Below are 57,671 nucleotides of genomic sequence, written 5' to 3'. Positions count from 1 at the left end.
CTTGACGTACTTGAAGTTTACCCAAGTGATACCCTAAACAATGATGAATCCCAGTACCAAAGCCAAGGTGGGGATTCTCCTGACGATGGATGTCAAACGCCTCCGGATTTATAAACACAGTTTCGTCATGGTTAGCGGATGCCACGAAGGGCAAGACAATATCGCCTTTCTTGATTAATTTTTCCCCGATTGGGATATCTTTGGTTGCTTTACGAATGAGGCTGATGGTTGGGCTATTATAGCGCAACGTTTCTTCAATGACGTTGTGGATTAATCGCTTATCTGAGCGTATTTGTTCAATCAGTTTCGGATGAGAGGCTAAGGCTAACAGTGAATGATTGAGTAAACTACTGGCGGTATCGGTGCCGGCAGTTAATAGTAAGCGAATGAGCGCTAATAACTCAGCGCTGGTTAGGGGTTCCAGATCGAAGTTGTCAGATAATAACGCTGAAATCAGATCGTCGCCTGGCGATTGGCGCTTTTCGATAATCACTTGATTGAAAAACGCGTGCATTTGTTGAATGTCTCGCATCATCAAATCAGGTTGCGGATGATTTCGCCAGGATAATAACCATTCAATCCAGCCTTTCATTTCTTCCACTCGATTGCCTTCAATTCCCAATAAATGCAACAAGACAAGGATTGGCATCGGTTTAGAATAGATTTGGGCGAAATCAACAGGCTGTTGGCGAGGAATCGATGCTGTTAAGCGATGGCATATCGCTTCAATGGCAGGCTCAAGTTGGCGGACGATGCCTGGCAGGAACGTGTGACTGAGTCGTTTGCGCAGTCGATTGTGGGTGGGATTATCCATACCAACAAGGCTTCGAGCATATAATAGAAATTGCGGATCTCCTTCATCAAAGGGATGATCCGATAAAACCGATGAGAACAAACCATCTTCTTTTAATACCCACTCAACATCCAGGAATTTAAACACGGCCCAGCAATCGTGAGGCTTAATACGACATAGGGGGGCATGTCGCCGGCATTCCTTAAAATAGGGGTAAGGATTGGTTCGAAATGTTGGATCATTTATATTAAGCAGCATGGGGTTGCTCAGTGCTGGTAAAATGGTTAGCAAACCAACGCCTAAGGGTTAGTTCCCCGAGATGCTCATAAACGTATTCGAGGTATTTTGCCATGTTGGTGGTAAATTCGGCTTCGGTGGGAATCTTATCAATCGCAATATCGGGTTCATGGTGAATATACGTCCCGAAATAGCGATCACAAAATTGAATATAATCCCTCGTATACAAAATGAAATTATGCCACATATCGTCGATTGGACGCATTTCTTGATGCATCACAAATTGAAATTGCAGTTGCTTATTATTGGGTTGAGCCTGCCGGTCAAGGGTATGTTTTGTCGAGATCCACAGAAAAGTTAGCATCTCTTGAAATAAGGCAATTGCTTCACTTTCATCAACCTGAAAGGTTCGTACATACGTTTGAATAACCTTGGGGTGCTGATAGTCTAACAAATCAGAAAGGGCTGGTAACATCGAATGCTCCTGTCAGTCAGCAGGGCAATGCCCTGCTTGGATTATTTGATTAGTGAATTTGTGAGCAACATTTTGCTTTTGTCATCCCTAAAGCAATTTTTTGGGCAATGATATGTTGGATCATGGTCTGTTTTGACATAGTAAACTCCTTTATGTTTTTAAAGATGTTCATAACACCCGTTATGAACCGAATGAGATTTAACCAAAAAGAGATTGCAAGAAGAATAATAAGACGATTATCGCTATCATAGGTGTAATTTATATCCCAAAATGAATGCTATTTTAGGCCAGTGTTGATAAGGATAAAGGGAAGTTAAAAAATATTCAAAAACTGGTTGAAAAGCACAAATAATGTACTATAATATTATCACTATTATAAGCCTCTGTTTGGCTAAAAGGTGGTTCCCGGTGCCCCAACCCCTGCAGTTGTCACTCAGCTGTACCAATAAATAACACAAGACATCGTCAACCAGGACGTGAAACAAACGATACAGGACTCATAACATATGAGTAATGCAAGTATTGATTGAGTTCTGAGTGGAGATTAGTCATGAGTAAGTTAGCAGACATCTCGTTTAATAAAGCAACGGGAGTGTTAATTCTTCAATTTCAAGACGGATCGACGATACAAATAGGAAATAAATACGGAAATATCCTCGAAGGAAGCGACTATAACGATATATTAATAGGCGGTCGGGGAGATGATATTATCAATGGCAATGGTGGTGATGATTGGATTATTGCGGGCGATGGCAATGATGTCATTTCCGATGGCGAAGGATCGGATTTTGTTTTAGCCGATGGCGGCAGTGATACAGTCAATTGGGAATATGCGCTAAACAGTGCGGCTAACTCAAATGGCGCATCAGCCTCCATGGATTATTTCATTGGCGGCGGTGGTTTTTGTTTTGGCGCACGACAAACGGATACCTTAAATCTTGCTTTTACGGAAAAAGAGCTTGATACCATTGGGACCGATGTGCATGGTAATGCATTACGCCAGTTTGTCGCAAATGAAATGTCTTCTTCTTTTTTCAAAAATATCAACTTCACTGATTTCAATGCAAAAATAGGTGTGTATGCGAAAGGATTTGAGCAAGTCAATATTAACGTGGCCGAATCATCTGCCGATGATATCACGCTAAGCAATGATAATATTAACGAAAATACGATGGGAATCGTAGGTACTTTGGCGGCCATTGATGTTGACCAAACAGACACTCATACTTTTTCCCTAGTGGATGATTTTGGCGGGTTATTTTCAATTAGTGGCAATCAGCTTTTCTTAAACAGCGCGCGAAACTTTGAGGTGGATCCAACCAGCCATGCTTTGCAAATCGTTGCAACGGACGACAATGATGCCAATGCGACATTTACCAAGTCATTTACGGTTGCTATCAACGATGTGGATGACTCCACAGAGGTAGAAGCCAATGATGTCAAGTCGACAGAAGGCGCCGATATTCCCATCACCAGTGCTGACTTAAGAGCAAGCGATGAAGATGCAGCGGCAGCGGATCAAGATCTTGTCTATGATGTCAGAGAAATATCCAACGGAAAATTACTGTTAGATGGTCAAGAAGTAACCCAGGTGACTCAAAGACAAATCGATGAGGGACGCGTTGCTATTAGATCTGATGGGTCTGAATTGGCACCGTCTGTAAAACTAGCAGTCCAAGATACAGCCAAACAAAGTGAAGTAGTCTTGCAAGTAAGTGTTGCATATACCAATACCGATGATGCCCCTACTTCTGGTCCAACCATTCTCGGGACGGTTGCTGAAGATGGAGAACTGGAAGCGGATACCTCGGAGGTTGCTGATGCGGATGGTTTATTGGGTGCCGCCTATACGTATTTGTGGACGGACTCTGAAGGAAACGAGCTTGGCAGCAACAAAACGCTTCAATTAGGACAGGAACATGTTGGCAAAACCATTTCAGTCCAGGTGACCTATCAAGATGATCAAGGTTTTATCAATTCCATCCGTTCTGATTCTGTCGGACCGGTTGCGAACGTTGAAGATGAAGCAACGGGTGACCCAACTGTCAATGGGCAAGCCGAAGAAGGCGGTAGTTTAGCGGCAATCCTCGATAATCTTGTTGATGAAGATGGTGCGCCTTCCATCAGTTATCAATGGCAAGTGGATAATGCGGATGTTGATGGTGCAACAAGCGATACCTTCGACATTCCAAGTGATCAAAGCTATGTCGGTAAAATCATTAAGGTGGTCATGACAACCACCGATCCGTTCGATGGGACAACAACATTTACTTCAGCTGAACAAAGCATTGCCAATGTCAACGATTCGCCAACAGGTGGTGTCACTATTGGCTTTGGCACAGGGCCTGCCACAGCACCAGCCGCAGCCACAGGAAGTGCCGCATCAACTGCAACTTCATCTCCAACTCCTGAGGCATCGCCAACTCCAACTCCAACTCCAACTCCTGAGCCATCGCCATCGCCATCGCCAACTCCAACTCCTGAGCCATCGCCATCGCCATCGCCAACTCCAATTGCAGGTGATATAAATGGTAATGGACTATTTGATTCTGGTGATTCGCTGGCTGTAACCAGTACCCTGGATGATGAGGATGGGTTAGGGACTTTATCCTATCAATGGCAACGACAAAGCGAGGGTGAGGATAAAGTCGATATCGAAGGGGCGACAGCAAGCATCTACACACTGACTGATGCTGATGCAGGAAAGAGCATTTCCGTTAAAGTGTCTTATACCGATGGTTTCGGAACGGCAGAAGGGCCGATTAGCTCCAATGCCATCACGGTGCAGCCTTTGGCTGATAATGCAAGCGCAGAAGCTGCCGCCCAAGCAGAGGCTGCTGCCCGAGCAGAGGCTGCTGCCCGAGCAGAAGCTGCTGCCCGAGAAGAAGCTGCTGCCCAAGCAGAGGCTGCCGCCCGAGCAGAGGCTGCTGCCCAAGCAGAGGCTGCCACCCGAGAAGAAGCTGCTGCCCAAGCTGATGAGGCTGCCGTCCGAGTTGAGGCTTCTGCTGAAATAGATGGGACTTCTCTAGCAGCTGCTTCTGCACAAATAGAGGTTAGCGTAGACGGTTCTGATGCTTTGATTGCCTAATAACAGAGTGTATCCGCAGGTCGGGCCTTGGCCCGACCTGCAATTGCTATTTTTCCAACGAAACTGCCAATGACCTGCTATGATTAAACTAGAGTCATCTCAAGGGAGCCAAGGATGAAACTAGCAACTTTTATAATCGCATTACTCGTCACAACCATGACCTATGCTGCAGAACTATTGCAGCAAAGCAATGAGTGTGATTCACAGTTAAAATCGGAGAATTGTGTCAACAATTATTGTGTTGTCTCTAGTGTTATCAGCGAAGAGCCGAATTGTGAGCAAATCTGTATGAAGTGTGCAGAAGAAGCCTGTTCTCAGGTAGAGACACCATCGGATGAATGCATCAATTTATCCCTATAATTTTCTTTTTAGCTATTTTGTAAAATTTATGGGTTTCCAGGAAAGCTAATCTTATCACCCAGTTTAATTTGATAAATAGGTTGCGAACCGGCAGGTAATTCTAAGACAAACCGACAAGGGAGCGTGGGCTTGTATAATTTATTCCCCTCTTTTTTCATGGGGATGATTTCCAGAATCGTTCCTTGCCTATCCAAGCACAATAAATCAATGTCTGTGAGCGTGCCTTGCATGGTAAAGGTTGGGATATGATGTTCGGTATATCGAAATAACATACCCTTTCCTTGCAATTGTTCTTTGCTTACTTGTTTAAGACCTTGATAATACTGACTTGGGTAGATAGGTACCCAGACAGATACAGGATGTTGGTTGATATTAAGTTGTATGATAGGCATTGTATCAAGATTTGGACTGGCATAGGCCGTTTGCAAAAAAACGAGTTTGCCCAAAAGGCATGCCATCAGCAGAGCAAAGATGATAGGTGTCTCCAAACCATAGGGCACGAATGATGTCATGGCTTTTCTTTTTAATTGATGGTTCATTTGCACAGTGTCCCCATAATCATTCAGTGTGTTAGGCCAATCAATTTTAAATTCTACTCAATCTATGATTTAATGTTACAGGACTTACGAAAAACTCCCAATCTCTTCGTTAAAAAAAGTTTTTAATTCGGTCATTTAGTTAATCTAAACTCCCTCATTAAAAACCTTTTTTGCCTCAACCTTGGGGTTTTTCGTAAGTCTTGTGCTAGTAGTGACTGTATAAGGATTATAACCATGACCATATCTCGACTAAAAACAAAATTAGCGATGAAGCTACTTATCGCCGCTTTTTCTTTCAATGCTTATGCAACACAAGCGGGAGAGCAATTTATCCTGAAAGCTTGTTTGCTCGATGAACTAAATACCAACGTGCAAGTATTGGCAAAAGCGGGGGATTATCGTTTGGTTGAAATGACACTCGATGATGCATTGCAAGCACGTATTCATCGCCAACAAGCAAAATGCGGCAAGCTGATGAACGTGAGTCGCTATTATAAGCCGGCGGCAGGAAAAATGGGCAATGCGGCTCGCTTGCTCAATGCGTGGATGAAAGAAAAGTCCAGTTTGCGCCCCCTTCATTTTGCGATTAACCATCCGTCCCAAGTTAAACCCGAAATTGCAAGAGTGGATGCCGATAAAATATGGCAAAATGCAGAGCACCTGACACAATATCGCAACCGGTCAGCTCAAACCAAATTGGGTGTTTTGGCAGCCCAATGGTATAAAGAAACCTTTGATCAAATGGCTAAAATGGCTAATCGAGTCGACGTCGCAAGCTATTATGTTCAGACTGGAAAATATAAGCAGCCATCGGTGGTGACAGTTATTGGGAAAGATTTGCCTGGCGAGGCCGTTGTCATCGGCGCTCATATCGATACCTTCGGAGGTAATATGCCTGGTGCGGATGACGATGCGAGTGGGATTACGGTCACTCAGGAAATTGCTCGTGTATTACTAACATCAGAGCTCTCTTTAAAAAATCCGGTGTATCTGATTGCCTATGCCGCCGAGGAACGTGGGTTAGTTGGCTCGGGTTATGTGGTAGATGATTTTTTAAAGAAAAAAACGCCTGTTAAAGCCGTGATGCAGTTAGATCAAGCCGGGTACCGCGCCAATCCCAAAGATAAGACCATTTGGCTATTAACGGATTACGTGGATAAATCCTTAACCGCATTTGCCGCTGAGTTGCTAACTTATTATGTGAAAGTACCGGTTTCTTATACCCGCTGTGGATATGCCTGCAGTGATCACGCTGTTTGGCATCAGCAAGGTTATCCGGCACTTTATCCTTCAGCGACCACCTTGGATGATGATAATCCCTATGTTCATACTGCTGAGGATAGGCTGGAAATCATCAATCTGGAGCACATGGTGCATTTTGCCAAATTGGGGTTAGCGTTTGCGATTGAATTAAGCTTAGATTAGGTTAGATGACATGTCCACAATAACCCTGTGCGACTGGTGACGGTGATTGATAAGGTACCTTACTATTACTCATCGGAAAAAACTTACCAAGCCCACCAACGATATAATCCTAGGCTTTCATCGCATTGCAAAAACAGAGGCGGTAGGACGTTTCACACAATCGCTATTTTGAGATTGAAAATCACAAAAATTTTTAAAATTGTGAGCTATAGTTTTAGAGAACGTCTCTAAAAAAACTGGTTTGCTCTTTTGGTCGGTTCACCCATATAAACCAATAAAAACAGAAGGATCGATACCATGAAAAGAATACTCTATCTCTGTTTGTTTATTATCAGTTTAGGCCTGGTTGGATGTGGCGAGAAAGAGGATGCTGATAGTACCGAAAAGCCGAAAAAAACACCGCAACCGCGTTCAAAAATGGATGTTTTAAATCAAGGCATGCCGATTCATCAAAAAACAGAAAAAACTTTGCATAAGTTAAACCAACCCGTGCAGATCCCGGTATCGCCTCCACCCAATAGCCGATAGAAATTAGGGTAGCTAGTTATAATCAAAGTCTCTTAAAATACCTAACACTATGATAGTATTCGCAATGAGTAACTTCGTCAGATTTAGGTGAAAAATGCTTCGTATTGCTGATCCCATTATATTGAACATACCCGTCATTGAAAATAATGACGACATCGTCAACATTGAAACCTATCCGGAAATTAAATCAAATGCTTGGCATGAGATCCCGATATTAAATTTTAGGCATCAACACCATACGTATGTCCGGAAAACAGTCGCCGAGATGCTTGTCGATGCGCAAAGTCGTATGCCAGCAGGATGGCATATTAAGCTCATCGAAGGCCATCGATCCGAGGCATTGCAGCAGCGGCTATTTGATTTTCTGCACGCGCAAAGGCAGAAGGATTATCCCCATTTGTCAGAGGCGGAATTATTTGATATCACCACCGAGGTTGTGTCGCCAGTTACGAATCAAGATGGCAGTAAAAATGTCTTCCCCCATGGAACTGGGGCAGCGGTTGATATTAAACTGGTGGATAATGACGGGCATGAGATTGAGCTAGGACCTTTCCCGGAAGAAGATAATACCATCGATCCCCACTCCTTCCATACCCATGCGAATAATGTGCCCACTGAGCAAAAGGAAAAACGGGCATTTTTATGTCAATTGATGTCTGAGGTGGGATTTGTAAATTACCCATTTGAATGGTGGCATTACTCCTTCGGCGATCGCTATTGGGCTTATCATCGCAATCATGACTTTGCATTGTATGATTTAATCGAGCCGCGAAAGGGAGGCGATTCTTTATTTTAAGATAAATCGATTGATTTGAATTTCCAATTATGCATAATGATTATAAAATCATCATTGGATGTGCCATATGTTTTCAACAAAAGACTTAATTTCACTATTAGCTACTTATGAAATTCAACTACCAGACAATCTACTGGACATGCCTGAAGAGTTTAAAGGATTTAAAGGATTGGCTGAATACATCCATCGCAAAAAACATCTAGACATTGCAAAGTCCATTGAAGACTCCCTTCCTTTACTGAATGAAGCCTTATGCCTTCAGGAAGTTGAAAAGCTATCTAAGATAATACTTCCTATACTGCCCACGGCAACATTAGTCGACAGTCTTGCTTATAGTGAACAAGATTTGCTCCGATTACTCACCTGCCCAACGCAATTAGCAACGATATTGGATAGACCACTCACATTGGATGACACCTTTCAAGATCCTATCACCTTGCCTAATGGGGAGACTTACGAAAGAACAGCATTTGTTGAAGCATGGAAGAAAATGTATCAAAGCAAGCCAATTCCTGAAGGGTTGCTTCGCCCCAATATTATCATTAAGAACCTAGCGGAAAGGATGCGAACCTTGCAAGATGTCAACCAGGTCGACTTCGATGAGTTGTTTGAGGATCCACTTACCAATGAAGTGTTCAAAAATGATATGGTGCTTGATACGAATGGTAATACGTATAAAAATACCTTTCTTGAGCAATGGTTAAACAAAAGCAAGTCTTGCCCGAGCAACCCCGATTTACCCTGCATCGCTCAACAATTGAGGCCTAATCGGATTCTAGGACATATTCAAGCGTTCTATGATAATCATCTAAAACCAAAGCCTGATCCCATCACCGCATTGCGAAAAGTCGGTACCCATTTATCCGTGAGTAAGTTACAAGAGAAATTAAACCACTTTTTTGATGCATTGGATTATCTTTCTACCCCGCAAGATAGCAGCCTATTTAAAGAAAGAAGTCGCTTGGTTATTAGTAACTTATCCAATATATTTACATTGTTTACCAGCCCTAACTATCAATTAGCATTGCAATCCGAGGGATTAACAACAGAGTTAGCACTTCAACACTTACTGTTTGTGTATCAACACCTTAAAGATATCGTGGAATATAATAAAGTACTGCTTGATACGCCGAACTCAAATACAAGTAACAGTTTCTTAAATGAACTGGCGATTTTTCGGACAAAAATCCAGCTAAAAGAGCGATGTTTGAAGCCAAGTGATCCCTTAATTTTTGCAAAAGTTAATCCTATTTCACTGTCTCAAATGACGCTAGCCGCCATTGTTTATAATAATACACAAGAATGTTCACCCGACTTTATGATTGTCCTTAAAGTTCAAAAAGAGCATGAAAAACAGGGTGCCCTTGTTGCAAAGGAGATAGCGCTTGCGGTGGGTGCCTCTGTTACTCAAGGATTAGTTAACGGGAGCCCTCAATTTCAATTGCGAACAAACCGATTAGGGTCTGTCCTATTGGCCTTTCAACATCTCAACTTAATTGAGTCGGATGAGATTAATGAGCTAAAAAGTAGCTTTTCAGAGGTTATTGGCAATTTGGACACGTTGAAAGAGGGAACCTATATCGTAAGAATGCTAAAAAATTTAGACAGTGGATTAGATAAACTAAATAACCCCAGTCGTCCTTGGTGGCCCTTTTCGATCTTTAGTTCTTCCTCGCAGGCCGAGAGCCAACCGAAGGATTTGAATGTCATGACAGTGCCCCAATGGTAACCTAAACCTGCCTTTCCACAGCAGTAAAACAGCCAGCTTGCATTAAATAATTGTGAGCTGTTTCAGTTGCCTAAAAACTCGCATTTTGAAAGATCACTGGTATAAAATGCGATTGTTTATTCTACAAATTTTTAAATAATATGCTAGAGTTTAGGAAGACTGTGAACAGGGAGATTTAAATGACAAAAGTGTTGGTGCTGTATTATTCAAGCTATGGTCACGTTGAAACAATGGCCTATGCCGTTGCAGAAGGTGTGAGCGAGGTCGATGGTGTGGATGTCGTTGTCAAACGGGTTGCTGAAACCATGCCTGAAGATATTGCAAAAAAAGCAGGCGTTAAACTTAATCAAAAAGCCCCGATAGCAGAACCTGCGGAACTGGCGGACTATGATGCCATTATTTTTGGTACACCAACCCGATTTGGCAATATGGCAGCACAAATGCGAAATTTTCTTGATCAGACAGGCAGTCTGTGGGTGCAAGGAAAATTAATTGGCAAAGTGGCGAGCGTATTTGTTTCAACAGGGACAGGCGGTGGCAATGAAACAACCATCACATCATTTTGGCATACGCTTGCCCATCATGGCATGCTGATATCAGGTATGCCCTATAGTGAGCAAAGTTTGACGGATCTTAGTCAAATGCGCGGCAGCTCTCCCTATGGTGCTGGGACAATTGCTGGCGCCGATGGGAGCCGCACTCCGTTAGAGATTGAGAAAAAAATTGCCCGTTCGCAAGGCCGCCATGTGGCTCAAATTACTAAAAAGTTATTTCCATAAGGCAAAACTAGCTAGGTTGCATTCTTATGTTAATTGATGCATTCTAATTGTAAGAACGGAAGGCATCATGCTCTTCTTCACAGTCTAGCCGCTGGTTTGCATCATTCGATGGAAAAAAAGTGTAATCCTCACGAAACCGTTTTTTTTCTTTGTATTCTGCAGGACGTTCTTTTGTTGGCGGAGTGGTATTTCTGTTTTTCTTATTCATAGTTGATTCCTTTATTATCTGTTAGGGGCGTTCTTTCATAAAAATATAGTATAAAATGACAACTTGGGTATTTTTTTCTTAAATCTATCCAAAAATTTATTATGATTCATTCGTGAATGTTTACGTTACCGTTTGCGTTCCCGAATAAATCCATCTGCAAAAGCTTGTGTCAGTTTATGATTGATTTCTCATTGATAGTATCAAGCTATTTCGGTAACGCAGACGTTCACGTGGGTATTTTTTTTTGAGTTGAACCGGCCACTTCAGTCAAAGACAATTTACCCATTAATTTAGAAAGTGTAGAATAGCAAACACCTTTCAGGGAGGAGTCGAAAATGATAAAACCATGGTATGGTTTTACGTTTATTTCGTTAATATTGTATGGTTTTTGGGGATTTTGGGGTGCAAAAACGTCTGCCGAAGTTGGCGCAAGGTCTGCTAATTTTTATGCGGCCGTGGGTACGTTTGTGGTTGGGTTGCTCTGCATTACCTTAATGAATTTTAAACCCGTATTTACTGTTAAAGGGATGACTTATGGGGTTTTAACGGGAGCGGCGACAGGCATTGGCACACTATTTTTTCTTGCCGCCTTGCGTTTGGGTCCCGCGATTCCTATCATCATTATTACCGCGTTATACCCCTTAGTGAGCACCGTACTTTTGATCATTTTTTTTGATCAAACAATTACCCTCAAACAATTTATTGGTATTATTTTTTCATTAGTAGCATTAGTGTTATTGTCCTAAAGGAGCTATCCATGAGCCAAACAAACCTCCAATTATTTATCAACGGGGAATACGTTGATGCCCAATCGCAACATCAGCTAACCTCCTACAACCCGGCAACGAATACAAAACTCTATGATTTTGCTAATGCGAATGAATACGATGTTAATCGGGCGGTGCAAGCAGCGAAAGTTGCATTCGCGGAATGGGCAAACACACCGCCTCAACACCGTGCAAGGATTCTACGTAAAACTGCCGATTTGCTACGTCAAAACAATGAAGAATTATCCTACCTGGAAGCATTGGATACGGGCAAACCGATTCAAGAAACCAAAGCGGTTGACATTGCCACCGGGGCGGATTGTTTGGAGTATTATGCCTCGTTAGCCGTTGACCTCAGTGGTCAGCACATCGCCTACCCCTCATCGTTTGTTTACACTCGCCGAGAACCGCTGGGCGTTTGTGTGGGCATCGGCGCTTGGAATTATCCCTTGCAAATAGCTTGTTGGAAGTCTGCGCCAGCACTTGCCTGTGGCAATACCATGGTATTTAAGCCATCTGAAAATACGCCTTTAACGGCCTTGAAGCTTGCTGAAATTTATCATCAAGCCGGTTTACCCAATGGGGTGTTTAATGTCGTGACTGGGAATGGCGAAGCGGGAACCTTATTATCACGTCATCCGGATGTTGCCAAGGTATCTTTTACAGGCTCTGTGCCAACGGGCAAAAAAGTCATGAAAAATGCGGCGGATAGTTTAAAGCATGTGACCATGGAGTTAGGGGGTAAATCCCCTCTTATTATATTCGAAGATGCGGATATTGAAAAAGCTGTCTCAGTGGCGATGCTTGCGAATTTTTTCAGCCAAGGCGAAGTATGCTGTAATGGCACACGCGTGTTTGTTCATCAATCGATATATGAGGCGTTTTTGAATCGTTTGCGTGAGCGTGTGGCAAAAATTCAAGTCGGCTCGCCACTTGATCCCAATACCCAAATGGGGGCATTAATTTCAAAAGAGCATTTCAATAAGGTCATGGGCTATATTGATTCGGGACTGAATGAGGGTGCCAAACTCTTATGTGGTGGGCAAAAAATCATGACAGGGGGGTTGGCCGAAGGGAATTTTCTCCAGCCCACGGTATTTTTTGATTGCCATGATGATATGCGCATTGTAAAAGAAGAAATTTTTGGTCCAGTGATGGCTGTGTTATCGTTTACTGAGGAAGACGACGTCATCCAACGTGCAAATAACACCGATTATGGGCTAGCAGCGGGTGTATTTACCAAAGATTTGAATCGAGCACACCGCGTGATTGCCCGTTTACAGGCCGGTACTTGTTGGATTAATAATTATAATATTACGCTAATAGAGATGCCCTTTGGCGGTTATAAACAGTCGGGAATGGGACGAGAAAACGGAACAGTGACCTTAGATCACTATACCCAGGTGAAAAGTGTGTATGTTGAGCTAGGTGACATTGATTGTCCATTTGAATAATTCTATCATTGATGCAAACGCGTTGATACAGGATGCGTCAACGCAGTGAGATTTAGACAAGCCATGGAAAAAGGATTTTGATATGAAGACTAAATCATTTGATTATATCATTGTGGGTGCAGGTAGTGCTGGGTGTGTTTTGGCAAATCGGCTGAGCGAGGATCCGAACTGCACGGTGTTACTGCTTGAAGCGGGTCGGCGGGATGATACCTGGAAAATTCATATGCCCACTGCCCTTGCTTATAATTTGCGAGATGATAAATACAATTGGTACTATCATACCGAAAAACAAGCCTGCATGAATGAAAGACGCATGTATTGGCCAAGAGGGAAGGTGCTCGGAGGCAGCTCATCCTTAAATGCCATGGTTTATATTCGCGGGCATCGATTCGATTATGATCGATGGCAACACCAAGGGGCCAATGGATGGTCTTATCAGGATGTTTTGCCCTATTTCAAAAAATCTGAAACCTATCAACTGGGTGAGAGTGTGTACCGCGGTGGTCATGGACCGTTGCAGGTGAGCAAAGCGACGTGTAAAAATCCCCTTTATCGAGCCTTTATTGATGCAGGTGTCGAGGCCGGTTATCCCTATACGGTGGATATGAACGGCAAACAACAAGAAGGATTTGGTAGTCTCGATATGACGATTCATCAAGGCAGGCGATGGAGCAGTGCCCAAGCCTATTTGAAGCCTGTTTTAAACCGTAAAAATTTAACCGTGATGACCAATGCCCATGCGATTAAACTGGTGATGGATAAACAGCGGGTGAAGGGGATTGATTATGCCCATTATCGCAAGTTAAAAACGGTTTATGCAAATAGGGAAGTGATATTATGTGGAGGGGCAATCAATTCGCCGCAATTACTCATGCTATCAGGCATCGGTGATGCCGATGAATTAAAACAAGTTGGCATTGTTTGCAAACATCCATTACCAGGCGTGGGGAAGAACCTGCAAGATCATCTTGAAATTTATATCCAACAGCAATGTCTCCAACCCATAACCCTCTATTCACAACAAATTGCTCCGTGGAAACAACTGTTAGGGATTCGCTGGTTTATGTTGAAATCGGGTTTAGGGGCAACCTCTCATCTTGAAGCAGGTGCTTTTATCAAAAGCGAAGACACGGTTTCCCATCCTGACATTCAATATCATTTCTTACCCTCGATGGTTATCGATCATGGTCGCCAATCGGTAAATGAAGAAGCCTATCAAGTGCACGTGGGCCCGATGCGCCCCACAAGCCATGGTTATATCCGATTAAAATCATCAAACCCCTTTATGCATCCACTGATTCAACCGAATTATCTGCAAACGGAGCAAGATAGAAAGGACATGCGGGCTTGTGTGCGCTTAACTCGAGAAATATTTGCTCAAGACGCTTTCAAACCTTATCGGGGTAAAGAGATTGCGCCTGGCATGAATGTCAAAACGGATAAAGAAATTGATGCGTTCGTTCGCGCAAAAGCAGACAGTGCTTATCATCCTTCCTGCACGTGTAAAATGGGCGTTGACCCGATGTCGGTTGTCGACCCACAAACGCGAGTCCATGGAATTGTTGGGTTGCGAGTTGTGGATGCCTCTATCATGCCCAGCATCATCAGTGGCAACCTCAATGCGGCCACTATCATGATTGCCGAAAAGGCCGCCGATATGATTCGTTCAAAAGCGAGGGAGGGTATATCAGATACTGCTTCTTTTGATGGTTAAGAATCTGAATTAACCCATGCCTTATAGCCACCTATCATGGAAAAAACCTGGGTATAGCCCATTTTTTGTAGATTGTCAGCCACGAGGGCAGAGCGATTGCCGCCTCCACAATATAAGACAATGGATGCGTCTTTTTGATTGACATGATGATGGATTTTAGCCTCGCACCAACCTTTGCTTAAATGGAGGGCATCAGGAATATGCCCGGCTTCAAATTCATCCGCATCCCGCACATCGATGAGATAATCAAAACGATTTTTTTTAAGCCCTTGCTTGACCTCGTCAACATTCAGCTCCTTGATCCGCTTTTTAACATCCTCGCATAGCGCGATAAATTCTTTGGAGTGTTGCATGGTGATTCTCAGTTTGTTTAAGTTATAAGGAGCATAACCAATTTTCAGGATGTTTCCTAGATCATAGGGGTGTGTGCGTAAAAATTACGCATTTTTCCTCCTAATTCAGTGCTACCTTGCTATAATGTTCTTACTATCTGTTAAAAAAGTGATGGAATGGTATGGCAACGAAAGCGGATATCTTAAGAATTCTTAATGAGAACCTTTCAGGGAAAAAGCGTCCGACAATCCCCAATGCGCTGGAGGAAGCAGAAGACTTATGGGAGTCAAGTTCTGAAGATAGCTCAGACGATGAATTATCGGAGGAAGATAGTTCGTTTGAAGATGAGGATCTATTAGAAAATCGTTCCGACCAAGTGCTCTCAAGTGTTTTTGATGATTGGTTTGCTCGTTTGGGGTTTGATCTGTTGGACGAACTTGAGCGTGTAAAAGGTGACCCTGACGTTGATATGGATGAACTTTACCACAAAGTCGTGCTATGGCAGGAAATTGGTGCCACGTTTCCCAAATTAGAAGCATTACTTGTATCATATGGAACACTCAACAAAGTATTAGCTGCAAGGAGGGATGAAATTGCGCAAATTGGGTCGTTTAATTATTATTCTATCCGCGCCATTGACGCTCTAAATGATAATCACCTGAATATAATCAAACAAAAATACAAAGGCTTCACTAATTTACATCCTGATTGCTATTTTAAGATTTTAAATGAATTAACGTCGAATCAAGCGGATAAAGTCGATAAAGCCGATCAGAAAGACTTTGATAAACTTTGTCAAACATTGAAGGAAAAAGGCGATCAATTTTTTGGGAACAGAAGTCACTCTGCTGAAGAAGTAGTCGCCTTTAAAAATGACATTTCAACCGTAATAAGCCAAGCAGAAAAGCGGTTCCAAGGGAATCACTGGATTGGTAATGGTTTGCGTTTGTTGTTAGAAGTTGTCCTTGGCATTCCAACGCTCGGCTTATTGCACCTTGCTAAAAAAGGGATAACTGGAGAAGCTCGGTTTTTTAAACCTGAGACCCCAGAAGCAATCAGGAAAGCGGAAAAAGCGAAAGATTTGAGTGAAACAGCGGGCCCTGTTTCCAAGCCGCCAGAGTAAAATCAAACACAAGGAACCAGCATGGCTTTTTATTTTGTTCAACACGGAAAATCCTATGCGTTCGAAGAGGACCCTCAACAAGGTTTGACTGAGGCGGGCATGTTAGAAACAGAAAAAGTGGCACAAGCTGTGCAGCCAAGAATCTATAAACTCAATCAAATCTACCATAGCGGCAAAAAACGGACAGAGCAAACCGCGTTGATTTTTGCTAAGGTACTAGGGTTAGAGGAACAGGTTGCAATACTCGATGGCATTAAACCGATGGATGATGTGAAAAGTTTTGCGTTAGTACTGCCGGAGGATGCGCTGATAGTGAGCCATTTACCGTTTCTGGAAAAATTGACAAATTATTTAGTGGGCGGGGATGAATCGTTAAAAACAAATGTGGTAAATTATGCCAACTCCCATGTGGTTTGCCTTGAGAAAAATATGCATACCGGATTTCAGCTCGCTTGGATTATCTAACGATGAACTATCTGCGTTGGACAGAACGTCAATGTGTAATTAAATTATTACCCCTAGTCATAAGCACATCATTTGCCATGGATATATTTGTTCCTGCCATACCCGATATGATTGCTTATTTTAATAGCACCAATCGAATCATGCAGGCAAGCTTATATGCTTTTATGGTGACGGTTGCTATAGCACAACTGTTCATTGGTCCTTTGTCTGACCGGTATGGGCGGCGTGGCATTGGTATCGTATCGGCTTGGCTCTATTTTGGTGGGTCATTTTTGTGCATGCTTACCCCATCCGTTCATGTGCTGATTTTTGCTCGCGTCATTCAGGCAATTGGGGCCTGTGGGACTTATTTAACCTGCTTCATCGTCATAAGGGATAATTTTGATACGAAAACGTGCGGGCGCTTATTTAGTTTGTTGACGGGTCTAAACGCATTCATTGCCAGCACCGCACCAGTGATTGGCGGCTTGTTACTCGATGTTACCACCACTTGGCGCAGTGGATTTTGTTTTCTCAGTGGGTTAGGGCTTTTGATTCTCTATGCGGTGAAAAGGAATATACCCCATTATCCTCAACCAACGACTTCGACGACAATCCGTGGTTGCTTTCGCGCCTATCAGTCGATTTTTGAAACGCCCACATTTCGACAATACGCCTTTTCTGCCTCCACGGGGTTATTGGGATTGTATTTATTCTGTGCCTTGTCGCCGGACATATTAATCCGCCAATTTCATCATACAGGCACGCAGTATGGGTTATGGTTTGGATTGAATGCGTTGACCGTTTTTTTTGCCAATTATTTGGCGGCTCATTTGACCCATCGCCTTCCGTTGCAACGTATTGTCAATATTGGACTATGTCTCATTGTTTTGGCTTCTTTTAGCATGATGGCTTTGAATTTTTACCACCCAAATACGATGCGATTTATGCTACCCATGTTGGGTATGACGGTTGGGATAGGGTTAAGTATGGGATGTTCGATTGCTCTGTCGCTACAAGGCTTTGAAAAAAATGCGGGGACAGCCACAGCACTAGTTAGTGCCTGCCAATTTGCTTTGGCTGGTATTCTTGGGTGGATTGTCGCTGAATTTTCGGTAACAACTGTCAGTCTAGCATTACCGGTCTTGCTATTTGCGATCATGAGTTTGATGTGGAATCTAGGCAACCGCTCCGCTATACTGCCGCAAGATCAGATGGCCTAACGCTGATGGGGATAATCATTTTTAGCAATAGACTTGCTTCCTAAGAGGGGCCAGTTCCCACTGTTGTTTCTCAAAATTGGCCAGGATTCGTTTAAAAAAATGTCCTGTATAAAGGAAATCCTCGGATTTACTTAGCAAACGATTTTCGTTACAGTGAAAAAAGAGCTTTATTTAGACATTTTTAACGACAAGGAGCCAGTCTATGTCTATTACCACACAGTCTTTTTTCAACAACGCAAATTCAAGCAAGCGGCCAGTCACGCTGTTTGCATCCAGCGACTATCAACTCAGTCCCGATACAAATGGACGGATTGATATTCCTTTGCGGAAAAAAGGGCATATTGAAAGTATTATTCAGCGATTCAAGCAGCTTAAAGAGCAGGGATATCAGTCTGTGTTTATTAACCCGGGTGATTTGGGCGATTCCGGTTCAAGTGGTTCGCTTCTCGATTTTCAATTTTATACCAATAAGCGAAATGGGTTAGGCTTTGGTGTATCGGATGAGTTATCGGCGTTCAAAAAGTTAGTGGTGGAACCGTTTAAAAAGGCAGAAATGCCCGATTTTGAAACCATCGGAAACCATGATGTGACTCAGACCAATTGGGGGCGTTTTTTTGGGTTTTTGGCAAAGCAAACTGAAAATTTGGTGAATCAAATTCCGGGTGTTTCAGTCGAAATTCCTCGGCCGAATATCCCTCGGCAAGCATTTTCAGACTATATTAAACATCGATACGGAGGCACCTGTTATTATCGAACCGTGGGTGATATCAACGTTGTTTCTTTAGGACTCTACCCGGACAAAAAAGCACTCGCGTGGATGGAGAAAAATGTCCCGACGGATAAGCCAATTGTGGTTTTTTGGCACTACAATGTCAGCGGTCCTTTCTCCGTTGAAGGCTCGTTTGGAGGGCCGTGGTGGACAAAAGCTGAGCGGGAGAAAGCGTTTGCTATTTTAAACAATAAGTTTCAAACATTGGCGGTTATTGTGGGGCATTATCATGCGACAGACACCTATCGCTTTGAAACAATTCCGGTGTATGTGGTCGGAGGTGGTCAATATTTAGAATTAACGATCGATCCGGAAAATGCGTTTAAAATAACATCGCAATATCACTCGGGGGATGATGTGGAGCAGGCCATGGGTTCTGAACAAATAACGCCTGTGCCAGCAATGTAATAGCCATACAACAACCCACATTTGCCCGTTTTTGTGCACCTTCTCCCCAAGTGTGGGGGGAAGGAAAAAGGGATTTTGTTAATTAGAAGTCAACAACCTTCCGAATGGGTGAGTTTTACGGACGAAATAAATCTTGCATCATGTCATCATACCTATCTGAGCGGCGATCAATATAACCATCAATTATTCCTTGATGATAGGTGTCACAATAATCTCGGACAGATTCAAAGGCCTCAGTCACCTTATCATGAACGACGCCATTATTTCTAACACCCAGTGAAAAATGATGTTTGGAGGCTTCGTCAATCGATTTAACAATACTTTGCACTGCCGCTTGAGAAGGTGGATTATCACGATTAGCCAGAATATTTAAGGCTTCTGCCATCATGTAAGTCGAATTGGAATAACAATTAGAGCGCACCATATCGCAAGGCTGTGATTTATTGATGTGTTTATCCGCTGATTCCACCATTTGTTCTATTTCTTGCTTGGTAAAGCGGGCATCTGTCATTGTGGCGTCAAACTTGCTGCCTTCATGTAGGTATTTATCTTCGTCATCGACTTTCGTAGTTGCGCTAAAATATTTCAATGAAATGCCAAAAGGGCTTTGTCGCCCTATAACCGAGTATTTGTTGGTCTTCTCATTTTGAAAACAAACCGCTGAATGGCTGATGGGAAAATGGGGAATGGGAAGCCCGGGTTTAGTTGCAAACCCCATGCGAAACGTAACATCGGTATCAGGTATGGAGTCGATGTGTTCCATTTGCGGCTTGGAAATACTCACTTTTTGATGGACTGATTGGGATGATAGTTTCGTGGGTGTTTTTTCTTCAGTCGTATTCAAGGGCTCTGGCATGGGAGGGAATGCGTTTAGGTTGTCAGAGGCGGTGGATGCATGAAAAAAAGAAAATCGATTAGCTAAGTTTTCGAAAAACGATTTACCCATCATCGTACTCCTTTCGGTAAATTCTTAACCATCATAGCACGGATTTAAGTAAAACAAAATCATTAATCTGTTATCACGCACTAGAAAGCAGGATTTATTTATGGAATCATTTTGGTTATGAAACCATAGAAATAACCCATGAACGTCGCCCTCCGCTTTATGCGGAGGGTCCAGGAACTGAGATGTTGAACCATATTTTAATAGTAACTAGAGTATTTAATTGATGGTTCGATGTCCATGGATCCTCCGCATTCGCGGAGGAAGACGGGAATACGTCTAGAGCAGGATTGAATCGGGGTTTTATTTTGTCAGGTTGAATTAAAAATAACTTATCATTTTGGGGTGCGGAATCTGGGATTACTATTTAATTTTGACCATTACGGCAAACTCATCATTATTCATTAGATGAGGAGAAAGGGATAGGGATAAAAGTTCCAAGTAAAGGCAATGATTTTTTAATAGTTTGTTAAAGGTCAGGTGACGGCTTATTTTCCTCTTCCTGGCGCATATCTTGACTCCTTCTGGCGGTTATACCAGAAAAATCTTCCAATTCACGAGTAATCACAGGGTTGTTCAATACACCATAGCCTCTTGTGTGCACATCTGCTTTAATAATTTCCTGGACTCCTTTCATAAATGAATTTGCTTGTTCTCTCGAAGGAGCCCCTTTTTCACCGGATTCAGCCCATTGATCAACCCGTTTTGCTAATTGTAATAACACATAGGATTTGGTTGTCATGCAATTATCAAAAGCAAAATTCATCACTGGATTTAAGTTTTGCTCGGCTTTTTTTAATGCATCATCGACAAATTCAACGGGGATAGCCATATCTTCGATGACCATGGTATCAAAGGAGGTTCCCTTTGCAATATGGGGCACTTCGTTTGCAACGGTTGTTTTCATAGCTTTATTCCATGCCGACTGCACTGTTTCTCCTGGAACAGGGTTTGTATATTGATTCCAAGCTGCCTGGATTGCTGCATACAAGGTTGGCATTGGACCCAAAGGGCTTTGCCGGCCAACGATAATGGGTTTTTGACCTTTATCAACCGGGGCAACGGTGATACCAACATGAGCAACACTTTCATTGCTCAGTGGTGTCGTGCGGACATCATCCGAGGGTTGCAGTGCTTTTGGTAGTGGTACTATTCCCCGAAACCCCTCTTTTCTGCCACCGCCAACATAAACCTGCGCTCCTTTTCCATAGATACTAGACAACGGTGTACCCTCGTTATAGTCGGAAATATTTAAATCTTTACTCTCCACAGCTGTTGTATGGCTGAATGTTACTTTGCCGGGAATTGTAGCAGAGTCAAGTATCTGTCTTGATTTGTGTTGTTGAAATTGATCCCACATATATAGTCCAGTGCAGCCTACTAGAGCGGCAAATAGACCACGTTTTGCAAAGCTATTTAAGGCCCCCATTCGAAAATGTGCTGTAGGAGGGGGAGCAGTTAAGTGTGTAAATAAGCCTTGCATCGGTGGAAACTTACTTTTGGTCATATCTTTATATAATTTGAATGCAAATCGCCCCTTAGTCATACAAACTCCAGGTTAAATGATCTATATATTAATTTATAGTACAAAATGGTCGTTTTTGATGGATTTTCCTTTGTAGTAGGCAAAAACAAAGAACGAATACGAGCCCGTGAGCGTGCCCGAGCCCGTGCCCGGTTTTAAAGAATTAAAAGATAAACTTTGATCTTGAAGCAGCCCACCGAAAAATAGTGAACTGTGCTCATTAAAAACCGGGCATGGGCGCGGGCTCGGGCACGTATTAGATATGAGTTTTGTCCGGTACAAAGGGGATTTTCGATCGGTAATGGTTGATTAAGGTTGCCTTAATCATGTACTGTAATAATAAATTGGTTTTTTTTATTCCAATTTCACGACAATTGTCAGGATGCTAACGGTATTAAAAGGCGAGCAGGATTGCATGGTTGAGGTGACATGATGGTTGACACGATAACGCTATACAGTGATAAACAAGCACTCGATATCCCTTTCACACGCCAACTATTATCCAAACAACAGCTACAACAGGCAGTGCAAAGGCTAAAGCGTTTTAGTCTTCAAGATGAAGAATCCACCTTTTATTTAGCATTAATGAAACTCATTCAGGAGCTCCCTGACACTGCCATCCATGATGCATTCTATGAAAAAGTTAAGAAAGTACTCGAACAGGCTTTTATGCTTTTCCGTTATTATGATGAAGGTGAGCGAATTAAACATCCCAATTATCCAAACTATCGGACGCAGTCGCTTTTTTCGACAGCAGCAAGTAAGGACTATCTTCAATCATGGACAAAACTCCCTAGCAAATCTGGAATTCATCCAGCTAGTCTATTTGCTGCTCATGTGCTAAAGGATGACGCAGAGGATAGGCCTTTGCGCTATTTATCTTATTGCCGAGATCCGTTTTGCAGCTTAATGTCGTTGACTTTCAGTCAAGAAAACCAATACATTGAACGTCTTTTTGATACGATAGATGCCTTTGCAAAAAAAATGCCCCCAACGGGCCCCTTGACTTATGTTGGCTTTGCATCCGGCCAGTTTGGTCGCGATGCATTAAGATTAGATTTGTTGAAGTATTTTTTGGATAAACATCATAAAAAATTGACGAACATTAACCTCCTATTTATTGATCCCTTCTATGCCAATCTCACGGCAAGTCTCGAAGGAGACGCAGTAGATCTTAAAACCAGTGCGCAAGCACTACTAGTGAAAAAAAGCATCATCGATTTAGCGAACTTTGCCAAAAATCGGTACGATTTGCCAATACAGATAAGCCTTTTCCCATCCATTGATGCGGCAAACAAATATGCTAAGGCGGATATATTTGGGCCGACATTCCTATTTGCTGAAGATTATTTTATCAATGATGTGGAAAAGGGGGTTGTGAACGATGTGGAAGCATGTCGAGATATGATACAAAAAAATAACACCGAGCAGGCGCCTTTCGATTTTTTTCTGACCTATAAGAATAAGGAAAAAAATATACTGCATATTGATTGTTCCTTACCCAAATACGCCACTAGTGCTCAATTACAGACACTTGATCCTTATCGAAGCTAGTGCGCTCAAAAGTAAAAGTTGACGTTCGCCCAAAGACCATTTATGTTAATAATTACTCCATAAGATCTCAATATATTCAATTTGATAGATATTACCTTAATAACGGTTTAAAAAGGAGGGCATGACACACTAAACCATTTGCGCTGAAACACGCTGGAACACTTCATTTGCAGTGGACGTATTAATGAATGAAATGTTTATATGAATTTAGAAGTAGTTTTACGTAAAGGATTATCGTTATGAATACAAACCAAAACACTTCTCAACAAACTGACGAGATTCGTTCAAAGACTCCAACCAAATTATTACCCAAGGAAACTTGGTTAACAACAGACACCATTCAAATCACGTTTGATCCCAATAATTTCAGTCTATTCGTCACTGAGCAGCCGCTTTTGCCCTATCGAATCGCTTTCAGTGGGGGAGGGGCGCGAGTGCCTGCTCACATCGGGGCTTACGAGGAATTACTAAAGCGTGGACTTCGCTTTACCGAGTTTTCTGGAAGTTCTGCCGGAGCGCTTGTCGCTACTTTAGCCTATTTGGGATACCGCTGCGAAGAAATATTTGAAATTGTCTCTTGGTTTGATGAAGACAAATTACTCGATAAACCCTTGGAAATAAGCGTTAATAACATTGCTCAAATTCTTCATAAAGGAGGGATTAGCTCTGCAAAATCACTCCATCAAGCCGCCAATTATGTCATTTTAGACAAAGTTGTGAAAATCCTATCCAATGAAAAATACAAACATCGCTTTGCAGACCATCAAGCCTTTTTAAAAGAACATGTCTATGAAAGCCCCACTTGCATCACCTTTGAAACATTAGCAAAAATAAAAGAGATTTGCCCAGAATGTGATATTGGCGAAAATCTCATTATCATCGGCACCAATTTGAGTAGCAAAAATGCGGAATTTTTTTCTTCTACTACCACCCCCAAAAGGGGCATTGCCGATGCGATTATCATTTCAGCGAATTTGCCCGTCGCTTTTGAACAAATACGCCTCGAGGGTAAAATATACCGAGATGGAGGGCTTGAAATTAACTTTCCGGTTCACTGTTTTTCAAAAAATTCCGGGCATGATGTCTTTTTAAAGCACCTTCAAGGCGTTGATTATCGGGTCATTGGTTTGCAGTTTGACAATGGTCGCGAAGAAAATGCGCTATATAGTCAAAAGCCAGTCCATCAATGGTCTTGGTTTGGCCGTACTTTTTATTCCTTCGTAACCGGACATGCTAAAACGACTGACAATTGGCAGAAAGACCTAGAAGAGCTTCGTAAACATGCCCATCAGAGTATTTTAATTAAGACCCCAGATTTAGCACTTTCAAAACTCACGCTCAATGATCAAGTCCATAACATGGTTGTGGAATCAGGTCGAAATGCAGCGCGTCAGTATTTAGACAATCATGGATACTATATTGATGAACTCAATACCCTTCAACGCAATGAATGGTTGTATGAAACATTCCAAAAACCGGAGGCATTGTTAGAGTATTGCTTCGAGCAAAAGAATTTTGCGATGATTTCAAACATACAGCAAGCGATCGCTAAATCGCAATTCCTTGGAAAGGGCTATAAAGGCTATCTGATTGAACTTTGCGATGAGATGTTATCTTCGAATCTGAATCCGGATGCACATCACTTACCGCTTGAACCCCTTAACGCACTTGTGGAGAATAATCATTGCAATGAGAAAGAAGAGAAAAAGGAAATACCTTACCCCATGACCTTTTTCGCCCAGGCACCTGAGCATAAGCTTGTCGTCATGGAAAAGACAGGGGACCTCAAGGTTCAACTCTTTACCAAACTTTACCCTATTTTTATGCAAAACTGGCAGAAGTTGTGCCCCATTTCAGGGATTGGTGAAATACTCAATTCCATTCGCATACCATTATTAACGGTTGAAAAAGCGCATCAGTGCGTAAACTTGTTGGTTGATAAGCTCAAAGGGGTTAACGCGGGTCACTTTTTGGTGTTTATATTTAAGTCAGCGCTCAAACATTATGAAGAAAGTAACTTCGATTCCTTTTTTAAACATTTAAAGTACTTACAGAAATCCATTCATTTAATCAAACAAAAACAACTTTATTCGGAAGACAGTCATTTTGGGAAATGGGAATTTGATGAAAAGGACTCTAAGGCAATCGTGAAATCACTTAAAGCGAATGATTTTTCATCGTTAAACCGTTTGTTAGAAACGAAGAAAGAGAACTTGAGCAGAAACACATTATAGCACAAGGCTTCAGGGTGAAACGATGAAGTCTTATTTCCTTGAATAAAGACCAATATATTCCCCTTGATCGATGATGTGATTGTTCATAGCCTTTTCAACGTCTTGTTTGGTGGCGCTGTCTGTTAAATCTAACACCGTATCCAGTGCGTAAATTTTAAAGAAATAGCGGTGAGTTCTTCCGGGTGGGGGGCAGGGACCACGATAGCCTGGCGAACCCCAGCTATTTTTACCACTGACAGCCCCTTTAGGTATCGGCGCTCCTTCTGGTAATAGCGTCATATCAGCGGGTATGTTAAATAATACCCAATGCACCCAAATACCTGCAGGCGCATCTGGGTCGTCAACTATCAATACGTAGGATTTTGTCGTTTTATTCGCATCATACCAAGCTAAGGGCGGGGATTTGTCGATGCCGCTGCAAGTATAGTGTTCAGGAATGGGGGAGTTGTTAAAAAACGCAGTGCTTCCTAGCTTCAAACCCATCGCAAAGCTCCTTATGTCTAAGCATATCAAAAGAATAAAAATAGCCCATGGAATTTTCTTCATGAATGATGACCGATGATAATCGTGTTTTTTTAGTATAGATAAATTTTATAGGGCTCGATAGGGCGAGAATCATTGCTACCCTATTTGATTATCTTTGACAAAGATTTGCGTATAATAAATCCAACCCCTTTCATCTTGAACAACGCCAATCCCAGTGAGGTTATACCGGCCTTCAATATTTCGTTTATGCCCTCGACTGGTTAACCATTTTTTAACAACTTCATTGGGCGGAATTTTATACCAGGCAATATTTTCCGCCCCCCCGCCAAAATTTGTAATTTCTCGCTTGATGTGGGCGATGCGTTTGTCAAAATCCTGATGTCCGAAAGTCATTTTTTTGCTAGCCATATCAAAGCTATGCTGCTTTGCTTCTTTGGATAGGACATCGCTCAATACCAGTTTGTTCATTCCTTTCGATTGGCGGTAGCGATTAACTTCTTGTAAGACTATCTGTTGTAACTGCGCTTCCTTCTCGGGTGAGAGAGGGGTAGGGGAGGAAAGTGCCGGGCGTGTCACGCATGCGATAAGAAATAGGACAACTATTGGTCTTAGGAGAGGGCTCATGGGTATACCTTGTTATTATTATTTCGATGAATTTTATCTCAGTCAACGGACATTGGATAGGGTATTGAGCAGCAAAAAGTGAATTAAATATTGACACTGTGGGTTAAATAAATTAAATTTGCCTTTGATTTGAAATTAAGGACGTCTTGAGTGACTTTGTATTTTTCGATTCAGGATTATCCTGATACCAGCGAACTTGTGTCTATTGAATACGGGGATAAGAGACGAGTTATAAAACGGGGTGAGTTAGGGCAACTAGAACGTGCCTTAAACGACCAATTAACCAATCATAATCTTCCTTCACTCAAACTAAAGTCTGGTAATCAATATAGCCTGACTCATCTAAATCAAAATCCCAGATTATTGTCAGATATTTTTGAGACGTTTGGCTTTAAAAAACGTATCGAATTGCCGAGTAACCTTGCTTATTCGCATGAAGGAAAATACTTGGTTTATACTTTTCGCGATTTAGATCAATTTCGCTTTTACTGGAAGAAGAAACCGTCGGCTTGTCCTGCCCTATTTAAACAATTGTCTGAAGATATTCTTGAAGTTCCTTATGCGGATAAACCGGATGATTATGTGTATCGGTATGGGAAAGTTGCCTTCCATGTCAACCATGGCAGTGCACTAGGATTAAGATTATCATTACTCTTGCTAGCAATCGTCAATTATCTCATCGCAACCGGTGACGCGGACCAGGAAATGGTGACGGAGCTTAAGCGTTTATCGGAAGAAGAGATTTCCTGTCTTCAACTGGCGGCCTTTTTAATGCGATCAGGCAGAACCAATGAATGTGGATGGAAAGGTGATCCGACATATTGCCCACGATCCGCAGCAATCTTTAAAACAATTGCTATTTCGTTAGGCTATGATACCTGTCTCGTCGATGCTATTTCTCAATGCTTTGATTTCAAACAGGACATACCTCAGGATTCGGGTTTTTTAAAAAAACCGCTTGCAAGACAGCATATTAAACTTCCATTGTTCCAAAAATTATTCCATATCATTCATACGTTGGATTTATTACGATGTAACTCGAATGAATCGTATCTTAAGGAATTAGTGTTAAGCGAATTACAACCGTTTTTAAACGCTCAGACAAACCATGATCAATCAATAGAACACCTTTTTTCATTAGCAGAGGAATTATTGACATTAACGGGCAGTGGTGTCTTATATAAATTCGTGCAAACTCAAACGATGTCTGGGAAAGAAAATCCATTTTTACAAGTTAGCGTAGTGGATGAATTAGATAACTATTTTATAATTTGTCAGCAAGCAGTTAATAGCTGGTTAGATGATTGTTGTACCAATGGCGAGCGATCGGAGAGATTGGTTGGCGTTGACAGTTGTAATTATCAGAACAATTTATTCTTCAAGTCCTCATCCAAAATGTATAAACACGATGCTTTTCATGAGCTTGACAATAAGGAAAACGCTACTTTAAACAAGAACGGTTAGAAAAAGCTAACACATTTATTTTACTATTCGAGTGGCATTTCAAAATCAGGATCAAATAAAGGACAAGCGTCATCGTTATTGCTAAGTGGTTTTAATACACTAATATCTTTATTCGCCTTAAAAATGCCCAAATCGGATGGTTTTGATAAATTGGCTAAGGCATTAAATTGATAACTTCCAACGTCAGTTGTCAGTGAACTTGCCTTTACTACCTTGGTTGGGCCTTCTAATGCTTCCTTAGCGAGTTTTTCTATGATGCGATTAAATTCATTTTCAAGGTTACTTGCCATCGCTGAATAAGTGACGACTTTTAATTGACAAGCAATCATGGGATCCATCAGTTTGGGGACAAACAGGCGAACTTGTAAGGTATGTTGATTTTTTACTTGCATGGCCGGCGTTTTTAAAGCATACAACGTATCTAACGCACTGGGATTTTCAGCATCAAGCTTCCCATTTTTACCCGATATATAAGCCACTTGATCGACAAGATGGTGAGGAATGAGATATTGATAAATTATCCCTTGCTTCCCAAATTTCGTATTATTGACTAATTCATTAAATTCTTTGACAAGTTTTATTCTTAAATCGTGGTGCCCCACTAACAGCCCACGCCTATCGAGTAACTCAAAAATTAACGTTGAAAAATCATGCTGGGTAACCGAGGCGTTATTTAAATAATAATCCACGCTCGATTCTTGTGAGTCATAATCGGCATTATGCCAAAGGGTTGGATTACAAGATAATAAGTGCCATGCCATGTGTTCACCATTATCCATATTTTCACTACTTTTGCATTTTATCGTGTCAATGTCTTGGTAGGTTACTTTTCCATTATATTCCCGAGCAGTGCGATGCCATGTTATGTCTTGTTCATCACTAGGAGCGAGTGCTTTACAGAATAACTCTAACGCTCTGCTGGCTTTGGTTGTGGCATGGTAAACACTGACGAAGTCTTTCATATGATCGGATTCATGCTTAATACATTTACCAGTTGGTACTGTATTTATCTCTTCAATTCCCCAGCTTAGCTTAGGGGTTACTTTCACGCCTTCTTCGCTATGTCCCCAAATTCGGATGTTTGATTCGGTATCCCTATACACATGTTCACTCGATTGAAACCACATGTTCGTTGGCGACTGGCTAGCGGGATATAAGCTAGGTCTGATGGCATTTAGTACATTACAAGTGCCAACCACATCATTGGACGTGCTCACCATCAAAGCTGTGTTTCCAATTTGCTCACTTGCGTCGTGGTTATTACGATAATCTTGTGCGTCGATGCGTGCGCCTGTTTTACGATTGAGCTCAGCCGCCAAGTGTAAGAAAGAGGTGGCGGATGTCTTGACATCATAGGCGTTTGGGAGAACCCTTGTCAGAATCGTTTCAATGGACGATTGAAGTTTAGCGCTTTTGGTTTCGCATCGAACCAAGTCACTTTCATGCGATAATTCTAATAAATCTCTAAAAAGTTGTGCTTTTTGAGATGTTTGTTGAATCGTCTGATTAAGGAGTGGCTTAGTGACTTTTAAGTCACTATGGTAGTCAAAGCTTTGAGCGATGAGATCAATGAGTGTGTCATTAAAGCCCAATTGGCCTGCAACATGTCGAAATATTTCTGCTGAACGTTGGCCGTAAGTCGTATCTTCGCTCCATCCTAGTTCATTGGTGCGACCACTGCGAAATAAAAAACCAGCCAACTCGATACAAGCTTTTTCTTCTTGGGTTAATTGGTTTGCCGTTTGTTTCGAAACGGTATTACCTTCCCGTTTAATAAAATCCAGGGAGTTTTTAATTAAGATATACTGGCGAATGGCGTGATTGGTGCCATGGTTTGTATGGAATGCGATGTTTCCAAAACGATATTCATAATCCGTTGGCGCATCCGCATAAGGGATTTCGATAATGTCAGCGGAGAGGACGCTAAATAACGCATAAGGTGTGTGTCCATTCCAATAATATTGATAGGGAGAAAGCTCTCGGCAGGAAAAAAACAAGGGCACATCTTTTGCGGATTTTTTTGTTGAAGGCGATAACGAGATGACTTCTTTGCCCAGTTTATAAGCAATCGTAGCCAGTAAGATTTTGACATCCACTTGGTCAAATTGACTGGGAAGGTTCTTTGATTCATTTTCACCCAATTTTGATACATCGAATCCAAGGTAATCACTCAGTGATTGAATACCGATATTGTTGCTGTCAAATTTGATGGAATAGGTTGCGCTAGAATCGGAAACTTGACATAAATACTGGGTTGTCGAAACTTTTTTTATGTTGATTGCGTAGGTCATGGACTTTGATACGTTAATAAAAAAACGAGTTTAGCAAAGTTAGGTTAAGGGAATATTAATAGTAGGGCAAAAAATACCCATATTATTTGTACCGGACAATATTTAAAATAAGCCGTCATTGCGAATGTAGTGAAGCAATCCAGAACTGATTTTTGTTCATAGATCGAACTGGATTGCTTCGCTTTGCTCGCAACGACCGGGCAATTATGAAATTGTCCGGTATAAATATCCATATTTTATACATTGAACAAAACGGAATCGGCTTCGCCTTTGCTCCCCGTATTCCGGCCAAGGGCCTTCATACGGGCTACTTTTTAATGTGGTTTAACGTGGCGGGGAAAACTTTTCCCGCATTACGACCAGGGCCTCCTTATGGGCTACTATTTAACGTAGCCCGCATAGAGCGAAGCGGAATGCGGGAAAGCTTGGCATAACTATGACCTTAACCGTTAAACGGAGGGGCCAACCGACGTAAGGGTTTCATCACTGTCTGACTCAAGATCAGGATGATTTCTTGCTAACAAACAGGAAGCGGTGGCAAGAAGCAAGTTTTTTGGGTTATTTTGATTGCATAATATCCAGTATAGGTTAAACGCTTCTTCCGAACTAATCGTTTCTTTTGATTGCTGAGTTGTATATTCCCCCTTGGCTGAAGGAGAAAATCCAATTTCGTACACATGGGCAGTTTCACCATGAATGGAGAAAAAATGCATATGGTTTTTGTCCTTAACGAGTCCGCCACCTTGCTTAAAAAATTTATCTTTTGCGGCTTCTCGTTCTTTATTTTTACTAGGCATAACTCACCTCACGTTTAGGTTGATATGTAGCCAGTTTATGAAAATATAAATCAAAGTCAAGCGATTTATGATTTAAATGATCTATTAAAATACAAAATTTGTGGTTGCATGCCAAGAAGGATGCGACCTATTTTTAAAATTTGTAAAAACAAGTATAGTGGTAGGTATTTACCAACTAGGTTAACCATGTCAAAAACGGTATTTATCAGCGGCTGCTCAACAGGCATTGGGCTTTATCTCGCAAAAGCCTTAAGCGAAAGTGGCTATCAAGTCATTGCCAGTTGTCGAAAAGATGAGGATGTGAAGCGTTTACAGTCGATAGGGCTCTATGCCATTCAAATGGATGTCAATCGCAGTGCTTCTATAAAAGAGGCGGTGAAGCTGTTGCTTGAGCATACCCATGGGAAGCTCGATGTGCTGATCAATAATGCGGGTTTTGGCCAAGTAGGTGCTCTCGAAGACATTAGCCGTGAGCTGATGATGAATCAATTTCAAACCAATGTATTCGGTCTACATGAGTTAACGACTCAAATCATCCCCATCATGCGTGCTCAAGGCAGTGGTCGGATTATTAATATATCATCAATTCTTGGCTTGGTTTCCTTACCGTTTAGGGGGGCTTATAATGCCTCGAAGTATGCAGTTGAAGCACTGAGCGATACCCTGCGCCTGGAGCTAGAGCCCTCTGGCATTTGGGTGACTTCAATCCAACCTGGCCCCATTGACAGCCAATTTAGGGATACGGCAGTGGATTCTTCCCTCCAGGCCCTTGATCAACAATCCAGTCATTTTTACGCACAATACCAAAACATGATGACGCATTTTAAAGACAACAAGAAGCAATCCAAAATGACACTAGGCCCCGATGCCGTCTTTAAAAAAGTCATCCATGCAATCGAATCATCCAGACCAAGGCCCAGTTATGCTGTCACCAAGGCAGCCCTTCTCCTTATCATCGCTAAACGAATATTGCCTAAGCGATGGTTGCATCGATTATTAGCTAGTGTATCGAAAAAAGAATTATCGAAACGTTAGAGGCCAATCAATCTTACTAGCGGACATTTTCTTAAAAGCGCCGTCGTTGCGAGCTTTGTGAAGCAATCCAGTTCGATCTCTGAACAAAAATAGGTTCTGGATTGCTTCACTACGTTCGCAACGACGGCATATTTTAAAAATGTCTGCGACAAAGCCAATAAAGAACTTATCTTGCCCATCTTCTTTTTCATTTGAGTATACCTTGATAGAATGGTTTTATTTTGACGAGTTATCCATGCAAGCATACAAAGAGTTAGAGCAGTTATTTGACAACATCGCCCATTTAAATCATCTGGATGCCATCATCGGATGGGATGAGGCCGTCATGATGCCGCCCGGAGGCGCAAAAAAACGCGGTGAAGCCATGGCGTATTTGCGTGGATTAAAGCATACCATGCTTACTACGAATAAAGTGGCTGAGCTTTTAAACCAATGCCAGGTTGAATCGCTGAAAGCGCCCTGGCAGTCTGCGAATTATTTATGGATGAAGCGCCAATATCAGCGAGCTTGTGCTGTTCCCAACGATTTAGTAAAACGCTTATCCATTGCAAGCGTTCAATGTGAGCAAGCCTGGCGAGTGTTGCGTCCTAAAAACGATTGGCAGCAATTTAAACCACTGTTACAAACCGTGTTTGATTTAAGTTATGAATCAAGTCTGTATAAAGCCGATGCCTTGGGGTTGGACATCTATGATCAATGTTTGGATGAATTTTCGCCGGGATGCAGTCAAGCACTCATTACGCCGATTTTCGATCAATTACGCTCTGTGTTGCCGCCATTGATTCAAGCGACTGTCGCCAAACAACGCATGGATAACTATCAACCCATAACGGGGCATTATCCTATCGAAAAGCAACGTCAACTTTCACGCGAATTGATGGCTATCATTGGCTTTGATTTTAATCATGGACGCTTTGATGTCAGTCACCATCCTTTCTGCGGGGGTGTTGCCGATGATGTTCGTATCACCACTCGGTTTAAAGAGTCCGACTTTACTTCGGCCATTATGGGTGTTTGCCATGAAACCGGTCACGCCATGTATGAGTTAGGTTTGCCACGTGAATGGTTATCTCAACCGGTCGGCTTGGCATTGGGCATGGCGGTTCATGAGTCCCAATCGTTGCTGGTTGAGATGCAAGTTTGCCGAAGCCAAGATTTCTTGAAAGTGCTCATGCCCAAATTAAAACACTATTTTGGTGAAAGTGACGTCTTAAGTTTTGAAAATTTGTCCATGCACTACACTCGAGTTAAGCCGGACTATATCCGCGTGGATGCCGATGAGATGACTTACCCATTGCATGTAATTTTACGCTATGAAATTGAAAAGGCATTGTTTGCGAAAGACATTACTATTGATGATTTGCCGAGCATATGGCATGAAAAAATGCAACAATACCTTGGATTGTCCACGCAAGGCAATTACCAAAATGGCGTGATGCAAGATGTCCATTGGCCTTGCGGCTTATTTGGCTACTTCCCCGCCTATACGTTAGGTGCATTAATCGCAGCGCAGCTTTATAGTGCGGCTTTGAAACAACAACCAAGCATTCCCTCAGCGATTAGCGAGGGTAATTTTGTGCCTTTAATGACATGGCTAAGAAAGCACATTCATTCAAAAGCCTGCTCTGAAGATTTTCAAACCCTATTAAAAGAGGCGACGGGGGAAGGCTTAAATCCGCACCACTATATTACTCATATAAAAAAGCGCTATGGCGTTAGTTAAATAGCCAACGGCGCATATCTATTGTGCAAGCCGCGCTTCTTGGGAAGACAAAGCAATGGATTTAGTACGTTTTGATGAATTACCCCAATAAATTGCTTTGGCACAAATGGGGTAGAAGGGTAATGTCCGATCGTATCGGTTTGCCATTACGGCGATGATAAGCCAATGATTTTCCAGCCTTTTTTTGGTTCAGGGGTGGTGGTATGCGTATAGACAAATACGCTGCCATTTGGATCAATGGCAAATAATGGCAAGCGTTCACCTTGTGAGGGGTGTAAATAATCTGCGATGGTAAATTTATCGGTCAGCGTGGTTGTTTTAAACTGATAGCCTTGCTCAAATTTGTGGTTGAGTACGGCATAGTATACAGGGCCTTGAAATAGCTCCCGGGCACCGTGCGGTAGGCGACGACGAATATTGGTATTGATTGGGTCGTTGTCTCGGGTAGAAATGGTGTAGATATGAGCAGGACCAAATTCCGTGCGGTAATTTTTTAACGCGAGAGCGTTCATCTCTTTGAATGGGGTTAAGGTGATAAAATTCCCCAGCCCTTGGAGTGCTAAATGTTGCTTAGCATGCTCTGAAACAATATTGCCCCAGTAAGTTGGAATGCCTTTTAAGTTTGCTTGGTAAATATCAGCCCAATTCAGATCCACCAAACGGACCATAATATCATTGCGCATCAATTCCAACGCGAGCGATTGGGCGATGCTGTCAGCCCCCAAAATAAGAAACCCTTTGGGTTCTGGATCCGCCACTTTGAGTTTTAACGCAACCCATCTGGCTGTGATACTTTGCAGAATAACCGTTGCAAAGATAATTAAAAAAGTTAACGGGACGATTTTCTCAGCTTCCGGAAAATGCATTATTTCTAATTTGAGGGCAAATAATGAGGCAATCGCCGCAGCGACAATTCCACGAGGTGCAATCCAGCATAACAGCGCTTTTTCGCGTAGACTTAATTTTGAACCGTAGGTGCTTGCTAGCACGGATAGAGGCCGGATAATGAATTGAATCGCGATAAATAGCAATACGGCGGGTAATCCGAGGGCAACAAACTCAAGCACATCAATATGGGATGCTAACATGATAAACAAGATTGAAATTAGTATAAGACTCATGGTCTCTTCGAAGTTTAAAATTTCTTCTAAATGAACATCCACTGTGTTGGTTAACCAAACGCCCATGATGGTAACGGTTAACAATCCTGAGTCGGATTCAATGAGGTTTGACACGGTAAAAATGGTACAAACATAGGCTAATGTTGCAAAATTATGTAAATAGTGTGGGATCCAATATCGTTTTAAAACAAGGCCAAATAAATAGCCGCCGGCGATGCCTAAAATGGTTCCGGTGACGAAGAGTTCAGCAAAGAGCATGCCGCTTAAAAACCAGTTGCCACCTGTGGAGGTGATTAGTTCAAACAAGAAGACAGCCAATATGGCACCAATGGCATCTAACAGGATTCCTTCCCACAATAAAATATTGGCTAGATTCGTTTTGGGTAAAACCGTTCTTATCATGGGCGCAATCACCGTGGGTCCTGTGACAGCCATAATGGAGCCAAACAATAATGAAACCGACCAAGAAAAATTTAACAAATAGTGGGTGGCAATGGCCGTTAGCACTAAGCTGATTAAGACACCAACGGAAACTAAATTGCGGATGACATTTTTATACCCGGCAATGTCATGAAATTTCAAATTCAAACTGCCTTCAAATAGGATGATTGCAACGGATAATGACACCCCGGGTAACAGGGTTTCCATGGGGATTAATGGTATACCCACCCATTGCAAACCTTCACCGAATAATACGCCGAATAACAATAATAGAATAATCGCTGGTAGCTTCAGTCGCCAAGCAAGCCATTGACTGGAAACGCCAATAATGAACAAAATACAAACAATAGTGGCGGCAGTTAGGTGCATCGTCAGTTCTCAAAGATGGTTAATTCCATTTATTAATTTTTAGCTCAGTTTTAGAGAATAATCAAAGGTGATTTTTTGGCGAATGGCCGAGATTCCCCAATAAAAAATAATTTTTTCTTCCGGTTTGTCGTCATTCTCCGTGCGTGCCGAGGATCCATTATTAGAAATACCGCATTGACTTAAAAATGGATCGGTAATAGATTGTGATGAGTGGTTTAATTTATAAGGATATAAAATGAAGCTTCAATTAAATACTTTTTCATCAGGAACATATAATTCCCATTATGGCTATGCTGTTATTCAATCGGATGTGGCAAGTCTTGATATATACTCTCCGGAAAGTATCGATAATTGGAATAGGCAAGTTCTGCCTGATATCCAAAAGAACTTTCAATCGGACTTATGTCAAATTAGAAAGTTTTGTTGCGAAGATCAAGGCTATCCCGTTGCGTTAGAAATGGTTTTGAAAAAGTCTGATAAAAAATCCATGAAAACAATTGAAAAGCAGTTGCAAGATTGTATAGACAGCTTTAACCAGGAGCATGATTATAAAGCCAAATTACGATTTCGTCCCAATCGTGATGATATGGATTTATCAACGCCGACAAATCGCAGTTATTCTAGAAAAGCTGTGTAACCTGAATTCGTTCTAGCTTGCCTTAACATGAATGGCAATGAGAGGGCGCCACCTGGACAGGATATTGCATTATCCTGTTTGATGTCGGGATGGCGCTTACATTTCTCTGTTCTAGATAACCTTGACTTCTTTGCTATTCGACTCATTACTACCCGATAGGTAGGTGTTTGTCGAACGATCGTGAAGGTCTTCTAAAATCTTGATGTGCCAACGCTTTTCATCGGCGGATTCTAATTTAATTGCTATCTTTTTAGCGTCTTCTAGATCTTCCGAAAAACTGTCTAAATCCAGGGTGGAAATGATATTTTTCATTGAATCGCGAAAGTGGGTTTCAAAGACATTGGCGATGGAATTTGCTAACTTTCCTGTGCAATTCACCTTTTTGTATTTATGGTACAAATACACCCAAAATGCGGCGCCTTGGTAATCATTTTTTGCCGCTTTAATTGCTTGGGCGTGTTCTTGATGGGTATGAGATCCATACCCTAACACGCCAGAATCTATTTTGGGATAGCTATCGAGGTATTCTTGCCCGATAGCGTGATATATTTGCGAATGACCGCCTAATTCGAAGAGTAGCTTTTTATGTAAGCTTTCAACAGTTTCTTCAGGATATATACTAGAGACAAGGGATCTCATCTTTTTCGCTAGGGTTCCTGATGGGTTATTCATGCGTATATAAATGATACACATGCTTACCCATTTTTCCACATCCGTACATTCTCGCTTTTGTAGATCCTTGAGTGAGTCTGCGAATTCATGGCTGTTATGGCCGCCAAAAATGCTCCAGCCAGTCGATGATTTATTTTTTGTAAGATATTCATGTGCAATGGTCGCAAAGCCTTCTGGGTAAGCCTCACGTTTAATGCTGGTATAACTCATAGTGTCTCTCCTTAAATACAACGCCCCGTGTACTTCCCGTCAATAACTTACCAATCGACCTCAGCAGTCAATCCTAGGGCGTACGAAACTATCTTACACAAACTTTCATCACTCCGCCAGAGTTTCAACCAAAGTTAATGAAATTCAAATTTCATGTAAAAATCTCTGGGATCCACCGAGAGACGTGAGCGCTTGGGGATAAGTCTAATTTTTAAAAAATGTGTCTATCCCTAAAAGTCGAACCACCAACGATTGCGAGCGGGCAAAGATGGTAGTTTTTGAGGTCTTTAAGCGTTTTACCGGACAATTTCATAATAGCCCTGTCGTTGCGAGCTTTGCGAAGCAATCCAGTTCGACCTCTGAACAAAATCCGTTCTGGATTGCTTCACTTCATTCGCAACGACGGCTATTTAAAAAATTGTCCGGTATAAAATTCTTTAAGTTGGTTGGATGATTTGTCAGGCTATTTTCTATTTGAATCGATTACTCCAATGGTTTCAAATTTTCCAAGGTAGTTGGGATCAATTCGGATACAGTTGGGTGAATATGGACTGCGTCGCGAATGAGTGTATAAGGTTTGTCGGCATACATGACATCAAGTATTGAGTGAATAATTTCATCACCATTCACCCCTAACACGGCGGCGCCAAGAATCTTTTCACTGTCTGCATCGACCATGATTTTGATAAAACCCGTGGATTCTCCTTTGATGACGGCGCGTTTGACTTGGGTCATGGGACGTTTGGCAACCAATGCGTTATAACCCGCTTGACGAATTTGTGCTTCAGTCAGGCCACATCGCCCTAGGGGTGGGTCAATATACAGTGCGTAAGCCATGAGGCGATCGGTGACTTTCCGCCCTGCGTTTTGTAGGAGGTTATCTGCTACAATTTGATAGTCATTATAGGCAGTATGGGTAAACGCCCCTTTCCCGTTGCATTCGCCAAGTGCCCATACATTGTTGGCGGTTGTCGATAATTTTTCATCCACCACAATAATCCCGCGGCTATCCACTTCAATATCGGTATTTTCTAAACCGAGATCGTCCGTGTTGGCTTGCCTACCAATGGCGATTAAAACATGGGAACCGCGAATTGTTTCCTTGTTATCTTCAGAATTGATATGGACATCAATTTCATTTCCTGCAGGAGAAAAGGCGACACAACAATTATTTAAGCGGACATCAATGCCGGATTTTTCCATGATCTCAAGCACCGTATCACACACATCGTCGTCTTCACGGGCAATGAGTCTAGGGGCTCGTTCCAACACAGTGACTTTCGCACCAAAACGTCGAAAAACTTGGGCAAACTCAAGCCCAATATAACTTCCTCCTACCACGATTAAATGTTTGGGGACGATATCTAAATCTAAGATAGACGAATTAGTTAAATAAGCGATTTTATCGATTCCATCCATCGGCGGCACATTGGCACGTGCTCCCACATTGATAAAAATTTTATCTCCATGAAGGGTGTCGTCGTTCACCTGAATGGTATGGTTGTTGATGAATCGACCTTGTCCATGAAAAACCGTGACATTGGGCGTGTTTTTTAACCAGTTTTCAACACCCGTTGTTGCTTTGTGAACAATGCTGTCTTTGCGTGCTTTGACCTTTTTCATATCGGTTTTGATGGAACCTTGAATATCTATGCCAAATTCGCTGGCGCGATTCACTTGATGGGCAACTTCGGCACTAGCAACCAGCGTTTTTGTGGGTATGCAACCTGTATTTACACAACTGCCACCAAATTTATGTCGCTCGATAATAGCGACTTTTAAACCGGTATTCGCTAGGCGTACTGCTAAAGAAGGGCCTGCTTGCCCGGTACCGATGATAATAGCGTCAAATTGTTTATTCACAATCGCATCCTTAATTTGAAAACAACGATTAGATGATCACAGGCATATAATTAGCATAGTCGAATTTGTAAGAATTACTATTAGTGGAATGGGCTGCTAGGGTATTATTTTAGAATCTGCCGTTTTGAGGAGCCTAGTTTGTAGCCCGTATTAGGCGACGCCGTAATATGGGAAAAAATTAAAATGATTAAAGTGTTAACCGTTGTACATGATTAGAAGCAAACGTCTCTCGGGCCTTTTCATCGTGATAGCGAGTAGCCATTTTCGACTCATAGTTACCTCGATATTCTATGCGACCATTGATCAGTACGGTATGTTCATAAAATACTTTGACACTAAGGTCGAGATGGCTGTCCAAGAAATCGCATAAGGAAACAAAATCATCTTCTAGCTCGGGGTATGACTTAGTTACTTGACTTATTCCTTGACGAATCATATTTTCAAATTGTCCTGGTCTTTGTGCAACGGCATAACGTTCTATCGTTGAGTCTACGCTTCCTAGCAGACTCCGATTATTTTGTTTTATCTCGCCAAATTTGAAGCGTTGAACCATCCCATTTTTCAAGGCATTAAATAACAAATGAATCAATGCTTCTTTATGCGTATCGAATGCTTCTTCGCCGTTGATTAATTTTAAATCCGCTAAATTTTTCTTTAGCCCCTGGGCAAGCTTTACTTTCTGCTCAGTTAACGCATTCTTAGAAAATAGGCTAAAGCCAAACTCATACCAGCGTGTATGACGTTCAGATTTTGAATCATTTTTTTCTTGTTCATTATCAGTTTGGGTATCGGTAAGATATTGAAATCCTTTGCTAAATTCATCGATAACTTCACCCAAGGTTACCTTTGAGCTAACTTGGTCTGTAACCTTTTTTAAGGATATTTCTGACATGATAATTCTCCCTATATCAATAAGATAATAAAATAATCTTGTTGGGCAATAATTGCATTTCGTCTGGTTGTTGTCAAGCAAGTGGATATTGCTCATTTTGGATGAAAAAAAATTCTGATATGTCAGCTATGACCTATGTTATTATTTGAGAAATTATGAAAAGCACCCGGATGCTTCGCGAAAAATAATTGATATTAAGGAATACCCTGATGACAGGAAGATTGTATGACCTTGTAGTCATCATCGTAAAGTTGTTAGTCTGATCTAAGAAATTTGATATTGAATACAGCGAATAGATAAAAGTCATGTAACCTTGGACTTTTCAAATAAATATGACGATAACAGAAGCAACAACAGACAAAATAGCCAATAATTTGGGCATTACGGCCATTTCCTCAGCCAAATTTGTCGGTATATTCAGTTGTTCAGAGATTAAAAATAAGTTACTAAGTGGGTGAACTGGCAAATATTGCTCGAGATTTTGGGTAACCATAATCAGCATATAATTAAAATTGACATAAGCCCGAAGCATTCTGTTCCAGATATAAGTTAGGCATAAAAAGAAGAAATCGACGAAAACCAGGAGTATAATTTTGCTATGCAGGCTTAGCTGAATCCATTCCTGGTGATTTGAAAAAATAGCATAGCCAAATGCTGAAAATATAAACGTATATATTGTAAAAAATATATTATGGGAGGCTTGTCTTTGGGCTGGAATTTCGTGTAAAGAAGGGTAAATGGCAGTATAAATGTTTAATACTTGAGCTTTCTCATCGTCGGTCATTTCTTCTGGCGATTTTTTTTTGATCCTATTTAAATGCACAGCGAGTTCTTCTGGGTTAATTATTTGCTGAGATACTCTTAATCCAAATAAATTAAATAGTGACATTTTCTTAATCCATTAATCAATGTAACTCATCTATAGTATAGCAATTCACCACAATTGATCAAAAATAAAACAATTATATTTTTTGGCGGTTAATGAGAGCCAACGCTTGGTAATTATAAGAATGGTCAAATCCCAATTTTAATGCCAGCTTATAAGAAGCTTTGTTCATGGTGTCACAAGTCCATTTTGGTTGAGAATGATGATTGACACAGTAGGAAAGTAAATGACGACAGACAGCCGTCGATAAACCACGATTTCTAAACATAGGATCAGTAAATACGCCAAGTTCAGAAAAATTATCGCTTCTGATCGCATGCGCTTCACTTACCACGCGCTTATTATGCAATAGGCAAAAACCAGCACCGTGCTTTAAGTAATTTTCGATTGATCCATAGAGGCTAAGCATTAATCCTTTCCAATTACATCTATCAAATATGGCATGATCAACTTGTCTCATGGTGAGATTTTCAAGATGGGGTTCATCATGGATGTTGATATTTGTTTGGTTAAAATTAAAATGCAGTCTATCAATAATCGTTAAATCATCACAATTTTTAATCAGCTCTGAGGGAGACGATTCAACCATTAGTTTGAAAGCAGGATTATTATGTGTACTATATGTTAGTATATTCCGCAGGTTCTTGACTCTACCAAAATCAAAATTGTTTGACAGAAACCCATAAGGCCCTTGGGTGAGCACAAAAGCTGAGCGGGGATTTTCATAGGAATCTATCAATATATTGCCAGGCATTTTATGTTCTATTACTGATTTGACAAATGTAATATTTGGATAATTGGATTCAAAGCATTGATTGGCTAAGTGGTATTGCTCTTTATTTAAAAGAATCATTCTCAGGTTCGATGAAATATTTTTTAGTGTTGAACTTTCGTTATACATAGATCAGTTCCATTTCAGGCTCGCGATGAAACCCTATTTTTGAATTTATAAATTTTGGGTTTTCTTGTTCCTTATTTATGGAATAACTTGCTAAAGCCTTTGCATGTATTACTGCTGAATCAAAAAGGGGAACATCCGTTCTTGAATCAATGCACATTCCAAGTTCAGTGCATCCAAGAACAATGGCCTTAGCACCGCTATTTATTAATCTGTCGCAAATTTCCTGTATTATCTGTTTTTCTTTATTTGATGGCATCTCACCACTGCAAATACTAAAAATGATATCATCGACTCGTTTTATTTCATGGTTACTCGGGTATATCGAATCTATTCCAAAAGGTTGCAAATATTTGTCATAAAGGCAATTTTTAACTGTGAATTGTGTTCCTATAACACCGACTTTTTTTATTCGTTGATTAATTAATAAATTCGCAACGCTATCTATAATGTGGATTACGGGCACATTTAAGGCCTCTTGTATTGAATCGTAAAATGCATGAACGCTGTTACAGGTGATAGCGATAAAATCACAACCAACACTTTCTAGTTTACGACATTCATTAATAAGCAATGATTCCAACTGATCTCGATGATCATTTTTAAGAAGAGAAACAACCTTGGCAGCATTCAGACTATTCATGATCATATGGGCAGAATTAACTCCTTTTAGCGAATGGGATATATATCGATTGACTGTTTCGTAATATATTTGGGTTGAAACCCAACTTAGCCCACATAATAATCCAATTGTTTTCATAGTATAACCGGTCAATTTAAAACACTAAGGCATCAGATTTACTTACTTGACTTGCTTCTAAACGAAATGCCTTTTGCAAAAGGCAAGTCGACATAATTTCTGTCAGAATATAGTCGGTCGAGATTTTGTTTTTAGCGTCGAGAGAATAGTAATTTTTGTATAATTTGATAACAGATTTTTGGCAATAAAAAGGCGAGTATTTAAGTAAATCGCTGTGAAAGACATCCCCCATAAAATCATAGAGTTCACCACTCGATTCAGGTGCGAAAAAAGGTTGTTTGCTTCTTTCGTAAATCCACGGGGGTAAAATATGTTTTGTTGCTTCTCTTAGTATATATTTTTCAACGCCGTCTTTTATTTTAAGTTGAGTTGGTAATTGTTGTGCATATTCTGCAACATGATGATCTAGAAAAGGAACCCTCCCTTCTATTGAGTTAGCCATTTCAACTCTATCGCCAATAGTTGACAATATATATCCTGGCAAAGTTGATTTGCAAAACATATAAGAAGATAGTTCTAAGACACCTAGTCCTTTTTGTCGAATAAGTTCGACGTCTTTGATGAACATATCGATTGGATTTTTACCTGATAGGTAAGATTGGAAATCCGCGTTATAGAATTTTGAAAATCGACTAGCTCTCGCCATATAAATAGATAACAAGGATGGAATGGAATTAAATGTATTTTCAAACTGACTCAAATCAGAATGCATTGTTCCTTCGGACGCAGTCATTCCAGGTGCAATTGAAGAGGCGCGCAGTTCGTTAAGCAGCTGATCAAGTTTGTTCTTAGAATATCCCATCAAATTATTTTTTAGCGCATCTTCTCTAAAAAATTCATATCCAAAAAACAATTCATCTGCGCCACCGCCGGTTAAGACCACTTTATGACCCACTTGATTTACCAGTTTGCTCAGCAAATATAATCCAACACCGTGTGTGTTGCAGACAAGAGACTCCCCATACCAAATTGAAGTTGGTAAAGAGTCAACAATATCTTTTTCAGTTACATCAACAAAGTAGTGATTTGCCCCAAGATAATCTGCTGTTTTCTTTGCTAACTCGAGTTCATCAATTGATTTTCCGGGAAATGAGATTGTGAATGCGTCTGGGGTTTTATGGCTTAGTTCGGATGCTAAAGATAGCACAGCGGTTGAATCAAGCCCGCCACTTAAATAACAAGCATAAGAAACATCCGATCGTAATCTGACATTCACGGAATCTGTAATTTTATTTTTAAATTCCTCGATATACTCTTTTTCATTGATATCCAAAGATTGTGGTGCTTTATATTGCAGATCCCAATATTTTATATGTCTTAAGTTGCTTTGATTTGGATGAAAAATAAAAGCATGCCCCGGCCTTACAGAATATACATTTTTGAAACAAGTCCTTTCTTGTTGATAAATTCCGTTATTTGACATATAAACCGCATCATTGTCCCAGATTGCTGGGATGCCAAGGTTTATAATGGATTTGATTTCTGATGCAATATACAAATTATTATTTTTGATTGAATAATATACTGGTTTTATCCCAAACCTATCCCTTGCACAAAAAATACTACCATTGCGCTTATCCCAAATGACAAATGAAAATTCTCCTCGAAGATGATCTAAACAGTTAACACCGTATTCTTGATACAAAGGGATTAAAATTTCACTATCGCAATTTGTTTTGAAGGAATAGCCTTTTTTTATCAGTTCTTTTCGAATGGCTTGATAATCATAGAATTCTCCATTCACAACCGCATATATCATTTTATCAGGTGATATAAATGGTTGAGAGCCATTTTGTAGGTCAAGGATACTCAGTCTGACATGCCCAAGAGCAACATGCCTATCGTCAGATATCCAAACAGAAGTTTGATCGGGACCGCGGTGTTGAATAAGCTTCAGAGATTGTTCAAATCTGTTTGGTTCAATCGTTTCATTGTTTAAATAACATGCAATAAATCCACACATCCAAGCCTCATTCTAAATAAAGATTAATGGTTAATTAATATTGAACCGGCCGGGTATCACTCATTAACAAGAGTACCCATAATACGTTAATGAATTAAATTAATTCTTTTGGAGTTATTTAACCCATTGAAATTTAAGTCAATTAATTTGAATTCGTTCAATACACAAATTCAACGCGATCTTCTGTGCATTAAATTTGATTACTTTTTTCGGAAAGCTACGTTAGACACCATTGTAATAAGGCCAACAACTTATCCAGCTCAATTGCCCAATTGTGACGGGTTAATATTCTACAGTAAGCAAAATAAATAGGCAATATGCTTGATCGTATTCAGCCTATCTGGGTGCAGAATTTAGTGGATTGTTAGCATGTATTTGCTCAGGCAAAATCTTGTCTTACATCAAATTAGGATTGCAAAAGTAATAGATATTTATTTTAAAATTGATTATATTGCCCTTAGGATAGTCAATATTGCCTAGCTTTTGTATGAACTATTTTATAAGGAAGTACTTATGCCGTCTAAACATCAAAATAAGGAATCAGGGGCGATTAATCACCATTCTCAAATTCCAGCAGGGATTGTTGAAACGCGAAAAAGTGAATTGATTGATAGACGCTTATTCGGTGCTAGTTCATTACCATCCCAATCTCCTGCGCCACAACCTTTAACTACTGGTAAATCACCTGTCGAAGAGACAAAGGCTCCAAAGCTCAAGCATTTGAACCTTGATCGTCCGATGGGTCCTAAACGCCAGTTGCCATCAAAGTATCAGCGTCATGCTTCCAGTGAGGCGATATCCCAGACTATGGGTACGATCAGCAGCACCTCAGACAGCATCATTCCTAAAGGGTTAATTGTAGCTTTGACTGAAGGGCTTACTAATTACGCGAATCAATCCAAAAATGGTAGCACTACCAGTAACGATCTTGGGTGGCTGTCAGGTTTCCGTCACGGTAATTCGGGGAAAGATAAAGCACTCGAAATGGTAGCAATGTTCAAGGCGGCATGCTCCAAGAAGGAGGTGATTGACATGTTGGATAAGTTCTTCACCAATCCATCAACGCGCTTTCATAATCACTCGAAATCGTCTTATCTACTCGATGCCTTGAATAAACTGCTGGGGAGTCAATCTATGCATTACTATAAACCCAACATAGGCGAGCATTACACACTGGGGCATTGGGGATTGATTAAAAATGAACTCGAAGTGATGGGCCAAGATAAAACGGTGTCGACGCAAATGACGGTGTAGGCATTTCAATCCGACGTTGCCACCCATCAAGAAAGTCACTTCGATTCAACAACCCCTCATCCGCCCGTTGGGCACCTTCTCCCCATGCCTGGGGAGAAGGTAAAATGAATAGGACTTACGAGAAAATCCCAATCTCTTCGTTAAAAAAAGTTTTTAATTCGGTCTTTTACTTAATCTAAACTCCCTCATTAAAAACTTTTTTTGCCTCGACCTTGGGGTTTTTCGTAAGTCCTGATGAAGAAAATTATTTTAGAAGTTGTTTGCAAAAATAAAGGCAGCCAAGGCCTCGCATTTTGAATGATCACGGGTATATAATTCTCGCTAACATTAAGAAGATTTTTTTCTTAAGGAGTTAGGAAATGTCGCTTGGGATGTTTCCTTATAGAAGCGTCTGTCTCTTGCTATCAGGTTGACTATTATGAATCGGTTTATTCGGTTTGGATGTATAGGCCTGTTGAGCTTTTCGAATCAACAGTTGTTTGCTAACCAATCGTTTGCGTCCTTAGATGCAGGTCTGGCTAGATTGTCTAATCTTTCAAGTATTACCATCCAAAATGGCTCTTTATCAACGAACAGTATGACTAATGATACTTATTTGACCAAACACGACAGTCAGGCAATGGTTGGGGTAACGGCGGGGCTAATGTTACCATGTCAGAGCAATTGGTTTTCCCAATATTGGATTGGGCTATCGTTTCAACATTTTGCTAAACAAGATATTGGCGATTCAGTGATGCAATATTCCTTAAGTTCCTCTCATCGCTATCGTTATCATTGGTATATTCAACCCAATACGTTGATGGTGGTGAATCGTTTAATCATGCCATTAGGAAACGAAACACAGGCTTATGCGCAATTTGGCATCGGCGTCGCCACCATTGATGTTAAAGGATACCATGAAAATGCAAGGGAAAATGTGACACCAAGAACAACCCCCGCGTTTGCTGATAATCAACCAATCAATGCTACCTACTCAGCTAGCATCGGCGTTCAAGAGCCTGTTCAAGAAAATCTATTAGTGACGGTAGGCTACAAGTATCAATACCTTGGCAATCTTACCTCCGGTCTAGGGGCTGGCGAATGGTCACAAACTGCGTTACGATTGAAACATGTCGATGCGCATATGGCAATCGTTGGCTTAACCGTTTTTTCTTCGACAATGGCTTAAGGATTACAAAGATTTTCCCTACGGAATTGCCTAGCCTGATTGAATGGATAGGTATTACCACGTTCACTTAGGGATTTTTTTCCTCTTTTTTTGTATTTCACAAGTAGTTTTCATGAAAGGCGCGTTCAACAATGATCTCCTTATCCATCAACACTTGAATAGAATATTGGATATCTTTCAAAAAAGTGATTGCGGCGTTTAACGCGCTGCAATAATGCTAGGGACGCAGCATGACAATAGTGAAGGCTTAATTTTAGCTATTGTTAGCACGAGGATTAGGGACTAATCGTATGAAGGAAAAGGTGATTGGCAAAACGGATAGTGATGACATTGAATCGATGGAGGACGAATCAATTGATTCGAATCTTACCGATAGTGGGCCCCATCACGCGAGTTATTATGAAACTAAAATTACCCAGCAAGTCTTAGTCGGAAAAACGCAGAAAGCGCTGCAAACAGTAGCTAATAAAAACATCCACTTCAAAAATGGTCAATTATTTTTGATACGTATACTGCAAAGCCTCTTTCCCCGATTTTATAAATTCAGCGAGGGGATGTGTTATGGAGAAACACATGCTGCCCTTAATGCATTTCTACTCGGCCATCAAGGTTTTTTTCAATACAATACACGAATTAAACTCTTTAACAAGCTCGTGTTAAGGTCATATCAGGAGGCAATTAACTACTACGATACTATTGTAAAGCCATTTTCAATCAAGGAGTTTGCCCGAGAATTTCGCACAAAAGTCAGAGAGAGAATCCGCCACAACTTTTACAAAACGATCCCTCAAACAATGCAACAAGAATGCCTTGCTGTTTTGCAAAATATTGTTGTTATACAAGCAAATCAGCCAGATTTTGAAGGCTTTAAAGGCATGGAGCATATCAATGAATTCAGCATAATACAAAACATGGATAGTCAAGTTGCCAAAGAAAAACTATTTTTAAACAATCTTTTGATGTCCAATGCACTAGCGAGGAAAGGGGGATATGAAATAGTCAAAAGTACTATTCGTCATTATACTAAATCGGAGCTCAATGCTTGTTTCAATCACTACAAAAGCCTACTGATTAAGAATAATATTGATTTCCCTGTGGCATTTACGTTAGAAGCTAACGAACACATTGTCTTCATTGGCTATCAACCCAAACTAAAAGCGTTTTATTTCCATGATATCAACGAATTGTTAAAAGACTCTGAAATCGAAGTGCCTGATTTATCGGAATGGGTATCCGAGGCATTCCATTTTTCCAAGCCCACAAAATTTCCGCTGTCCATTGGGTTGCGAATTCTGGTTCCATCGTTTACACAAACGTTAACTAAGAAAAATTCAGCGCTTTCAAACGGCCGGCGATTAGAAGCTATTCTTAATAAGCAGCCCATACCATATGGCCTTCAAGATAAAATCGCGAACTTTTATCAAGCAAAGAGTCAAAAAATCATCAAGCCGAATCCCCACTATTTTGTTATCCTATTTGTTGCCATATTGCTGATTTGCAAAGTATTTGAAACCCTCGTCGGGGTTGAATCAAATAAAGCATGCGATATTTTAGGGGTATTCTTTTTGTCTTTGTTCGCCCATGCTTATGCGGATGTTGGTACGATGATTCTCTTTGTGACAACGGAGAATCAAGTCCCAAGAATTGGCCCTCTTTTTTTTGACGAAAAAGAATTAGAAAAGGAAGAAGAATCTGCTAAATCTTCAAAAAACCCCAGATCCCTCCCCAAAAAAGGATAATTAAATTTTCATTTAAACTGACGAAATAACTTCCCAATTCAATCCCGCTTTATACTTTTTCTGTCTTCCTCCGCGAATGCGGAGGATCCATGGATATCGAACTATCGTTACAATTAAAAACATCTCAGTTCCTGGACCCTCCGCATGAAGCGCTGTCTCTTGGTCACTTCTCACCGAAACGTCATATTTGGCGCATCTCGAGAGAAAATGATTCAAAAAAGTGCTCACATACTGATGTATGCTGCGCTTTTTTTGAATCATTTTCTCCCGACCTGCAAAAAATCTGACGTTTCCCCGTAAATTCTATATTTGTGTAGAAGAGTCAGGCATGAAGTGGAGGGCGAGGTTTCTAGGGTTTCATAGCCAAAGTGATTTCATGAATAAATGTCGCATCTACTGCATAATGAAAGAGGAACTCGTTTTTTGGAGTGCAATTAGCCAAATGATCGGCCTAATGTGATGAATGCGCCCGGCCCACAGGAATTAACGATTGGAGGCAGTCCGGGGCCTTCAGGGAAGCATTGGGATTTAGGAATCGTTGTTGCGTAAAAATAAATCGCTCCATCGAGTTCCCCAAAAAATTTTGCTTTTATTATGCCAAGTCGAATGGCTGTATAATCAGGTACCCCATAGCGGGCATTATTCTCAATGAAGGAGTGGGCTAATTGGGTCTGGATTTCATAATCGTTTTGTAAAGGGATGTCGAGACGAATAAAAGGATAAATTGTTTTTCCAGAGTTATCGTAATAATTGGGGGAACCAGTCATCCCAACACGCAGGTTCACTTTGGAAAAATGGCGAGTGATAGCGCCCTCAAATTCAAAGTAGCTTGGGTTGGGCACCAAGGGGCGGAAGAAATAGGCGTCATATGCACCAAACACATACCATTCCCAAGCGTTACTTCCCCCCATCCAACCAATAGTAGGGTATAATTCCAGCGATTGCTTCCAGCCTTCAATAATGATGTTAGATCCCCATAAGCTGACATAAAGTTGAGAAGGCAGGGTGTAAGTTATCGAGCCTTGAAGGGCGGGTAAATTGTTGGTATTGGAGGTACCATAAGATAGATAGTTACTAACAAAGGTAATATCGCCCGATAAATTGCTTGGGTAGGGATATGCTTCTGCAGAAGCTGCTCTTTCTGGGTGAATGCTCGGTGGATTTTTACTGACACGGTTTGCGCTGACTAACAAGCTGCAAGATACTAGGTAAACAAAAGCGACAAAAAGTATGGAGCGTTTGGCTACTGGCATGTGCGTATCAATCGTTAATCCTGACTCTTTTTTCTACCAGTATACACATCTTTTAGGGTGGCTGTGAAATGAAATATCAATGGATTGCCTTCTTTCGCTTGATATATTTACGATCTAATTTTATCACCCAGGAACTGAGTGCGATTAAGAGCATTCCCATTATTATTAAGGTTATTGGCCATCCAATGGTGTTGGGAAAGTGTTTCGCCGTGAAATAACCAATATAGGCGAGAGTGGCAAGTGTTGAGGTTGCCAATAAGGTTCGACTACGGATAGAAATCGCGAGGAAAACGAAGGCACAGCTTATGCCTAAATAGAAAATTTCATAGGGGTGGCGTTTCAAAAGATCAAACGTCACACAGAAAAAACTGATGCTCCCTATTAAAAAGAGGAGGGGCGTTAATGGTTGGTGACGTGTTTTAGTGATGGCTAATGTCAAAAGAATTAACGACAAGGAAAGCACGAGCCAGGTTGTCCGACAGGGAACATCCAACAAACTAAATGCCGAAATAAAGGCCCCATACATAAAAAATACGCTAGTAAACAGCAAGACAGTGCGTTGTGTGGCAAGAAAAATGAGCCCTTGTTGGAACAATAGCAATAGGCTAATAAACAGAATTGCTTTGGCGGGGTCCGTGCCGGTTGTGTATTCTTGTAGAAAAATGATAATACCAATGGGCTGTAGGATTGCCGCAATAAGGAATAACGGCGTTGCCGCTTTTTCAAGCGAGGCTTTCTGAGAAAAAGTTAAGGCGATAATAAGCAAGCATAGTCCAAATCCTAGCGTCAGAAATATCCGGCCTACGATATGAATGTCATCCCACTTCATGCCAATAAAAATGACGATGCCTGCGAAAATTAGAAGACCACCCATATAACCGAAAACATGGTTGATGATATTTTTTTTGCGCGGTGTTGCTGATTCATCGGAAGATTGGAGCGCTTCAGAAATATCTGTCGGTGTCAGGCCATGGCGCTTGGCAAGGGCGATTATCTCCTCGAGTGCTTCATTTCGATTCATGATATTACCCAACCTATAAATTGAATGCTACCAGGGTAATAATAATTTTTCTCAGCTTTCCCCATTAAGCGGATATCAGTTCCTCCCTTTTTAAGGCAAGGGTAATTGTATCGGCTGCCAATAAACAACTCGCCAAAAAGGCCAGTAGGGCGTGTATTACATTGTTGCAGCAATTGATACCCATCAGGGGATTGCAAGGTAGTATCCAGCTTTAACCCTTGTGTTGATTCCACGACGGCTTCCTGCACACCCTCGATTTTGTCGATATTGGTTGGTAATCCAAATGATAGCTGTTTGATTTTTTCAGTTTTAGCATCATAGAGATATAATTTCTTCCAATAGTAATAACTTGAATTGGCATTTTTAGTGTATTGCGCATATAAGATGCCATCTTTTACCACGAAGTTCACACTGATGGGTGTTTGGTTGCCTGAAGAGTAATCCTGGATAGCGAACACTAAACTATATTTCGGTGGGTTTTCAATTTTTGTTGGTATCATCGTCGATACCATGAAAATGATCATGACCAACGCAGGCAGCCCAAGCCCCGCAATAATCAGAATATTATTGCGAAAAAACGCACCTACTTTCATATGGTTATCCTAATTAATCCGCCTTTTATTAAGTATAAACTAAGTTGTTGAAATTGCTCTAGGTCCGGTTAAAAAAATACCCTAAGCTAAACTGTGCCTGTGCCTGTGCCTGTGCCTGTGCCTGTGCCCGTGCCCGTGCCCAGCTCACGGCTCGGTTGAATTGGATAGAATTATTATTTACATTAGATGATTTTGTAGGAGATTATCATGAAAAGGATTTGTTGGTTAAATTTTGTTCTTATGCTGCTCGTTGGTTCAAGATCATGGGCCTTTTCCCAATGCGCCATTCACACATGGCATCCGATTTATTCAAACAAGGGTGAATGGCAAGTGACGTTAAAAGTGATTAATCAAAATGGTTATTTTGTCGACAAGGCATGCCAGCCTATCGAAACAGGGCATACTCGCCCTGATACACCAATGACTTATGGCTTTGGCTTTTCCTTGGATGCAACATTTGATATCGCTTACACGGTCACCGCAGTGAAGCAGGATACACAAGCCTTTGAATCGCCTGTTTGTGTTTTTGTGGTGTCAGCATCAGGCCCTGCTGAGCCGGATGTAACAGCGCTCAGCTATCATGGGGCACAATGTGAGTGGAAAAAAGTGGCCCGAACCGGTGGTGCGATATATTTATCTTAGCGGCACATTGCTAAATTCGTTACAAGCTAGCGGATGTATTTGTCTCGCTCGATTTTATATTTCCGATGTCTTCCATAATCCCGGAAAGTTTATTTTTGTTGAGGTCATCTTCTAAAATATGCTCACCTCCTAGCCACATCCCTCCGCCAACTAGGGCGGTCAAAGCTGCTGCTCCCGTGCATATAAAAGCGGCAACGAGCGTGAGCGGGAATGGCATGAGGCAGAACGCTAAAAGTGTGACTGCTGGGATACCACCAAAAACAATGGCAACCCCCACCATCTTCATGGCTAGCCCTAAAAACAGCTTGCTTGCTGGGAATTGTGCATGCAAATCGGAGGCTTCACTCATATAGTCATCGACTGAAACGGTATCAGTCAGTAAATCATGGGTTTTGGAAAGCACATTGACCAATGGTTCTGTGGGCGCTCGACTGGATTGATATATCTCATGAGTCTCGTTAATTAATTCAGCGACTTTTAGTTTAAGTTGTGAATCCAATGTTTTGGAGTTTGAAATTAGCTGTGTTAATTGTGAATGGGCTTTACGGTATGACTCATCCATATCCCCTTGTTTTTTTTCAGTGTCTATTTTTTTAGTTAATAACGGTGTTTCTGTCTCGCGAGGACCCATCTTATCCGAAGGGATGGTGCCTGAGCTAAACAAGGAATGGGATGCCACAGGTGATTTTTTTTCTGTCGTTATTGGGTTAATGCTTGCTGTATCAATTTGAGATGTCATCGTATCGGATTTTTGCGCTGGTTCCTGTCCAAGTGTTTGCTCACTCGTTTGGTCTTGGTTAAGTGATTTTGACGATTCTGAATTGAGACCTTTTGATTCCTCTTCGTTGAGAAATAGTATCGTTTCACCATTTTTCTGTCGGCGCTTTACCTCATCGTCAAGCAACACGTTTGCCATATGTCTTGTGCGCACACGGCACTCGTGGTGAATTTGATTAAATGCTTGGTAGTGCTTTTCAAATGCGCGCATTAATTCGTCGAATTTCTTTTGATTGCATAGGAGCGTTGTTGGTGATTTCTCAATGACAGCGCGAACCCGATTGAGCACTTCGCGAATGTCATAGGTTAGGTTCACCGGATCTTGGTCTTCACAATTCAACAATCGCTCTATTTCTTGGTTAAGTTCTTTAATGCGCCCTCGAATCGCTAGGCCAGGCAAATACGTCGAAGGGAAAACTTTTTCTAGCAGTGAGGTTAAATCGGATTGAAGCAGTTGCCCTGTATTTTTTAACGCTTCTCGGTTAATCACGTTTGCATTGGTAAAGGGGTTTTTTTCACACAGATTGTCATCCCTGTCTTGCGCAAATATATATTCACCCGTGCTTTGCTGGATTAGCCCACTGGCAAATGCAAAGCCATTACCATCAATATCGAGGCCGTCATGGGGATTTTTTCTCGCTAGTCTTAACACCATTTTTTATCCATTCTTGGATCATCGCTTTCACAACAATCATCATCGCTGCATGGTTGGATGCTTGTTGATGCTGATTATCATCCTTCAAATCAATAAAATACATCACCATGTGTTTACCCGGTTGCATTTCGACTGCGGCAAGGGCAGGATGAATGATTTTCATCGAGCAAATCTGAGGGTATTTATAAAAATATTTTAAGGCAATATCCCAGGCCTTGGCTAAATTTTGTGGGGAAGGGTGCAAGCTAAAGTGCAATTTGTAATCATTTTGACTGACGGCATTATCGCCTTCAATTAACATATAGATGGATGGGGACAAGTTAGAGTTCAGGGTGGCTGGAATGATTTTAATGTTTTGTTCAGTATAGCCAAACTTTTTTCTTTTCACTAATTGAAGAAATGTAATCTCCTCAAGGTTTTCTAACACATCCTTGAGCTCGAATTTGGTAGGATCATAATACTTATTGGTGAGATATACGATGTTGTCAGTTATCGGGTCAATAAACGTGTCGCTTATTTCACTACAGAGATTACTTAGCGTTATAAGTGCCAATGTTATCGGACTAAGGGAATCAGGCGTCGTTCCTGTTTCACTTTTGGGTACGCTATACCGACTTTGGTTGAACTTTATTCGATAATCGACAAACAGGGTATGAATTAAAGACAGCTGCTGGTAGAGTGGCATTTGCTTATCGTCACGGATAGTTTGAACCATTTCGACAATCCGCTTTCTGTCCTCTTTCAATTCTTGGGCTAACGTTGAGACCCATGCTTTATAATCTGGATTTGACGTATCAACAAACTTCTCCTCTAACTGGATGAAATTTTCTAAAGCCTCATCCATTTGCGTCAGGGCAGCGTTAATTATTATATCGATAGCCCCTTTGTTTTTTTGCGCATAACTTAATGAATGGAATGATTTTCCTTTGTTTAAAGGAAGATGTTTATTGCCGGTTAAATCAAGCATGTCAGATACCTAGTGGACATAATTACGGGGGGGAAATTTAACGATAGATAGTCCAAACACACCCCAAAATGGTAGAAATTATACAATGTAGTAAATATATGGTCAATGGCTTGACGAAGAAGAGGAAAACCGATTATCGGATGAGGAAAAGTCATTGAATTCCTTCGATGAGAGTGGCTTTTAGGTATAAAGCGAGAATTCATTGGTGGCTAATCGCGTGATATGATTTTTTTTTCTCCCCATATTGTCCTTTATCATCTTTTATAGTGTAGCCTGCATTCGTAATGCAGGTTCTGCAGATGAGGTATCCCCCATGACGCCTTTGGCTAATGGGGGCTACTGGTGATTGGGACTGGACAAAAACTAATAGCTAATCCGTGCCCGTACCCGGTTTATAATGGTCACAGTTCACTATTTTTCGGTGGGCTGCTTCAAGATCAAAGTATATCTTTTAATTCGTTAAATCCGGGCACGGGTATGGGCACGCTCACGGGCACGTATTAGTTCTGTGTATTTTGTCCGATACAAAGGACCCATTTGTATTGGATATTCCCCCTAATATAACCTTAATCTTAGCTTGCTATAATGCGGGTGCTAAAATCAAAGAAATAAACATACGTTATGAAATACACCATTCAATTATTAAAAAAATCGCAATTTGACAAGATAGCTGCGTTAGATAAAATTATTTTCCCGCTTGAAGAGGTCTGGCCGACAGAAGCGTTTGAGTATTATTTTGGCGAAAATAATTCATTTGTGGCTGTTGATGAACAGGGAGCAGTTTGTGGTTATATTTTTGTTAAGCAGTTTGCTGATGGGTTTCATATTGCTAATTTTGGTGTTGCGCCTGGGATGCAGAATCAAGGGATTGGAAATCGGTTGATGGACATGGCCTTAACCACCCTGGCAAACCAGACTCAAACAGAGGTTCGGCTACAAGTTAGAAAGACCAATACAGGTGCATTTCGTTTGTACCAAAAATTTGGGTTTACCATTGATTCGAGTGATGATGATTGGTTCAAAATGAAGCGAGTGATTTCATCGGTGTGCACAAACCCTTTGACAATAGCAAAGATGGCTAAGCCACTTGAAACCAAGAAAAATGGTTTTGACAGTCATTTGATATTGGGCTTGCTAACCGGCGGCTTCACAATCGTTGGTTTGGGATTACTCATTGTAAGCATCGCTATTGCTTCAATTCCGTTGGGAGTTGTTAGTGTGAGTTGTTTAATAGCGGCCGGTTTATTTGGATATAGCTATGCATTTGAAAAGGCACAGACCCCAGTCTCCCAACCACAAAATACCCAGGTTGCATTTGGCTAAAACGACTACTACCTTTGCCTTATCGGTTGTGCTCACAGCTAGATTCGGTAACGCTGACAATAACGTAAACATTCACGGAGCGGTCACTTAATTTCATATTTAGCACTGGCTCAAGGATGATGTATTGATTTTTCTTTACGAAATACGATATAACCTTGTAAAAGGCATTTTAGGTGAGTGTCAAAATGGACTTAACAAAGCGCGTCGTTATCCAGCTTCTATTCCTGTTTTTTCTCTGTTACTCCTTGCAAATTAAAGCCCAGTCAATTCAATTTATGGATGGCATTACCATTGACTCGAAGGATGGCACCAAACTATCGGCGAATGTTTACCTGCCAAAGGATACCCAGCACACTTGGCCCCTGATTATCATGCCAAATAGCTGGAACCTTGATGAATATGAGTATTCATTTCCTGCCCAAGCATTCGCAAAAAAAGGGTATGTTGTCTTAAGCTACAGTGCGCGAGGGTGGGGGAAATCGGAAGGTCTTGTCAATCTGGCTAGTTCTGATGATTTAGAGGATATCGATGCTATTATTGCTTGGGCCACCCATGAATTGCCGATTGATACTCAACATATTGGGATGGCTGGCATATCTTATGGGGGAGGGCTTAGTTTATTGGCGGCAACGCATGACCCAAGAATTAAGGCTGTGGCAGTGATGAGTGCTTGGACCGATTTAGAATCGGCTTTCAATAACAACAACAGCCCGTCAAATTTAATGGGGAGTTTGTTGGTACAATCCGGAAAAATGGTAGGCCGTCTTGATCCAGAAATTGAAACCAACTTTCAACACCTTGTTCAGCATATTCATTACGATGAAACGAAACAATGGGCCCAAGCGCGATCACCTCAGCATTTTATTGAAGGGATAAATCGCAATCAAACTGCCGTATACATCAGTCAAAATTTAGGGGATAGATTATTTAAACCGAATGCGCTTTTGCATTTTTTTGCCGATGTCACGGCGCCTAAACGGATGGACTTAAACCAAGGCGTCCATGGCAGTGCTGAAGCGCCGGGTTTATTCGGGTTTGATAATTATGTTTGGTCTCAAGCCGACAAATGGTTTGAAAGATGGTTAAAAGGGGTCGATAACGGCATCGATAAAGCCCCAATACTCAGCATTGAAGCCAAAAAAGGTCAACGCATCGTTGCTGATCAATGGCCAATCGATGTGATCGTGAAGAAATACAATTTGCAAAAACGCGCCAATCTTTTTTCTCCTGGCGAACTGACAACCCATGAGGTCGTGACCACTAGCAGCAATACGCTACATTTTGGGCTAGTGACAGGAGTCAACTCGGGCATCCCCATCGTATCACCGATTCTCGAGTCCCACGCGGATCTACCAATCATTACTTGGTTACCAGGCATCAATCCTTTAAATGCCATTTATTATCAAACCGAGCCAGTCCGTCAGAATAAGACAATCCTTGGGATTCCTCATGTCACTTTATGGTATAAACCGTCATCGCAAAAATCGCAACTCATTGCTTATTTATATGATGTGAACCCCTATGGTATGGGGCAGCTCATTAGCCATGGACCGGTTAGTCGGTACCATGATATACCAGGGAATTACGTTGTTTCAGAGTTTGATTTAGCCATGAGCGTCCACCAAATAGCCAAAGGGCACCGATTAGCGCTTGCGATAGGGACCTATGATGTGCTTTATTCACCACCCACCACGCAAGA

General features: G+C 41.2%; 51 protein-coding genes (2 of these 51 cut by a window edge). 26 read left to right on the top strand and 25 right to left on the bottom strand.

Annotated features, from left to right (window positions below; genetic code table 11):
* Positions 1-1,084, bottom strand: partial view of a cytochrome P450 gene (locus AB3348_RS12000; RefSeq protein ID WP_367607832.1) — the 5' portion only. The gene continues 119 nt to the left of window position 1, outside the view; 1,084 of the gene's 1,203 nt are visible here — the first part of the coding sequence; the start codon lies at positions 1,082-1,084; its stop codon lies beyond the left edge, outside the window.
* Entirely contained in the window at positions 1,041-1,505 is a 465-nt protein-coding gene (locus AB3348_RS11995) for a hypothetical protein (RefSeq protein WP_367607831.1), read from the bottom strand. The genes AB3348_RS12000 and AB3348_RS11995 overlap by 44 nt, the downstream gene beginning before the upstream one ends.
* A 550-nt stretch (positions 1,506-2,055) precedes the next feature.
* Between AB3348_RS11995 and AB3348_RS11990 the strand changes: the two genes are divergently transcribed.
* Both AB3348_RS11990 and AB3348_RS11985 read left to right on the top strand, forming a co-directional pair.
* Positions 2,056-4,593: a cadherin-like domain-containing protein gene (locus AB3348_RS11990; RefSeq protein ID WP_367607830.1), complete on the top strand. Its 2,538-nt coding sequence runs from the start codon at positions 2,056-2,058 to the stop codon at positions 4,591-4,593.
* A gap of 114 nt (positions 4,594-4,707) precedes the next feature.
* Complete coding sequence (locus AB3348_RS11985) at positions 4,708-4,953, top strand: hypothetical protein (RefSeq protein WP_367607829.1); 246 nt, start codon at positions 4,708-4,710, stop codon at positions 4,951-4,953.
* A gap of 26 nt (positions 4,954-4,979) precedes the next feature.
* Here the strand turns inward: AB3348_RS11985 and AB3348_RS11980 are convergent, their stop codons facing one another.
* The gene (locus AB3348_RS11980) at positions 4,980-5,465 is read right to left on the bottom strand and encodes a DUF192 domain-containing protein (protein WP_367607828.1); all 486 of its coding nucleotides are present in this window, start codon (positions 5,463-5,465) and stop codon (positions 4,980-4,982) included.
* Positions 5,466-5,726: 261 nt separating this feature from the next.
* Here AB3348_RS11980 and AB3348_RS11975 point away from each other — a divergent pair, with 261 nt between their 5' ends.
* The 5 genes from AB3348_RS11975 to wrbA all read left to right on the top strand — a co-directional run bounded on the left by AB3348_RS11975 (position 5,727) and on the right by wrbA (position 10,749).
* Complete coding sequence (locus AB3348_RS11975) at positions 5,727-6,917, top strand: M28 family peptidase (protein ID WP_367607827.1); 1,191 nt, start codon at positions 5,727-5,729, stop codon at positions 6,915-6,917.
* A gap of 297 nt (positions 6,918-7,214) precedes the next feature.
* Positions 7,215-7,445 carry a hypothetical protein gene (locus AB3348_RS11970; RefSeq protein WP_367607826.1) on the top strand — a complete coding sequence of 77 codons (231 nt, stop codon included), beginning with the start codon at positions 7,215-7,217 and terminating at the stop codon, positions 7,443-7,445.
* A gap of 94 nt (positions 7,446-7,539) precedes the next feature.
* Positions 7,540-8,241 (top strand): M15 family metallopeptidase, encoded by a 702-nt coding sequence (locus tag AB3348_RS11965; RefSeq protein WP_367607825.1) that lies wholly within the window; start codon positions 7,540-7,542, stop codon positions 8,239-8,241.
* 67 nt (positions 8,242-8,308) lie between these two features.
* A complete protein-coding gene (locus tag AB3348_RS11960) occupies positions 8,309-9,970 on the top strand; it encodes a hypothetical protein (protein ID WP_367607824.1) in 1,662 nt (553 codons plus the stop codon).
* Between the two features lie 179 nt (positions 9,971-10,149).
* Positions 10,150-10,749, top strand: coding sequence for an NAD(P)H:quinone oxidoreductase (gene wrbA, locus AB3348_RS11955; protein WP_367607823.1), 600 nt, complete (start codon positions 10,150-10,152; stop codon positions 10,747-10,749).
* 43 nt (positions 10,750-10,792) lie between these two features.
* Here the strand turns inward: wrbA and AB3348_RS11950 are convergent, their stop codons facing one another.
* Positions 10,793-10,957 carry a hypothetical protein gene (locus tag AB3348_RS11950; RefSeq protein WP_367607822.1) on the bottom strand — a complete coding sequence of 55 codons (165 nt, stop codon included), beginning with the start codon at positions 10,955-10,957 and terminating at the stop codon, positions 10,793-10,795.
* A gap of 335 nt (positions 10,958-11,292) precedes the next feature.
* Between AB3348_RS11950 and AB3348_RS11945 the strand changes: the two genes are divergently transcribed.
* The 3 genes from AB3348_RS11945 (at position 11,293) to betA (ending at position 14,892) form a co-directional block, all read left to right on the top strand.
* On the top strand, positions 11,293-11,703 hold the full coding sequence (locus AB3348_RS11945; RefSeq protein ID WP_367607821.1) for an EamA family transporter: 411 nt from the start codon (positions 11,293-11,295) through the stop codon (positions 11,701-11,703).
* Positions 11,704-11,714: 11 nt separating this feature from the next.
* Entirely contained in the window at positions 11,715-13,178 is a 1,464-nt protein-coding gene (gene betB, locus AB3348_RS11940; RefSeq protein ID WP_367607820.1) for a betaine-aldehyde dehydrogenase, read from the top strand.
* An 82-nt stretch (positions 13,179-13,260) separates the two neighbouring features.
* Positions 13,261-14,892: a choline dehydrogenase gene (betA, locus tag AB3348_RS11935; RefSeq protein WP_367607819.1), complete on the top strand. Its 1,632-nt coding sequence runs from the start codon at positions 13,261-13,263 to the stop codon at positions 14,890-14,892.
* Here betA and AB3348_RS11930 read toward each other — a convergent pair.
* Entirely contained in the window at positions 14,889-15,245 is a 357-nt protein-coding gene (locus tag AB3348_RS11930) for a rhodanese-like domain-containing protein (RefSeq protein WP_367607818.1), read from the bottom strand. The genes betA and AB3348_RS11930 overlap by 4 nt on opposite strands.
* A gap of 161 nt (positions 15,246-15,406) precedes the next feature.
* On the opposite strand from AB3348_RS11930, the gene AB3348_RS11925 reads away from it, so the two are divergent.
* The 4 genes from AB3348_RS11925 to AB3348_RS11910 all read left to right on the top strand — a co-directional run bounded on the left by AB3348_RS11925 (position 15,407) and on the right by AB3348_RS11910 (position 19,192).
* Positions 15,407-16,348, top strand: coding sequence for a hypothetical protein (locus tag AB3348_RS11925; RefSeq protein WP_367607817.1), 942 nt, complete (start codon positions 15,407-15,409; stop codon positions 16,346-16,348).
* Between the two features lie 21 nt (positions 16,349-16,369).
* A complete protein-coding gene (gene sixA, locus AB3348_RS11920; protein WP_367607816.1) occupies positions 16,370-16,813 on the top strand; it encodes a phosphohistidine phosphatase SixA in 444 nt (147 codons plus the stop codon).
* A 2-nt stretch (positions 16,814-16,815) separates the two neighbouring features.
* Entirely contained in the window at positions 16,816-18,015 is a 1,200-nt protein-coding gene (locus tag AB3348_RS11915; protein WP_367607815.1) for a multidrug effflux MFS transporter, read from the top strand.
* Positions 18,016-18,217: 202 nt separating this feature from the next.
* A complete protein-coding gene (locus AB3348_RS11910; RefSeq protein ID WP_367607814.1) occupies positions 18,218-19,192 on the top strand; it encodes a metallophosphoesterase in 975 nt (324 codons plus the stop codon).
* Between the two features lie 115 nt (positions 19,193-19,307).
* Here the strand turns inward: AB3348_RS11910 and AB3348_RS11905 are convergent, their stop codons facing one another.
* Together AB3348_RS11905 and AB3348_RS11900 are read right to left on the bottom strand one after the other, a co-directional pair.
* Positions 19,308-20,141, bottom strand: a complete 834-nt coding sequence (locus tag AB3348_RS11905) for a hypothetical protein (protein WP_367607813.1) — start codon at positions 20,139-20,141, stop codon at positions 19,308-19,310.
* Positions 20,142-20,604: 463 nt separating this feature from the next.
* Positions 20,605-21,681: a hypothetical protein gene (locus tag AB3348_RS11900; protein WP_367607812.1), complete on the bottom strand. Its 1,077-nt coding sequence runs from the start codon at positions 21,679-21,681 to the stop codon at positions 20,605-20,607.
* Between the two features lie 408 nt (positions 21,682-22,089).
* Here AB3348_RS11900 and AB3348_RS11895 point away from each other — a divergent pair, with 408 nt between their 5' ends.
* A complete protein-coding gene (locus tag AB3348_RS11895) occupies positions 22,090-23,214 on the top strand; it encodes a hypothetical protein (RefSeq protein ID WP_367607811.1) in 1,125 nt (374 codons plus the stop codon).
* A gap of 239 nt (positions 23,215-23,453) precedes the next feature.
* Positions 23,454-25,448 carry a patatin-like phospholipase family protein gene (locus AB3348_RS11890; protein ID WP_367607810.1) on the top strand — a complete coding sequence of 665 codons (1,995 nt, stop codon included), beginning with the start codon at positions 23,454-23,456 and terminating at the stop codon, positions 25,446-25,448.
* Positions 25,449-25,478: 30 nt separating this feature from the next.
* Here the strand turns inward: AB3348_RS11890 and AB3348_RS11885 are convergent, their stop codons facing one another.
* Positions 25,479-25,931 carry a YbhB/YbcL family Raf kinase inhibitor-like protein gene (locus AB3348_RS11885; protein ID WP_367607809.1) on the bottom strand — a complete coding sequence of 151 codons (453 nt, stop codon included), beginning with the start codon at positions 25,929-25,931 and terminating at the stop codon, positions 25,479-25,481.
* Positions 25,932-26,069: 138 nt separating this feature from the next.
* A complete protein-coding gene (locus AB3348_RS11880) occupies positions 26,070-26,558 on the bottom strand; it encodes a CAP domain-containing protein (RefSeq protein ID WP_367607808.1) in 489 nt (162 codons plus the stop codon).
* A gap of 150 nt (positions 26,559-26,708) precedes the next feature.
* Here AB3348_RS11880 and AB3348_RS11875 point away from each other — a divergent pair, with 150 nt between their 5' ends.
* Positions 26,709-28,022, top strand: a complete 1,314-nt coding sequence (locus tag AB3348_RS11875; RefSeq protein WP_367607807.1) for a SidE phosphodiesterase domain-containing protein — start codon at positions 26,709-26,711, stop codon at positions 28,020-28,022.
* A 23-nt stretch (positions 28,023-28,045) separates the two neighbouring features.
* On the opposite strand, the gene AB3348_RS11870 is transcribed toward AB3348_RS11875, so the two are convergent.
* Together AB3348_RS11870 and AB3348_RS11865 are read right to left on the bottom strand one after the other, a co-directional pair.
* A complete protein-coding gene (locus AB3348_RS11870; protein WP_367607806.1) occupies positions 28,046-30,313 on the bottom strand; it encodes a SidE phosphodiesterase domain-containing protein in 2,268 nt (755 codons plus the stop codon).
* A 449-nt stretch (positions 30,314-30,762) separates the two neighbouring features.
* On the bottom strand, positions 30,763-31,110 hold the full coding sequence (locus AB3348_RS11865) for a hypothetical protein (protein ID WP_367607805.1): 348 nt from the start codon (positions 31,108-31,110) through the stop codon (positions 30,763-30,765).
* A 186-nt stretch (positions 31,111-31,296) separates the two neighbouring features.
* Between AB3348_RS11865 and AB3348_RS11860 the strand changes: the two genes are divergently transcribed.
* On the top strand, positions 31,297-32,145 hold the full coding sequence (locus tag AB3348_RS11860; protein ID WP_367607804.1) for an SDR family NAD(P)-dependent oxidoreductase: 849 nt from the start codon (positions 31,297-31,299) through the stop codon (positions 32,143-32,145).
* A gap of 139 nt (positions 32,146-32,284) precedes the next feature.
* A complete protein-coding gene (locus tag AB3348_RS11855; protein WP_367607803.1) occupies positions 32,285-33,868 on the top strand; it encodes a carboxypeptidase M32 in 1,584 nt (527 codons plus the stop codon).
* An 18-nt stretch (positions 33,869-33,886) separates the two neighbouring features.
* Here the strand turns inward: AB3348_RS11855 and AB3348_RS11850 are convergent, their stop codons facing one another.
* Together AB3348_RS11850 and AB3348_RS11845 are read right to left on the bottom strand one after the other, a co-directional pair.
* Positions 33,887-34,015 (bottom strand): hypothetical protein, encoded by a 129-nt coding sequence (locus AB3348_RS11850; protein WP_367607802.1) that lies wholly within the window; start codon positions 34,013-34,015, stop codon positions 33,887-33,889.
* Positions 34,015-35,799 (bottom strand): cation:proton antiporter, encoded by a 1,785-nt coding sequence (locus AB3348_RS11845; protein WP_367607801.1) that lies wholly within the window; start codon positions 35,797-35,799, stop codon positions 34,015-34,017. The genes AB3348_RS11850 and AB3348_RS11845 overlap by 1 nt, the downstream gene beginning before the upstream one ends.
* A gap of 235 nt (positions 35,800-36,034) precedes the next feature.
* Here AB3348_RS11845 and AB3348_RS11840 point away from each other — a divergent pair, with 235 nt between their 5' ends.
* Positions 36,035-36,436 (top strand): hypothetical protein, encoded by a 402-nt coding sequence (locus AB3348_RS11840; protein WP_367607800.1) that lies wholly within the window; start codon positions 36,035-36,037, stop codon positions 36,434-36,436.
* A 111-nt stretch (positions 36,437-36,547) separates the two neighbouring features.
* Here AB3348_RS11840 and AB3348_RS11835 read toward each other — a convergent pair whose 3' ends face one another.
* The 7 genes from AB3348_RS11835 to asnB all read right to left on the bottom strand — a co-directional run bounded on the left by AB3348_RS11835 (position 36,548) and on the right by asnB (position 44,580).
* Positions 36,548-37,318, bottom strand: a complete 771-nt coding sequence (locus tag AB3348_RS11835; RefSeq protein ID WP_367607799.1) for a hypothetical protein — start codon at positions 37,316-37,318, stop codon at positions 36,548-36,550.
* Between the two features lie 483 nt (positions 37,319-37,801).
* The gene (locus AB3348_RS11830) at positions 37,802-39,181 is read right to left on the bottom strand and encodes an FAD-containing oxidoreductase (RefSeq protein ID WP_367607798.1); all 1,380 of its coding nucleotides are present in this window, start codon (positions 39,179-39,181) and stop codon (positions 37,802-37,804) included.
* Positions 39,182-39,368: 187 nt separating this feature from the next.
* Positions 39,369-40,073, bottom strand: coding sequence for a hypothetical protein (locus tag AB3348_RS11825; protein ID WP_367607797.1), 705 nt, complete (start codon positions 40,071-40,073; stop codon positions 39,369-39,371).
* Positions 40,074-40,395: 322 nt separating this feature from the next.
* Positions 40,396-40,962, bottom strand: coding sequence for a hypothetical protein (locus AB3348_RS11820; protein WP_367607796.1), 567 nt, complete (start codon positions 40,960-40,962; stop codon positions 40,396-40,398).
* A gap of 73 nt (positions 40,963-41,035) precedes the next feature.
* Positions 41,036-41,860 (bottom strand): GNAT family N-acetyltransferase, encoded by an 825-nt coding sequence (locus tag AB3348_RS11815; RefSeq protein ID WP_367607795.1) that lies wholly within the window; start codon positions 41,858-41,860, stop codon positions 41,036-41,038.
* A complete protein-coding gene (locus AB3348_RS11810) occupies positions 41,853-42,617 on the bottom strand; it encodes an aspartate/glutamate racemase family protein (RefSeq protein ID WP_367607794.1) in 765 nt (254 codons plus the stop codon). The genes AB3348_RS11815 and AB3348_RS11810 overlap by 8 nt, the downstream gene beginning before the upstream one ends.
* Positions 42,618-42,633: 16 nt before the next feature.
* Positions 42,634-44,580, bottom strand: a complete 1,947-nt coding sequence (gene asnB / locus AB3348_RS11805; protein ID WP_367607793.1) for an asparagine synthase (glutamine-hydrolyzing) — start codon at positions 44,578-44,580, stop codon at positions 42,634-42,636.
* A 513-nt stretch (positions 44,581-45,093) separates the two neighbouring features.
* Between asnB and AB3348_RS11800 the strand changes: the two genes are divergently transcribed.
* The 3 genes from AB3348_RS11800 (at position 45,094) to AB3348_RS11790 (ending at position 48,741) form a co-directional block, all read left to right on the top strand.
* The gene (locus tag AB3348_RS11800) at positions 45,094-45,834 is read left to right on the top strand and encodes a hypothetical protein (RefSeq protein ID WP_367607792.1); all 741 of its coding nucleotides are present in this window, start codon (positions 45,094-45,096) and stop codon (positions 45,832-45,834) included.
* Positions 45,835-46,252: 418 nt separating this feature from the next.
* Positions 46,253-47,002 (top strand): hypothetical protein, encoded by a 750-nt coding sequence (locus AB3348_RS11795; RefSeq protein ID WP_367607791.1) that lies wholly within the window; start codon positions 46,253-46,255, stop codon positions 47,000-47,002.
* A 290-nt stretch (positions 47,003-47,292) separates the two neighbouring features.
* Positions 47,293-48,741, top strand: a complete 1,449-nt coding sequence (locus AB3348_RS11790; RefSeq protein ID WP_367607790.1) for a hypothetical protein — start codon at positions 47,293-47,295, stop codon at positions 48,739-48,741.
* Positions 48,742-49,175: 434 nt separating this feature from the next.
* Here AB3348_RS11790 and AB3348_RS11785 read toward each other — a convergent pair whose 3' ends face one another.
* From AB3348_RS11785 to AB3348_RS11775, 3 genes are all read right to left on the bottom strand, one after another.
* The gene (locus AB3348_RS11785; protein WP_367607789.1) at positions 49,176-49,994 is read right to left on the bottom strand and encodes a TorF family putative porin; all 819 of its coding nucleotides are present in this window, start codon (positions 49,992-49,994) and stop codon (positions 49,176-49,178) included.
* Between the two features lie 76 nt (positions 49,995-50,070).
* Positions 50,071-51,015 carry a DUF2157 domain-containing protein gene (locus AB3348_RS11780; RefSeq protein ID WP_367607788.1) on the bottom strand — a complete coding sequence of 315 codons (945 nt, stop codon included), beginning with the start codon at positions 51,013-51,015 and terminating at the stop codon, positions 50,071-50,073.
* Positions 51,012-51,608 (bottom strand): hypothetical protein, encoded by a 597-nt coding sequence (locus tag AB3348_RS11775; RefSeq protein WP_367607787.1) that lies wholly within the window; start codon positions 51,606-51,608, stop codon positions 51,012-51,014. The genes AB3348_RS11780 and AB3348_RS11775 overlap by 4 nt, the downstream gene beginning before the upstream one ends.
* A 207-nt stretch (positions 51,609-51,815) precedes the next feature.
* On the opposite strand from AB3348_RS11775, the gene AB3348_RS11770 reads away from it, so the two are divergent.
* The gene (locus tag AB3348_RS11770; RefSeq protein ID WP_367607786.1) at positions 51,816-52,250 is read left to right on the top strand and encodes a hypothetical protein; all 435 of its coding nucleotides are present in this window, start codon (positions 51,816-51,818) and stop codon (positions 52,248-52,250) included.
* 19 nt (positions 52,251-52,269) lie between these two features.
* On the opposite strand, the gene AB3348_RS11765 is transcribed toward AB3348_RS11770, so the two are convergent.
* Positions 52,270-53,682: a hypothetical protein gene (locus AB3348_RS11765; protein ID WP_367607785.1), complete on the bottom strand. Its 1,413-nt coding sequence runs from the start codon at positions 53,680-53,682 to the stop codon at positions 52,270-52,272.
* Positions 53,648-54,649, bottom strand: a complete 1,002-nt coding sequence (locus AB3348_RS11760) for a hypothetical protein (protein WP_367607784.1) — start codon at positions 54,647-54,649, stop codon at positions 53,648-53,650. The genes AB3348_RS11765 and AB3348_RS11760 overlap by 35 nt, the downstream gene beginning before the upstream one ends.
* A gap of 621 nt (positions 54,650-55,270) precedes the next feature.
* On the opposite strand from AB3348_RS11760, the gene AB3348_RS11755 reads away from it, so the two are divergent.
* Entirely contained in the window at positions 55,271-55,972 is a 702-nt protein-coding gene (locus AB3348_RS11755; protein ID WP_367607783.1) for a GNAT family N-acetyltransferase, read from the top strand.
* Positions 55,973-56,157: 185 nt separating this feature from the next.
* Positions 56,158-57,671: the 5' portion of a CocE/NonD family hydrolase gene (locus AB3348_RS11750; RefSeq protein WP_367607782.1), read on the top strand. 91 nt of this gene lie beyond the right edge of the window; the window shows 1,514 of its 1,605 coding nt (coding positions 1-1,514); its start codon is at positions 56,158-56,160; the stop codon falls past the right edge of the window.

Source organism: Legionella sp. W05-934-2 (assembly GCF_964199965.1).
Classification (GTDB): domain Bacteria; phylum Pseudomonadota; class Gammaproteobacteria; order Legionellales; family Legionellaceae; genus JAFIFT01.
Note: the sequence above shows the minus strand (reverse complement) of the source record. Positions and strands in the feature narration are given on the sequence as shown.

Excerpts from the sequence above, each read along its gene's own strand:
- AB3348_RS11995 (WP_367607831.1), bottom strand. The coding sequence starts at position 1,505 with ATGTTACCAGCCCTTTCTGATTTGTTAGACTATCAGCACCCCAAGGTT.
- AB3348_RS11990 (WP_367607830.1), top strand. The coding sequence starts at position 2,056 with ATGAGTAAGTTAGCAGACATCTCGTTTAATAAAGCAACGGGAGTGTTA.
- AB3348_RS11985 (WP_367607829.1), top strand. The coding sequence starts at position 4,708 with ATGAAACTAGCAACTTTTATAATCGCATTACTCGTCACAACCATGACC.
- AB3348_RS11980 (WP_367607828.1), bottom strand. The coding sequence starts at position 5,465 with ATGACATCATTCGTGCCCTATGGTTTGGAGACACCTATCATCTTTGCT.
- AB3348_RS11975 (WP_367607827.1), top strand. The coding sequence starts at position 5,727 with ATGACCATATCTCGACTAAAAACAAAATTAGCGATGAAGCTACTTATC.
- AB3348_RS11970 (WP_367607826.1), top strand. The coding sequence starts at position 7,215 with ATGAAAAGAATACTCTATCTCTGTTTGTTTATTATCAGTTTAGGCCTG.
- AB3348_RS11965 (WP_367607825.1), top strand. The coding sequence starts at position 7,540 with ATGCTTCGTATTGCTGATCCCATTATATTGAACATACCCGTCATTGAA.
- AB3348_RS11960 (WP_367607824.1), top strand. The coding sequence starts at position 8,309 with ATGTTTTCAACAAAAGACTTAATTTCACTATTAGCTACTTATGAAATT.
- wrbA (WP_367607823.1), top strand. The coding sequence starts at position 10,150 with ATGACAAAAGTGTTGGTGCTGTATTATTCAAGCTATGGTCACGTTGAA.
- AB3348_RS11950 (WP_367607822.1), bottom strand. The coding sequence starts at position 10,957 with ATGAATAAGAAAAACAGAAATACCACTCCGCCAACAAAAGAACGTCCT.
- AB3348_RS11945 (WP_367607821.1), top strand. The coding sequence starts at position 11,293 with ATGATAAAACCATGGTATGGTTTTACGTTTATTTCGTTAATATTGTAT.
- betB (WP_367607820.1), top strand. The coding sequence starts at position 11,715 with ATGAGCCAAACAAACCTCCAATTATTTATCAACGGGGAATACGTTGAT.
- betA (WP_367607819.1), top strand. The coding sequence starts at position 13,261 with ATGAAGACTAAATCATTTGATTATATCATTGTGGGTGCAGGTAGTGCT.
- AB3348_RS11930 (WP_367607818.1), bottom strand. The coding sequence starts at position 15,245 with ATGCAACACTCCAAAGAATTTATCGCGCTATGCGAGGATGTTAAAAAG.
- AB3348_RS11925 (WP_367607817.1), top strand. The coding sequence starts at position 15,407 with ATGGCAACGAAAGCGGATATCTTAAGAATTCTTAATGAGAACCTTTCA.
- sixA (WP_367607816.1), top strand. The coding sequence starts at position 16,370 with ATGGCTTTTTATTTTGTTCAACACGGAAAATCCTATGCGTTCGAAGAG.
- AB3348_RS11915 (WP_367607815.1), top strand. The coding sequence starts at position 16,816 with ATGAACTATCTGCGTTGGACAGAACGTCAATGTGTAATTAAATTATTA.
- AB3348_RS11910 (WP_367607814.1), top strand. The coding sequence starts at position 18,218 with ATGTCTATTACCACACAGTCTTTTTTCAACAACGCAAATTCAAGCAAG.
- AB3348_RS11905 (WP_367607813.1), bottom strand. The coding sequence starts at position 20,141 with ATGATGGGTAAATCGTTTTTCGAAAACTTAGCTAATCGATTTTCTTTT.
- AB3348_RS11900 (WP_367607812.1), bottom strand. The coding sequence starts at position 21,681 with ATGACTAAGGGGCGATTTGCATTCAAATTATATAAAGATATGACCAAA.
- AB3348_RS11895 (WP_367607811.1), top strand. The coding sequence starts at position 22,090 with ATGATGGTTGACACGATAACGCTATACAGTGATAAACAAGCACTCGAT.
- AB3348_RS11890 (WP_367607810.1), top strand. The coding sequence starts at position 23,454 with ATGAATACAAACCAAAACACTTCTCAACAAACTGACGAGATTCGTTCA.
- AB3348_RS11885 (WP_367607809.1), bottom strand. The coding sequence starts at position 25,931 with ATGGGTTTGAAGCTAGGAAGCACTGCGTTTTTTAACAACTCCCCCATT.
- AB3348_RS11880 (WP_367607808.1), bottom strand. The coding sequence starts at position 26,558 with ATGAGCCCTCTCCTAAGACCAATAGTTGTCCTATTTCTTATCGCATGC.
- AB3348_RS11870 (WP_367607806.1), bottom strand. The coding sequence starts at position 30,313 with ATGACCTACGCAATCAACATAAAAAAAGTTTCGACAACCCAGTATTTA.
- AB3348_RS11865 (WP_367607805.1), bottom strand. The coding sequence starts at position 31,110 with ATGCCTAGTAAAAATAAAGAACGAGAAGCCGCAAAAGATAAATTTTTT.
- AB3348_RS11860 (WP_367607804.1), top strand. The coding sequence starts at position 31,297 with ATGTCAAAAACGGTATTTATCAGCGGCTGCTCAACAGGCATTGGGCTT.
- AB3348_RS11855 (WP_367607803.1), top strand. The coding sequence starts at position 32,285 with ATGTCTGCGACAAAGCCAATAAAGAACTTATCTTGCCCATCTTCTTTT.
- AB3348_RS11850 (WP_367607802.1), bottom strand. The coding sequence starts at position 34,015 with ATGGCAAACCGATACGATCGGACATTACCCTTCTACCCCATTTGTGCC.
- AB3348_RS11845 (WP_367607801.1), bottom strand. The coding sequence starts at position 35,799 with ATGCACCTAACTGCCGCCACTATTGTTTGTATTTTGTTCATTATTGGC.
- AB3348_RS11840 (WP_367607800.1), top strand. The coding sequence starts at position 36,035 with ATGAAGCTTCAATTAAATACTTTTTCATCAGGAACATATAATTCCCAT.
- AB3348_RS11835 (WP_367607799.1), bottom strand. The coding sequence starts at position 37,318 with ATGAGTTATACCAGCATTAAACGTGAGGCTTACCCAGAAGGCTTTGCG.
- AB3348_RS11825 (WP_367607797.1), bottom strand. The coding sequence starts at position 40,073 with ATGTCAGAAATATCCTTAAAAAAGGTTACAGACCAAGTTAGCTCAAAG.
- AB3348_RS11820 (WP_367607796.1), bottom strand. The coding sequence starts at position 40,962 with ATGTCACTATTTAATTTATTTGGATTAAGAGTATCTCAGCAAATAATT.
- AB3348_RS11815 (WP_367607795.1), bottom strand. The coding sequence starts at position 41,860 with ATGTATAACGAAAGTTCAACACTAAAAAATATTTCATCGAACCTGAGA.
- AB3348_RS11810 (WP_367607794.1), bottom strand. The coding sequence starts at position 42,617 with ATGAAAACAATTGGATTATTATGTGGGCTAAGTTGGGTTTCAACCCAA.
- asnB (WP_367607793.1), bottom strand. The coding sequence starts at position 44,580 with ATGTGTGGATTTATTGCATGTTATTTAAACAATGAAACGATTGAACCA.
- AB3348_RS11800 (WP_367607792.1), top strand. The coding sequence starts at position 45,094 with ATGCCGTCTAAACATCAAAATAAGGAATCAGGGGCGATTAATCACCAT.
- AB3348_RS11795 (WP_367607791.1), top strand. The coding sequence starts at position 46,253 with ATGAATCGGTTTATTCGGTTTGGATGTATAGGCCTGTTGAGCTTTTCG.
- AB3348_RS11790 (WP_367607790.1), top strand. The coding sequence starts at position 47,293 with ATGAAGGAAAAGGTGATTGGCAAAACGGATAGTGATGACATTGAATCG.
- AB3348_RS11785 (WP_367607789.1), bottom strand. The coding sequence starts at position 49,994 with ATGCCAGTAGCCAAACGCTCCATACTTTTTGTCGCTTTTGTTTACCTA.
- AB3348_RS11780 (WP_367607788.1), bottom strand. The coding sequence starts at position 51,015 with ATGAATCGAAATGAAGCACTCGAGGAGATAATCGCCCTTGCCAAGCGC.
- AB3348_RS11775 (WP_367607787.1), bottom strand. The coding sequence starts at position 51,608 with ATGAAAGTAGGTGCGTTTTTTCGCAATAATATTCTGATTATTGCGGGG.
- AB3348_RS11770 (WP_367607786.1), top strand. The coding sequence starts at position 51,816 with ATGAAAAGGATTTGTTGGTTAAATTTTGTTCTTATGCTGCTCGTTGGT.
- AB3348_RS11765 (WP_367607785.1), bottom strand. The coding sequence starts at position 53,682 with ATGGTGTTAAGACTAGCGAGAAAAAATCCCCATGACGGCCTCGATATT.
- AB3348_RS11760 (WP_367607784.1), bottom strand. The coding sequence starts at position 54,649 with ATGCTTGATTTAACCGGCAATAAACATCTTCCTTTAAACAAAGGAAAA.
- AB3348_RS11755 (WP_367607783.1), top strand. The coding sequence starts at position 55,271 with ATGAAATACACCATTCAATTATTAAAAAAATCGCAATTTGACAAGATA.